Genomic DNA, 43,942 nt, shown 5'->3' with positions numbered 1-43,942 from the left:
GCCGGCGAAAGTTACTACTTCCAAGATTGAGCCTCTGAAAGTCGAAACTTCCAAGGAGGACACAGCTTACGATGCCCTCTACGAGAAACGTCTGAAATACTACTACAATGATCTGAAATGGCTTTACTGCGAACTGTTCCGCGATCACACGGAAGTTACCGGCACATTCTCAAGCCTCACAAAAAAGATGAAAGAAATCTACCGTGAGCGTTCTCTTTCCATGAAGGAAGCCGACCAGAACTGCGCTGCAGATCCTGACTGGTTCCGTAAGACTACTTTCACCGGAATGGCTGTAAATCCTGCTGACTTCGCAGATACTCTTTCCGGGCTGTCCGATAAGCTGGACTATATCAGTGAATGCAAAGCAGACACTCTGTACCTGACAGATCTTTTCCAGGCAACCTCCAACTGCTCTCTTCGCATTATCCCGGAGATCGGAACCTCCGAAGATCTGTACACACTTGCAGCTAACTGTAGGAAAGCAGGTATCCGCCTGGCTCTTGAGATCCCGTTAAGTCTTTCTGTGGATGACCCACAGTCCGGTACGCCATGTGTGCTCCAGACTCCGGCTTATTTCAATGCAATGCTTCTTCAGATCCTGGAACTTGCAAATGAAGGTGCTTCTATATTCAGCCTTGGTGTCCTTCCGATGATGCCGGAAGAAAATCTCTGGAAGCTTCACTCTCTGCTGCGTATGACCCGAATGGTGTGTGAGATCGTATGCCCCGGAATTCTTCTCCTTGGCGAAACAGACCGCCCACCTGCAGAGGCTGCTGCATTCGGCGGAACTTCCGATATGCCGGAACTTCACATTGTAAACAGCACCCAGCTGATGTCCGATCTCTGGCATACCGTTGCCACAAAGGACACTGCCCTTCTCCGCCGGGGAATCGACAGAGCTGCAGACCTTCCGCAGGCACCGGTATTCCAGAATTACCTCCGTAACCGCAACACGGTACGCTGGAATCTGGACTATGATTTCCTGAAAGGAAGCTTTATCACAGAAGGGCCTCACAGAGATTATCTGAATGAATTCCTGGCAGGTATTTTCCCTGATTCCTTTGCCCGGGGTGAAATTTATGTGAATCCGGAAACCGAGGAATCTGAGCTCTGCGGAACAACCGCATCTCTTGCAGGAATCGAGCGTTTTGATTATGAAGGAAATATGGAGGGTGTCAGCCGGGGAATCCGCTATGACGTAGCACTTCATGCATTGCTTCTTTCCCTCCCCGGAATTCCGGTACTTCGAAGCGGTGACGAGGTCGGACAGCTAAATGACTACACCTATAAAGCCGACATTTCCAAAGCAGCTGATCCCCGCTGGCTCCACAACGGACGTTTCAACTGGGCACTTGCCCGGAACAGAGCCGATGCCGAAACGATCCAGGGACGCATTTTCAACAGCCTTGAGCAGCTGGAATCCATCCGTGCCAGCCATCCGGTATTTGCACCTGAAGTTTCTGCACATACACTAGAAACCTGGGAAAAAGCTCTCCTTGCCCTGGTAAGAGAAACTTCTGAAGAAAAGCTGATCTGCATCTACAACTTCAGCGACCAGGATAAGGTAGCCTGGATCAACGAACAGGACGGTACCTACACAGATCTTCTCACAGGAGTTCAGAGAGACGCACAGGCTGTAGAGATCCCGGCCTTCGGATTTATCTGGCTTATGCACACGAAATAATAGCTTTGTCAGGCGGATATCCACAATCTGCATTCTCTACACAGCTCTGCACCGGATAACTGGATAACTGCTTCACAGTTTATTTGCAAAAAAGGACACTGCCATTTTCAACGGGCAGTGTCCTTTTTTATTTCTCATATTATTATTTTCTCAGCTTATCAATAAATGCAGCAAATTTCCCCTGTTCCCCACTATCCAGCGAACGGCTGTAAATATTTCTGAGCCAGGCCGTGATCACATCGATCAGGATCGGAGAAAATGTCATCAGAAGGAACACCAGAATGATCATTCCGAATTCCAGCGATCCCAGTGTCAGAAGATTCTGCAGAACCACCGCCGCACCGAAAAAGATCACCTGCATACTGTAAATGATCACCTTTCGATACTTATTCAGAGGTGCGTAAACTGTCTTAAGTGCCGCCATATAATTCCATCCTGTTACAAGCACACAGGCTGTATTCAGCATAGCATTGGAATGGTATACATTCTGGCATACCAGCATCACACTGAACACACAGCCCGTGATGGTCACAGCAGCCGGAAATGCATTCATAAATACATGACGCAAAAATGTATGGTCGATCTTCTCATAATTATTCTCCTGTGCCAGAAGGAATGTAGGAATACCAACAGCGCAGGCACTGATCAGAGACATCTGGATCGGCTCAAAGGGATAGGAATCCCCGAAGAAGATCGTGATCAGTGACAGCAGCACGGAAAAAATCGTTTTGATCAGAAACATAGATGCCGCAGTACGGATATTATTTACAACCCGGCGTCCCTGATTCACAATTTCCGGCATTGCTGCAAAATTAGAATCCAGCAATACCACATTGGCAATATTCTTGGCAGCATCACTGCCCTCAGCCATGGCAATACTGCAGTCCGCCTCTTTAAGCGCCAGAACATCATTGACACCATCACCGGTCATGGCAACCGTATGCTGCTGAGCCTGTAAAGACTTCACCATTGCCTGCTTCTGCTGAGGTGTTACACGCCCGAACACACTATATTCTGCAACTGCCTCGTCCATCTGTTCCTGTGTTGTGATCGTTGTTGCATCGATATAATGCTCTGCATTTTTAAGGCCTGCACGTCTGGCAATGGCAGAAACTGTCACCGGATCATCACCGGAGATCACTTTCAGATCAACACCCTGGCTTTCAAAATATGCCAGCGTATCCGGTGCCTCTGCACGGATCACATCGGTAATAAGCAAAAGTCCGACAGGTTCCAGTCCCTCCGGAAGCTCCGCTCCCTCACTCACATTTACACTATGGGCAAGAACCAGCACACGAAGACCTTCCTCTGCAAATCTGCCACAATACTCCATCAGCTCCGGGTTCCCTTCCGGAAAAAGGAACTGCGCTGCACCCATCAGATAAGTACCTGTATCTGTAAATGCAGCTCCGCTGTACTTCCTGTCAGAAGAAAACGGGATCACATGATCCAGCTCCATATCCTGAGATACTTTAAATCTTGCCCTGAGTGCATCGGCAGTGGCATTCTGATCCTTCAGCACAGAAAGCAGATTTCCCATGATATGCTCGATCTCCCGGGTCTTCTCCAGATCTTCCTGACTATGTTTCTCCGGGTCAGCTTCTGACTTTTCCTGTAATACGAGATTCGCACTTCCATCCTCCTTTGCGATCGCATCTGTTGCTGAAACTGCAGAAGTCGCAGAACTCTCAGTTCCATTGCTGTCACCTTCGCCGGATTCAGGATCTTTCCCGGATATTTTCTCTGAAATCTCATCATACACCGGCGGATAGCTCTCCACCGCCTCCACACACATGGTACCCTCTGTGATAGTTCCTGTCTTATCCAGGCAGAGCGTATCCACGCGTGCAAGAGTTTCTATACAGTACAGCTCCTGCACCAGCGTCTTCTTCTGGGCCAGCTTCAGCGCACCCAGAGTCAGTGCCACACTGGTAAGAAGGACCAGTCCCTCCGGAATCATTCCCAGGACCGCTGCAACCATATTGACAACAGAATCCCGGATATTGTCTCCCACAAAATAATACTGTTTATAAAAAAGCATCGCACCCATTGGTACGATAATGATACTGATCACCTTCAGAATGGCATTCAGGGAATTTCTAAGCTCTGAATTATGGCGTTTGAATTCCTTGGCCTCGCTGGTGATCCTTGACGCATAGTTGTCACTTCCCACATGGATGATCTGGCAACAGGCCTGTCCCGCCGTCACAAAGCTTCCGGAAAAAAGCTCATCTCCCGGATTCTTCGGAAGATTGTCTGCCTCACCGGTAAGCAGGGATTCATTGACCTCAAGGCTTCCCTCCAGGATCTTCGCATCTGCCGGAACCTGTTCTCCGGCCTTCAGGAATATCAGATCATCGACAACCAGCTTCTCTGTAGAAATTTTCCATTTTTTCCTTCACGCAGAACAACCGTCTTGGATTCTGTCAGGATGGCCAGCTTGTCAATCGTCTTCTTGGCACGGACCTCCTGAATGATCCCGATCACGGTATTAATAAAAATGATTCCTACAAACATGGAGTTTTTGTAGGAACCAACCAGCAGTACGAGAACCAGCAGCACCAGGTTCAGAAAATTGAAGAATGTCAACGTATTCTCCAGAATGATCTGCTTATATGTCCTGGTGTTGGGGTTTTCGTTATTATTTACCTGGCCCTGCGCAATTCTTTCCTGAACTTCTTCGTTCGTAAGTCCTGTCATGCTTCTTACTTACCTGTCCTTTCAATGGCTTACGGTTCTGTTCGACTGAAGCTTGCTCATGCCCCGGTTATGATCGTAAATAAAAGGGATCAATACTCCTCTTCTGTATCCTCTTCACCCTCGTGGATATCAGACTTCGGTTTGGAAAGACCCTCGATCTTAATGTGATGTTTCTCTGCATAATCCCAGAGAGCTGCATGAATTGCTTCCTCAGCAAGCAGGGAACAGTGGATCTTTACCGGCGGAAGTCCGTCCAGAGCCTCCATAACGGCCTTGTTGGTTACTTCCATAGCTTCCTCAATGGTCTTGCCCATTACAAGTTCTGTTGCCATGCTGCTTGTTGCAACTGCTGCACCGCATCCAAATGTTTTAAATTTGCAGTCTTTGATAATATGAGTTTCGTCATCGATATCAAGGAATATTCTCATAATATCACCGCATTTTGCATTTCCTACAGTACCCACGCCACTTGCGTTCTCGATCTCACCGACATTACGTGGATGCTGAAAATGATCCATTACTTTTTCACTATACATTATTTTTTCCTCCTGGCAAGTATTTTTATTATTTTTTCTGCTTTTTAATAAAATCTTCATATAATGGAGACATGCTTCTTAAGTTTGCAGTAATATCTTTCAGCTTATCTACTACAAAATCAACATCCTCCATTGTCGTCTCCTCGCTTAAGGTCATACGGAGAGATCCGTGTGCGATCTCATGAGGAAGACCGATAGCTAACAGAACGTGTGACGGATCCAGAGAACCGGATGTACATGCGGAACCGCTGGATGCACAGATTCCGAAATTATCAAGCATCAGAAGAAGTGACTCTCCCTCGATGAACTGGATGCTTACATTTACGTTGTTCGGAAGACGTTTTACTTTATCTCCATTGAGACGTACGTACGGGATCTCTGTGAGGATCCTGTTGATCATATGATCTCTGATCTCGATTTCTTTTGCAGTACGCTCTTTCATGGACTTGTTTGCACGCTCTGCTGCAAGACCGTATCCTACGATACCAGGAACGTTCTCTGTACCTGCACGACGTTTTCTCTCCTGTGCTCCGCCATGTACGAAGGAGCGGATCTTAACACCCTTACGGATATAGAGGAAGCCGATTCCCTTCGGTCCGTTGATCTTATGTCCGCTGGAGCTGAGCATATCAATATTGAACTCATCTACATTGATCGGGATCTGGCCGAATGCCTGAACAGCGTCTGTATGGAACAGGATTCCATGCTCATGTGCGATCTGTCCGATCTCTTTCAGCGGCTCAAGAGTACCAATCTCATTATTTGCAGCCATAACAGAGATCAGGATGGTCTCCGGTGTGATGGCTTTCTGAAGCTCATCCAGGTCAATGAAACCATTCTCATCTACATCCAGGTATGTGACCTTGGCACCACGCTCTTTTTCAAGGTACTCGCAGGTATGAAGGATGGCATGATGCTCGATCTTTGTTGTGATGATATGGTTTCCTTTATTTTTATATGCCTCAAAGGTCGCTTTCAGAGCCCAGTTATCAGACTCGGAACCACCTGCTGTAAAATAGATCTCCTCTTTTTTGGCTCCGATCACATCTGCGATCTGCTGTCTTGCCTTTGCGATGGCAGCCTTGCTGTTTGCCGCAAAATCATAAACGGTTGAAGCATTTCCATAAAACTCTGTAAAATACGGCAGCATAGCCTCCACAACTTCCGGTGCGGTCTTTGTGGTAGCCGCATTGTCCAGATATATCATTTTTCCCATTTTCTTTTCCTCCTGTTCAGGATAATTATTTTTCGTGTATTCTCCGGCTTTCTTCGATCAGCTCACTGAGCATCAGGGTATCCACTGCATCTGTGATGCTGTCGTTGATCCTCTTCCACACTAATTTAGCCACGCAGAGATCAGAACCCTGGCAGCCACCGTCACCTTCTGTTCCCGGACATGTTGCAGCCTCCAGGCCACCCTCCAGGACACGAAGGATATCTCCCACTGAAATCTCTTCTGCCGGTCTTCCAAGAAAGTATCCTCCGGCTGCGCCGCGGACACTCTTCACAAGGCCCGCTTTCTTCAAAAGTGCCATCAGCTGCTCCAGATAGCTGACTGATATATTCTGACGGCCCGCAATACTCTGAAGCGAGACCGCTTCTTTTTCACTGTAAAGACCAAGGTCTATCAAAGCCTTAAGTCCGTATTTTGCTCTTGTTGACAGTTTCATCCGCTCACCTCTTTTTCAATTCCCAGTGTTTTCCTCGGATTTCATGTTTACTCTATCAGAAACATATGGTTCTGTCAAGACTAACTTCTTCATATACTGACAAAAAAGACTCAAGGTTATCCATGTCAAAAAAATATTTCTCAAAGGAACCCTGATTCTTGCCTGCACAGGCCTTATCAGCCGTATCGCAGGTTTCTTTTATAGAATATTCCTCTCCCATGCCATTGGTGCGGAAGGTCTTGGTTTGTATCAGCTGGTTCTTCCTCTCCAGGGACTTATGGCCGCTTTATCCTATACAGGGATCCAGTCTGCCCTTTCACGCCTAATCGCGTCCAGACTTGCCCTTCAGGAGAAAAAGGAGGCACGTTTTTCGCTGGTCACAGGAACACTTATGGCTGTCTTTTTTTCTGCTGCAGCCGGTTTTCTGCTTTTTCAGCACGCATATTTTTTTGCTTCCGCAATTCTGAAAACACCGCAGACTGCCGGTCTTCTTCGCATAACAGCTGTCAGTATTCCTCTCTGTGCCATTCATTCCTGCATTGACAGCTATTATTATGCCCGGAAAAAAGCCTCTGTTCCGGCAGCCGTGCAGCTTTCGGAGCAGTCTGCACGGATCGGCACTACCTATATCCTGTATCTGATCTTTCTTTCCGAAGGACGTCCGATCACTGCATTGATCGCAGCGGGAGGTTCCCTTGCCGGAGAGACTGCCGCTTCGCTGGTGTCGCTGCTGGTAGTTTCCTTTCATTTCGGAAATCACCCTGTACACGAAAAGACTCCCGTCAGGATCTTTCCGCTGATAAAGGACCTTTTCACACTGTCTTTTCCCATTTCCCTGAACAGGATCCTTCTGACACTTCTCGGCAGCATAGAAGCGGTCCTGATCCCACAGATGCTTCTGCGTTCCGGCATGACAGCCTCAGACTCACTGAAGATCTATGGGATCTTTACAGGAATGGCACTGCCCCTGCTCCTGTTTCCTTCCACACTTACCTCTTCCGCCGCTGTGATGCTGATGCCTTCCATCGCACAGCTTGATGCACTGGGAGAGCAGAAGCAGATCCGCCGTGTCACAGATCAGACCTTTTTTCTGTGCATGTTCCTGGGATTTCTATGCGGAAGCGGATTCTTTCTTTTTGGCCCATTCCTCGGAACATTGCTTTTTCACAGCCAGACTGCCGGAACCTACATACGGTATCTGTCTTTTATCTGTCCTTTTCTTTATACAAACACCATGCTCACCAGCATCCTGCAGGGACTTGGAAAACCGGGGCTCTGTCTGATCCACAGTATTGCCGGCATTCTCATCCGTATTTTCTCCGTTGTTTTTATAATTCCGGCAACAGGGATCCGAGGCTATTTTTACGGAATTTTTCTGGGTGAGCTGCTGCTTACTCTTCTACACGTGAAAGCGCTAAAATTTCCCTATCGACAATCGGCCAATAATCGTTTATAATAAATAATCGAAATGTCTATAGTTATGGAGGAATAAAGTACTATGAGTTTTGAATTCATAAAAAAACTGCCAACTCCTGAGGAAATCCGCAATCAGTATCCGCTCGATGCTGAACTTCAGGCGCTCAAGGAGAAACGCGATGCTGAGATTCGCGACGTTTTCACCGGAAAATCCGATAAATTCCTCGCTATCATCGGACCATGTTCTGCAGATAACGAAGATGCCGTATGCGATTATCTTTTAAGACTTCGCAAAGTTCAGGAAAAGATCGAGGATAAAGTCCTGATCATCCCGCGTGTTTACACAAACAAACCACGTACGACCGGTGAAGGATACAAGGGAATGGTCCATCAGCCGGATCCTGAGAAAAAACCGAACCTTCTTGCCGGACTGATCGCGATCCGCAAGATGCACATGCGTGCTATCCGCGAAAGTGGCTTCACCTGTGCAGATGAGATGCTTTACCCGGAGAACTACCGTTATCTCTCTGATCTGCTTTCCTACGTTGCTGTAGGCGCACGTTCTGTTGAAGATCAGCAGCACAGACTGACTGTCAGCGGCATGGATGTTCCGGCTGGTATGAAGAACCCTACCAGTGGTGACTACAGCGTTATGCTGAACTCCATTGTTGCAGCACAGGGCGCTCATCGTTTTATTTACAGAAGCTGGGAGGTTGAGACCACCGGCAACCCACTCTCTCACGCAATCCTTCGCGGTGCGGTAAACAAGCATGGGGAAGCAATCCCAAACTACCATTACGAGGATCTTCGTCTTCTCTATGACAAATACCATGCAAAGAACCTTGCCAACCCGGCAGTGATCGTGGATACCAACCACTCCAACTCCAACAAGCATTACGAGCAGCAGGTTCGTATCGCAAGTGAGGTTCTTCACAGCCGTCAGGTAGATCCTGAGCTTCACTCCATGGTAAAGGGTCTCATGATCGAGAGCTATATCGAGCCAGGCAACCAGAAGATCGGTGGAGATCACATCTACGGAAAATCCATCACAGATGCCTGCCTTGGTTGGGATGAGTCTGAGAAGCTGCTTTACACGATTGCTGAAAATTGCTAAGATCTGTCTGATCTGCAGTTCAGGAAACGGATATTTGTGATCCTTTTACACTTTATGTTCAAAAAAAGAACCGGCATTCTTCCATTTTGGAAGCTGCCGGTTCTTTTTTGCACGCGTTTTTTATATTATTTCTTACAGATCAATGCCTCGGATGTGCTTTCATATATACGTCTCGCATTTTCGCAACGCCAAAGTTCAGATAGACCTGTGTGGTGGAAATATCCGAATGTCCAAGCATTTCCTGCACACTCTTCACGTCCGCTCCATTCTGCAGCATATGTGCGGCAAAAGAATGTCTCAGTGTATGCGGCGTGATATCATGCTGGATCCCGGCTTCCTCTGCATATCCCTTCAGAACCTTCCAGAAGCCCTGTCTGCTCATGGATTTTCCTGAACAGTTGGTAAAAAGACTCTCCGTCTCATTTTCTTTCACAAATTTTCCACGGGCTTCCTTCAGATATTTCTCCATGGCTGTTTTGCATACATTTCCTATCGGGATCACCCGTTCCTTATCCTCATCGTGACAGACTACATAACCAAGCCGCAGATTGAGATCCTCCAGATTCAGCCGCAAAAGTTCACTGACACGCATTCCTGTAGCATACAAAAGCTCCAGCATGGCACTGTCCCGGATTCCCTTCGGTGTATTCAGATCCGGCTGTTTCAAAAGGCGGTCTACCTCATCCACAGTAAGGATCTCCGGCATCCGCTTCTCAACCTTGGGCGGCTTCAGTTCCAGAGACGGATCCCTCTCGATCCTGTTCTCCTGATAAAGATACTGAAACAAGGCACGGATAGATGCTACATTTCTGGAGATCGTTGAGGAAGCGAACTGTCCTCTCTCCATATAGCTGAGATAGCCTTCCAGCTCCAGTTCTCCTACATCTCGGATATCATAGATCCCACGATCTGCAAAATACACTGCCATCTTCTTCAGGTCTCTCTGGTAAGATACTTCTGTATTATGTGACGTCCTTTTTCTATTATGTAAATATGTAATAAATTCCCGTATCTCTATATCCATTTCTCTGCATCCCGTTTCTCTAAAATCATACTCGTTTATGACTGAATTATACTGTGAATTTTACATAAAATCAAACAGTTTTTCATCGTAAAACCGCACAATTTCAACACTTTCCGGCACAAACCACCAAATATCGCAGATTTTATGGAAACCATCACTAGATATTGTGGAAATTTTCCTCAAAAAAATTTCAGGCCCTTTATAACTTTTTCTACGATCCAGGGATTCAGAAAACTTTCTGCGAGGATTCCTCCTGTATACAGCAGAAAAACTGTGATCCCCTGCCGAAAATAAGCCCCTGTTTTCTGCGGCACAAGTCCATAATTTTTCCAGATCCCATACGATTGTCTGTATACGATACCTGCAAGATAAAAATACGCCGGAATATAGACCAGATACTGCGGCATCAGAAGTCCAGCGCCGGCCACACCGCCATAAATACCAAATTCCAGAACCGATAATGCCAGGATCATTCCTGTCTCCATTCCCAAAAACAGCATATATGCGACCGTCAAAGGCACTCCGAATATTGTAAATCCGCATAAAAACAACAGAAGAAAAAACCTCCTCTTCGTCGCAGCACTTCCAGGAAATAAGCTCCGCCGGAAATATCTTTTCCTGCAAAGCTGCGGATCAGATAAAAAGAAGCCAGGGTTTTCTGCTTCCACTCCATTTTCCAGATCAGATTCGGCAACACATTTCCCGCAAAAACTCCGGTCATAAAAAGAAGCTCCGCCGGAAAACGTCCGGCATTTTTCCACTTCCGGTTCTCTGTCTTACTCTCCATTTACTCACCCTGTACCAGTTTACGCCTGTTTTTCCAGTAATATGACCGTTTTTCCGCATGACAAAAAAAGGCCGGCCAGCTAAAAAGCTGTCCGGCCTTTGGTATTTCCAGAACTTTCTTCCATTGAAAGCTTATTTTGCGTAGTCAACCGCTCTGCTTTCACGGATCACATTAACTTTGATCTGTCCAGGATACTCAAGCTCTGCCTCGATCTGCTTTGCAATATCTCTTGCAAGGAGAACCATATCTGCATCACTTACATGATCCGGCACGACCATAACACGAATTTCTCTTCCTGCCTGAATAGCAAAAGATTTCTCTACACCCTTGAATTCATTGGTGATATCCTCAAGCTGTTTCAGACGATTGGTATAGGTTTCCAGGGTCTCACGTCTTGCTCCAGGTCTTGCTGCGGAAATTGCATCAGCAGCCTGTACAATACACGCGATCAGAGATTCCGGCTCCACATCACCATGATGAGACGCAACCGTGTTGATAACGATCGGGGACTCCTTGTATTTCTTGCAGAGATCCACACCGATCTGAATATGAGAACCTTCTACCTCATGGTCAATGGATTTACCAATGTCATGAAGAAGTCCGGCACGCTTGGCCATACGCACATCCACACCAACTTCTCCTGCAAGAAGTCCGGAAAGCTGTGCAACCTCAATTGAATGTCTCAGAGCATTCTGTCCATAGCTTGAACGGAATTTCATACGTCCAAGAAGCTTCAGAAGTTCCGGATGGATTCCATGTACCCCTACATCCATGGCAGCATTCTCACCGTCTTCCCGGATCTGTGCTTCCACTTCTTTCTGGGCTTTCTCTACCATCTCTTCAATTCTTGCCGGATGGATACGTCCATCCACGATCAGTTTCTCAAGAGCCACTCTGGCGATCTCTCTCCTGATCGGATCAAATGCGGAGAGTACCACTGCCTCCGGTGTATCATCAATGATCAGATCCACACCGGTAAGTGTCTCAAGTGTACGGATGTTACGGCCTTCACGACCGATGATCCTTCCCTTCATTTCATCACTTGGAAGCTGTACCACAGAAATCGTTGTCTCGGAAACATGATCCACTGCACATTTCTGAATGGCATTGACTACATATTCCCTGGCTTTCTTATTGGCATCTTCCTTGGCTCTGTTCTCAAGCTCTTTATAGAGTCTTGCAACATCCACCTTTACGTCATCTTCTACAGATTTCAGTAATTCTTCTTTTGCCTGTTCGGAGGTAAGACCTGAAACTCGTTCCAGTTCCTGTACTCCTTTTTCCTCAAGTTCATTTACTCGTTTTTCTTTTTCTTGTAACTCGTTAAATTTCGCTGTACATTCCAGCTCACGCTTCTCCACTGCATTGGCTTTTTTGTCAACAGATTCCTCTTTTGACAAAACTCGCTTCTCGTATCTCTGCAGCTCGTTTCTCCGTTCCTTGGTTTCCCTTTCCAGTTCATTTTTAGTTCGCAGAGATTCTTCCTTTACTTCAAGTAAAGTTTCACGTTTCTTGGTCTCTGCTGCTTTCAATGCTTCATCAAGAATATTCCTTGCCTTATCCTCTGCTGTACCTATGATTTCCGCATCCTTGCGTACTTTCTTGTCAACAGCAACCTTGCAAGTAACAGGAACTGCAATAAGTAGCGTGACTACCACAGCGACAATAACACCGATAATTGTGCCTGCCACAGGAGCACCTCCTTATTTAGTTTTCATTGTACAAATACAACAATACAAGTTTAGCTGTTTTTCACATTTATGTCAAGTTTTTCTCATGAAAAAGCAGATTTTGGTTAGCATATATAAACTGGCTCTTTTTCTCCGCAGAGTCATTCCATATCACGGTTCACCCGGATGTTCATTTCTTCCAGGGTATGGGAAATATCCTCATACCGGAACGCTCGTCTGGCCAGATATCCATACAGCCTTCGCATCTGTCCTTCATCAAGCTCTGTGTCCGGCGCATATTTCTTCTCGATCGTCCTGCGTAATACCTCCCGCTCGTCCGGTTCCATAAGCTCTTCCATCTCATTCCAGGCATCCAGGGCAGTCTGACGGTCCACACCCTTTAACTGAAGTTCCGAGAGGATCTTCTGACGGCTCCTGGTTTCCATGCGGAAGGAGATATAGGTTCTGGCATAACGGGCATCGTTGATATACCCATAGGACTTCACATAAGCAATGGCATCTTCTACTGCCTCCGGTGAAAATTCAGCCTGACGGAGTTTATCCGTCAGGCCTTTCTCTGTGCGGTCCATATGTTCCAGAAGCCGCATGGCTTTCTTTCTTGCACGGTTTTGTTCTTCCAGATCCAGCATGGATTACTCTTCCTTCTCTGTATCTTCTGCCTGTACTGCTGCTTCTGCTGTCTCATCTGCCGGATCCAGATGATAATGTACACGAACCTTCTTCTCGATCTCATCGCGGATCTCCGGATGCTCTCGCAGGAATAATTTGGCATTCTCACGTCCCTGTCCGATCTTATCCCCTTCATATGCATACCAGGCTCCGCTCTTGTTTACGATGGAGCATTCTGCAGCCAGATCCAGGATATCTCCCTCTCTGGAAATACCGGTTCCGAACATGATATCAAACTCTGCCTGCTTAAATGGCGGAGCCACCTTGTTCTTAACTACTTTCACACGGGTGTGGTTTCCGACCATCTCACCACCCTGCTTCAATGTTTCCACACGGCGTACATCCATACGGACAGATGCATAGAATTTCAGCGCACGTCCACCGGTTGTAGTTTCCGGATTGCCAAACATCACTCCAACCTTTTCACGAAGCTGGTTGATAAAGATCACCACGCAGTTGGACTTGCTGATAACAGCCGTCAGTTTACGGAGTGCCTGTGACATCAGACGGGCCTGCAGACCTACATGGCTGTCTCCCATATCTCCTTCGATCTCAGCCTTGGGGACCAGGGCTGCAACAGAGTCCACGATCACGATATCCACAGCACCGGAACGTACCATAGTCTCTGTGATCTCCAGCGCCTGCTCTCCGTTATCCGGCTGTGAAATATAAAGGTTGTCGATATCAACACCTATACTCTTGGCATAAACAGGATCAAGAGCATGCTCCGCATCGATAAATCCTGCGATTCCGCCTCTCTTCTGCACTTCAGCGACCATATGTAAGGCTACCGTTGTCTTACCACTGGACTCCGGTCCGTAGATTTCCACGATACGTCCCTTAGGAACACCACCTACACCAAGGGCGATATCCAGGCTTAAGCATCCTGTGGGAACTGCCTCCACCTGCATATGGGAACTGGAATCTCCAAGCTTCATGACAGAGCCTTTACCGAACTGTTTCTCAATATTTCCAAGAGCCGCTTCCAGCGCCTTCTGCTTCTCTTCACTGATCATTATGTAATCTCCTATTCTTTATTCTCTTTCTAATCAGGTTTCCTTTAATTCGAACCTTTGTTCGTGTTTTCTGTATTACATAGTATTATAAAACGGAATGATTGTCAATAAGATACTTGAAAATCCCTTTGTTTTTTTGTTGACAGGATCTCTGAAAATCCGACAAAAGGCTTCCCATACATGATTTCTTTTTCCTCTCTGAACGCAAAAAAGCAGATAAAAAGATTTCCCTCTTCATCTGCTTTTTATGCAATATATTTCCTGTCACTGATCGTTGGTCAGCTTCAGTTTGTCCAAAATATAGAATACAAGGCTTAATGCCATGGCAACCACACATGCCAGCACCATACCGGTAAGCTCAACATTTCCAAGCTTCAGGGCAATTCCGGAAAGACCTACAACAAAGACAACGCTTGTCAGCGTCAGATTTCTGGACTTGCTGTAATCCACGTGATTGTCAACCAGCATACGAAGGCCGGAGGTTCCGATCATTCCGTAAAGAAGGAAAGAAATCCCACCGATCACCGGACCGGGAATGGTACTGATCAGGGCTGCCAGTTTACCAAGGAAGGAACAGCAGATAGAAAGCACTGCCGCACCACCGATCACCTGTACACTGTAAACCTTTGTCACTGCCATGACACCGATGTTCTCACCGTAAGTAGTTGTCGGCACAGAACCAAGGCATCCGGAAACTGTGGTAGAGAAGAAATCCGCAAACAGGGATCTGTGGAGACCCGGATCTTTCAGAAGATTTCTTCCAACGATCTTTCCAGTTACGATCTGATGGCCGATATGCTCGGAGGTTACCAGAAGCAATGCCGGAAAGATCGTCATAATGGCCTCAAAATTAAATTTCGGAGATGTAAAGTTGGGAAGAGCCAAAAATGCCGCTTCCCTTACCTGTGTAAAATCCAGAAGCCCGCATGCACCTGCTGCCACATATCCCACAATGATCGCGATCAGGATCGGAATAACAGAAAGGAAGCCCCGGAACAGGATCTGCCCGAATACCGCAACTCCAAGTGTGACCAGAAATACGATCACATTCTTCGGATCTACCTTCTCGTCCAGAAGTCCTGCCGTACTTGCTGCATTTCCCGCAAGTTCCAGACCGATCAGTGCCACTACCGGTCCCATTGCCGCTGTAGGAAGCACGATATCGATCCAATCTGTTCCGCACTGGCGGACGATCAATGCCACGCACATACCAGCAATACCCAGAACAACGAACCCACCAAGGGCATACTCATATCCATACTTGCTGATCACCAGAAGAGCCGGTGAAAGGAAGGCAAAACTGGAGCCCAAATAAGCCGGTGCCTTTCCTTTTGTGATGAAAATAAAAAGGAGTGTTCCCACACCATTCATCAGAAGCACAATAGCCGGACTGATACCAAAAAGGAATGGCACCAGTACGGATGCTCCGAACATGGCGAACATATGCTGGATACTTAACGGTATCAGCATCTTTGCAGGTACTTTTTCTTCGACCTGTATGATTCTTTTTTCCACTCTCAAATCCTCCTGTTTTTTATTATCTCACAGATTATAGCACAGGTTTTCACATCGTGGGATATTTTTTCTGAAAATATACGGATACTGTGTGGTATACTGTTATTATCTCCGGAAAAACAGGCGGATTCCATAAATACAGCTGTCGTCTGTTCCGGAAGGAATTTTTCAGAAAGGAATATTCTTCTATGAAAGCATACCAACGACTTCTATCCTATGTAAAAATATCCACCCCCAGCAATGAAGAAAGCTCTTCTTCCCCCTCTTCCCAGTGCCAGTTTGACCTGGCCCGGCTTCTTGTGGAGGAACTGAAAGGCCTTGGGATCTCTGATGTATCTCTGGATGAACACTGTTACGTTTATGCACATCTTCCTGCTACAGAAGGTCTGGAGCACTGCAAAGCACTGGGCTTTATCGCTCATATGGATACGGTTTCCGATTTCTGCGACCATGCAGTCACACCGGTGGTCACAGAAGATTACGATGGAAAAGAGCTCCCTCTCGGCACAAGCGGCAGAACTCTTTCCCCGGAAATGTTCCCCCATCTTGCTTCACTTGCCGGGCGTACCCTGATCACCTCAGACGGAACCACGATCCTGGGCGCAGACGACAAGGCCGGCATTGCAGAGATCCTCACTGCGCTGGAGCATATCCTTACGGAAAAAATACCTCACGGACCTCTCTGCGTTGCTTTTACTCCGGATGAAGAGATCGGCATGGGACCGGCACACTTTGATGTAAAAAAATTCGGTGCGGATTATGCATATACCCTAGACGGTGATACGGAAGGCGAGATCCAGTACGAAAACTTTAACGCCTGCAGTGCAAAAGTAACCTTCCAGGGCGTTAATGTACATCCCGGTTCTTCCAAAAATACCATGATCAACGCAGCCCTCGTTGCCATGGAATTTAACTCCATGCTTCCGGCGGCAGATACTCCCAGGAATACAGATGATTACGAAGGATTTTTCCATCTGTGTTCCATGAAAGGAGATGTTTCCCAGGCTGAGCTTCAGTATATTGTCCGGGATCACGATGCCGCTTCTTTTGAGATCCGTCAGAAAACGCTCACACATATCACGGAGATCCTCAATGAAAAATGGGGGGAAGGTACCGTAACTCTTACCATCACCCAGCAGTACCGCAATATGAAAGAAATCATCGATACCTGCCCATGGCTGATATCTCTGGCAGAGGAAGCCTGCCACAGCTGCGATGTCACACCGCTGATCCTGCCTATCCGCGGCGGCACAGACGGTGCACAGTTAAGCTTTATGGGACTGCCCTGCCCGAATCTCGGAACCGGCGGACATGCCTATCACGGGCCTTATGAGCATATTACAGCAGAAGGAATGGATGCCGCTGTGAACATTACTTTGGAGATCATAAGACTGTTTTCACAGAAAAAAGTCTAAAAGGAATCCATTCTTCAAAAGCCTGTATTTCCAGAGACCTGATACAATAAAAAATACTCACAGATCCTCCGGCTGGAAATCTGCCGGAACAAATCTGTGAGTATTTTTTTCTATGCTAGCTGTGTTCACTTTAAGTTCTGCACCGAATAACTGTATTGCCGTTTACTGATCGGACTTACAGATCAGATGATCTTCATCATTCTCGCCAGTTTCTTCATATATCTTCCACCAGGCATCATACCCAGTTCTTCTTCACCGGGCTTGCTTACAAACAGATATACAATAAAGTATACAACTGCTGCCAGGATCACAGAAATACCAAGGCAGATCACATTGGAATGGATCAGTGCATACAGGCCGTAATACACCACTCCCGCAACGACTCCCATCGGGATAGATGCCAGGAACGGGCTTAAATAAGCACTTCTCCACGGATTCTTATAGCCCATATATTTCTTGATGGAACGATCATTGAGAAGACACATCACAACTGCATAAACGATCTGGGCAATGACAATGGTATAAACACCAAGATTGGTAAATACCAGAAGCAGGGCCATGGCTATCACATCTGCCACCAGTGCAATGGCTGCATGGATCATCGGGAGCTTCGGCTTGCCGATTCCCTGAAGTACACCGTTGGTGATATTGGAGTTGCCATTCAGGATAATGGTGATTCCTCCCAGGATCAGAAGCTGTCCGCCTACGCCATTGGTTCCCGGGAAGATCAGTCTCGTGATCGGTCCGGAGAGAACTGCAAGACCTACTGCCGCCGGAATGGAGATCAGCATACTGATCCATGTGGCACGGTCTGTCTTCATATTTGCACCTTCAATATCGTGCATTGCATAATGCGCAGAAACCTCAGGGATCATAGATGTCGGTGCTGTACTTGCCAGGGTAAGCGGGATATTGATCAGCGTCATATAATATCCGTACTCAGAATACAAGGTCTGGATCACGTCCTTGGCAGCACCCTTGATATCCATGATACCGGAATACATATAGCTGTTGATATATCCGTTTACATTATAAATAAAAGCACTGAGAATGATCGGCATGATGATGAGCACGATATTACTCATTACATGACCCATACTCTCATTTACAGAATGGCGGTCATTGACGATCCTTTTCCGGATGATCTTACGGTTTACCCCATAAACGATCAGCATAAAGATCAGCGCAGAAGCCACACCTGCTCCGGTACCCATGGTAGCACCTGCCGCACCCCAGCGATGGACCAGATCCATATCTCCTGTTGCGGAAAAATGCTGGATAAATACATGTGACATCAGAAGCGCAAAGGTTGCCACAAAGATCTGCTCAATGATCTGCGAGATCGATGTAGGCATCATATTGCGGTATGCCTGGAAATATCCACGGAATACACCGCAGAGACCGGACATGAAAATTGTGGGCGCAAGCATCTGCAGTGCCAGACGGGCGTTAGCCATACTGTCCGGAACCAGGATTCCTGCACCAAATACACAGATCAGCGCCACGATACCGCCGGCAACTGCCGCATAGATCAGTGCACCGTAAAATACCTTCTGTGCATCCTTATATCTGTGAAAAGCGATCTTCTCCGCCATGATCTTGGATACAGCCTGAGGAATACTGAAGGACGCGATCATCAGCAGAATAAAATATACATTCTGTGCAAACTGGAAAAGTGCAAAGCTCTGACTTCCCAGTGTAGTTGAAAGCGGACTCTTGTACAGCATTCCGATGATCTTGGAGATCAGCGCCGCAACCATAAGAAAAGATGCGTTTTTCACAAGTGTGTTATCATTTTTTTACCCATTTTACTTTCCCTAACTTAAATATTCTCAATCTGCCAGTCAACAGGTTCTACCCCATTGGCTTTCAAAAATTCATTAGCCTTGCTGAAATGCTTGCATCCGAAAAATCCCCGGTAGGCAGAAAGGGGACTTGGATGTGGTGCTTCCAGGATCAGATGCTTCGGATTATGAAGCATGGATGCCTTCATCTGAGCAGGCCGCCCCCAGAGAAGAAACACGATCGGGCGATCCTCCTGGTCCAGGATCCGGATGGCCGCATCGGTAAACTGTTCCCAGCCGATCCCTCTGTGGGAATTGGCCTGATGTGCACGTACAGTCAGCACTGTGTTCAAAAGAAGCACGCCCTGCTTTGCCCATTTTTCCAGATTACCGTTGTTTGGGATATAACATCCCATATCATCCTCAAGTTCCTTATAAATATTCACTAGAGATGGCGGTGTTTCCACACCTTTTTTACGGAAAAGCAAAGCCCATGAGCCTGTCCGTCATTGTGATAGGGATCCTGTCCCAGGATCACAACCTTTACCTGATGCAGAGGCGTAAAATGAAACGCATTGAACATATCTTCCGGCGGCGGAAAAATCTTTCTTGTTCTGTATTCTGTCATCACGGTTTTATAAAGTTTGGCATAGTAGGGCTGATGAAACTCACCTTTCAGTGCCTCCTGCCAGTCTCCTGCTATAGGAGCCATATCTATCACCTCTCATCCAACTTATCTTCTCACGGAAATTCCTTTTTCCGCAAGGTAATCCTTCACTTCCCGGATCTCCAGCTCTTTGTAGTGGAACAGAGATGCTGCCAGTGCCGCATCTGCTCCGCCTTTTGTCAGTGCATCATAAAAATGCTCCAGGGTTCCGGCACCACCGGAGGCGATCACCGGGATGGAAACCGCATCTGCAACGGCTCTTGTAAGTTCAATATCATACCCGGCCTTGGTTCCGTCACAGTCCATACTGGTAAGAAGGATCTCACCTGCGCCAAGTTCTTCCACCTTCTTTGCCCATTCAAGAGCATCAATACCGGTATCCAGTCTTCCGCCATGTTTGTAGATATTCCAGCCGCCATCCTGTCTTCTCTTGGCATCAATGGCAACTACTACACACTGGCTTCCGAATTTCTGTGCGGCCTCATGGATCAGCTCCGGACGGTCGATAGCTGCGGAATTTACAGAAATCTTATCTGCACCTTCACGGAGAAGCTTCCGGAAATCATCTACGGTACGGATCCCTCCGCCTACGGTAAACGGGATAAATACGTTGGCAGCAACAGCTCTTACCATATCCACCACGGTATCACGCTCCTCGCAGGAGGCAGTAATATCAAGAAAAACAAGCTCGTCCGCACCGGCTGCATCGTAAGCTTTGGCAATTTCCACCGGATCTCCGGCATCCTTAAGATCAACAAAATTCACGCCTTTTACTACACGTCCTTTATTTACATCCAGACATGGAATGATTCTTTTTGTAAACATGATTATGCCTCCTTTCCGGTGCCTGACGCAAGTGCCGCAAAATTCTCAAGGATCTTCAAGCCCCACCGGCTGCTTTTTTCCGGATGGAACTGACACGCAAATACATTTCCCTTCTCCACAGACGCATGGATGCATGTGCTGTACTGAGTGGTCGCTTTCACGATCTCTTCCTCCTCTGCCTGAAGATAATAGGAATGTACAAAGTAAACGTATGTGTTTTCCGGAATACCTTTAAATAATCTTCCGCTGTTCTGAATATGCAGGGAATTCCAGCCCATATGCGGGATCTTCAGTCCCGGACTTGGCGGGATGCGCAGGATTTTCCCCTTCAGGATTCCAAGACCTTCCACTCCCGGTGTCTCATCACTGCTCTCAAAAAGCAGCTGCAGTCCCAGGCATATCCCAAGAAAGGACGTTCCCTTTTCCACGATCTCATGTATTACCGGAACAAGTCCGTATTTTTTGAGATTTTCCATAGCATCCCCAAAGCTTCCAACCCCCGGAAGGATTACTTTATCTGCTTTCAGAAGCACCTGGGGATCTCTTGAGACGACAGTCTCCTGTCCCAGATACTGAAGTGCTTTTTCCACACTTTTGATGTTTCCTGCATCATAGTCAATGATTCCTATCATAATAATGCTTCCTCCTGCTCTTTTGTATCTCGATATTCCTCTCTCACCTTCGATTTACATTGCTTTAGTATAACGCAAAAACAGGCGGTTGCAAAGACTTTTCTCTGCTGCCGCCCATTTTTTCACATTATCACGGTAAAGTTTTATTATTTCCGGTCCAGTGTAAACCAGAATTCCACGCCATTATCAAAGTTCTGCACGCCATATTCCTGGTTCATGCTTTCCATGATGGCCTTTACAATGGATAAACCGATACCGCTTCCGCCGTATTCCCTGGTTCTCGCTTTATCAACTTTATAAAATTTATTCCAGAGATTCGGTACATCTGCCTCAGGGATCGGAGTCCCTGTGTTAAACACACTGATCTTCACACGGTTACCCTCATCCTGCAGCTTGATCTCGATTTCTTTCTCTCCCTCCAGATGGTTCAGGGCATTGCTTACATAGTTTGTCACAACCTCTTCGATCTTAAACTCATCGGCCCATACATAAACCGGCTTCTCCGCCTCAAAGATCACTTTTGCATCCTTCTGCCCGATCATGATATTCATGGTCTGAAGCACGCCGCGAATCAGGGATACGATATCAAACCGCTCCATTACAACTGCATCTTTGCCGGATTCCAGCTGATTCAGTGTTAGAAGATTTTTTACCAGTTTATTCATCTTGGAGGCTTCATCCATAATGACATCGCAATAAAACTCTCTGCTCTCAGGATCATCAGAAATATTTTCTTTTAAGCCTTCTGCATAGCCCTGGATCAGGGCTATGGGAGTTTTCAGTTCATGGGATACGTTATCCAGAAATTCCTTTCGCATCTTGTCGATCTTGATCTTGTCCTCAATGTCACGCTGCAGTTCATTATTTGCAGATTTCAGTTCACTGATGGTAGTCTCCAGCTGTGAGGACATCCGGTTGAAATTATCTCCCAGAACATCGATCTCATTGCCGACCTTGCTCTCGTATTTTGCCTCAAAATCCAGATCTGACATTTTTCTGGAAAGTTCCGTAAGCTCACTGATGGGACGGGTGATCCTCCTGGTCACGACCATAATGACCAGACCACTTAAGATTATGATCATCAGACCTACCGCAAAGTAAAACTTATTGGAAATATCAGCGCTCTCCCGGATGCTCTCAAGGGGTGTCCTTATGATAAAATAATGTTCCTCATCCAGCTGTCCCCAGCATTCCACATAATCCATTCCCGCAAAACGGTCATGCGACTGCTGGATGGTATAATTGTCACCCTGCTTCAAGGTCCGGCTCTTATCTCCGTCCTCATCCAGATCATAGACATATCCGAACAGCTTGCTCTGAAGCATTTTTTCATTTTCGCCCCAGGAAAGCCAGCTGGTATTGCTGCTGTCAATGATAACCCAGGAAAGATTGTTTCTGGAGCAGGCTCTCTGGATCTCATCGGGAATACTCTCCATACCTTTCGAGCTGTTGCTGTTCATCATCTTGTCAATATCTGTATTTTCCAGAGTTGTTCGGAGATTCAGAAGTACATCGATCTTTTTTGTCACATAATATTTTTCAAGAAAGGCTCCGTTGATCACGGTAATAGTCAGAATGGATAAAAACAGCAGACCGATAAAGTATGCTGTGATCTGATGGCGGAGACTGTGGATCTTTTTATTTTTCCTTCGTTTTTTCATTCTCCTACCTCAAACTTATAGCCCATCCCCCAGACTGTCTTGATATACTCGCCCTTATCGCCCATTTTACTTCTCAGTTTTTTGACATGAGTATCAATGGTTCTGGCATCTCCGAAATAATCATAATTCCACACAGAATTCAGGATCTTTTCTCTGGAAAGAGCGATTCCCTCATTCTCCAGAAAATAAGTCAGAAGCTCAAATTCCTTGAAGCTCAGATCCATCGGTTTATCATCTACCGTTGCCTGATGCGCTGCCTTGTCAATGACAATCCCACCTGCTGAAAGTATCTCATCCGGGTTGCTCTGTCCCGTTCTTCGAAGAATGGCTTCTACACGTGCTACAAGGATCTTGGGGCTGAAGGGTTTGGAGATATATTCGTCCACCCCGAGTTCAAATCCCAGAAGCTCATCACGCTCATCTCCTCTTGCTGTCAGCATAATGATGGGAACCTTGGAATTTTTGCGGATCTCACGACATACTTCCCAGCCATCCATCTTCGGCATCATCACATCCAGGATCAGAAGCGCAATGTCCTTTTCTTTATAAAAAATATCCATGGCCTCCTCACCGTCGCCTGCTTCCAGTACCTGGAAATTCTTTTTGGTGAGAAAATCCTTTACCAGTTTTCTCATTCTGCTCTCGTCATCTACTACAAGAATTTTTAATGCATCCATTCTATCTTCCTCCGTTTCTCAGTCGCTGTTCCGGGCAGCTGCTGACAGCCCGAAATGCTCTGTATCATCCCTCTTTACAAAAAGCTGAGCTTTTACTTCCGATTCATTCTAAAGCGGATATTTCCATTCCGCTTTGCTACTGCTCATAATATATCACAGGTTTGTGTTGTGTGTGTGAACGTAATTTCATTTTTTTAATTTTATCCGCAAAAAAGGAGAACCCTCTAAAAGGATTCTCCGATCTTTTCTCCCATGAATACTCTTGTTTCAATTCCTTCACGGGAATTGTTTAAAATATCTTCATCCGGCTTTACCGCATTTTTTTCGGTGATCAGCACAATGGTGGAGCCTCCGAAAGCAAAATTTCCTTTTTCGTCTCCCCGTTTCACAAATGCTTTCCCTGGCCGGTTTTCGATCCTTCCGACAAGAAGAGCACCTACCTCCATCATCAGCACGGTACGGAAATTCTCTGTTTTCAAAAGAGAATACTCTCTGCTGTTTTCCTTGTAGATCGGATAGGCATCGTTGGCCACGGGGTTGACTGTATGCAGGATCCCCGGGATCCTGATGCGTCCGGACTCCGCCGCATTGTCCGGATAAATATATCTGTGATAATCCTGAACACAGAGACGAAGCACCCACACATAGCCACCCTGATATCTTTTTCCAAGAGAAGGATTCCTGAGAAGCTCATCTATGGTATATTCGGTCTGTTTGATATGAAGACGGGCTTTTTCATCTACCGGATACACACTCACCCTGCAGTCACAGGGACTGATAAAATGTCCCGGTTCCATATCAATATGGCGGGCACCCTCCCGGATCTTCCGCTTGAAAAAATCATTGTAAGAGATGTATTTACGCTTTTCATAATCACTCATATCCAGATGATTGAACCGTATAAAGGGTTTCACCGCTGCTGCCGACAGCCTGGAATCCAGAAGCTTTCCCATGGCAATGGAAACAACAGGAGTGACCAGTGGACGTATCAGCATGCGTCCGGCTACAGAACCGTAGATTTTTTCCAGAAGGTTGTTCTGAAAGGAATCCTCCTCTGTAATATGCCCCATTCTGTCCGCTGTCCGGATCATAGATTACCACCTCTCTCCATGGAAAGCTTATAGAGATAATTGAACTTCCACCATCCTTCGTTGTAGAAAAGTACAAGAAGGACTGCCACAGAAACTACCGCAACAATGATCACCAGCTCCCTGTTGGTGGGCTTACGGAATTTAAAATCCAGGATAAACAGAAGTCCTACCGTCAGCATTGCGATATGAAGGAGCACCACAAACCATTTATACTCCGGAAAAAGCAGGGATACCACAAACAGAAGCGGCAGGACCACAGACATGGATGTGATGGGAAGTCCCTGATAATATTTTCGGTTTTCGGAGGTTTCATTCTGACGTTTTTCCTCCATAACATTGAAGTATGCCAGACGGATCAGGCCTGCCAGACCGTAAAATAAAAGAATAGCTATTCCGTAAATATGACACATTCCAAGCTTAAATCCCAGCACAATGGGAAGGATCCCGAAACAGACGATATCTGCAAGGGAATCGATCTGGATCCCGAAGCATTTCTCTTCCTCCGTTCTGTTCTTCTTAGTTCTTGCGATCTTTCCGTCAAACATATCGCACAGTCCGGAAAATGCAAGACAGCACACCGCTGCTGAAATATGGTCCGTCACAGCGCAGAAGATTCCGATCATGGAAGAAACTACGCTTATGTAAGTCATTATTACCGTGTAATCATAAAATCCTATCATTTGCACACCTCTTTTTTCTTTTTCATGTCAGGCTATATTCGCAGTCCCACAGGGGACTTACCTGATCTGGGTCAAGCAGATCTCCGCGATCTGCATTCGATCAAATCTTTTCAGGATTCCTTTTTTCCGATAGTGAGCTGAGCCACCGCAGTAAACACCGCACTGATCAGCAGCTCTCCGTAATATCCCAGCCCTCTGCTAAGTACCATTCCCGGAAGCAGCAGGCCACCGAATACCGGACTGAAAATAGTAAGAAACAAAGTCTCACTGATCCCCATTCCTCCCGGAAGCGGCAGCATATCCACAGATACCGATATCACTGCCTGGAGAAAAAGGATATCCAAGAAACCGGTTCCATGGAGTCCAAAAGCCTGATATACGAACCAGGTTACTGCAAACAGTGCCATACGCTGGATAAAAGTGATCTCTATCACTTTAACGATCACCAGCGGATTATTCTTCAGATATGCCGCAGTATTTCGGTAAGTATCCATGGAAGCTTCCAGTTTTTTCAGCCGTCCCTCTTTTTTCCTCATCAGATGAAACCGTTCCAGAAGCTTCATGCCCTTCATCAGGATCGCTTTTGCCAAAAGCGGATGAAATACCAGAATGGTCATAAAAGTGACACAGAAGATATTCAGCATCAGCCCCAGATAAAACACCGGCAGGATTCCTTCCAGATATTTGTGAAGAAATCCTCTTCCGAAAATTGCGATCCCAATACCGATCACCACAAGCACCAGCTTATAGGTAATCGTCACGATCATCAGGATCACCGTTGACACCGGAATGGAAATCTTCTCTTTTTTCATATAGTAGATCTGCATGGGCTGTCCGCCGCTGGCGGATGGTGTGATACAGCTGAAAAAGAATCCTACAGACGAAAACAGAAAGCAGGTTCTTTTTTTCAGATGGATCCCGCTGGAACGCATCATATACCAGATAATGATGGATTCCCCCCAGATAAAAAATGCTACCAGTGCAATTCCCGGAAGCAGCCACCGTTTATCTGCCCTATGTATGGCATCCATCATGGAAGACAGGTCTTCTCCATGAAAAACGCCGTAGATAGTCAGGGCAAAAACTACTGCCAGGAACACTCCGTTAAATATGATCTTTTTCTGCTCTTCATCACTTGACACCTTCTGTATAGCTGTTGATCTTCTTTTCAATTTTAGTTCCAAACCGTTCATAAATATGCCAGAGTTTTGTTTTCTGTCCCAGAATAAAGCATACCTGAGCCAGGATCACACCACCTGCCACATCCACAAGTACATGCTGCTTGGTAAAAATGGTAGACAGAAAAACCAGCACAGCCAGTGTAAACGATACCCCCTTATACCATGTTGGAATTCTTTTCTGATCCTTGATCCCCAGAAAACAGAACCAGCTTACCAGACAATGGATAGATGGAAACAGGTTATCTGCCGCATCAATGGAATACAGCCAGCCGGCCAGCAGATCCCAGATTCCGTTTCCTTCGATCACCGGTCTTGTATTGGTAGTGGGATATGCCAGAAATATGATCAGACACACACAACGGGATATAATATCCGCAGTAAAAAACGGTAAACCTGTTCCCGCTCCTGCCTTGCCGCAAGGATATAATTCACTGCCCAGAATACATAACAGCCAAAATAGATAATCAAAAACTGCGGCACAAATGGGAGCCGCAGATCAAGATTACTTTCTATATTGTGATGATACCAACCGCCTGCGATCGCCCTTGAACCGGAATATACAAGACAGTTAAATACAAATGAAAAAACAAGGGGAAAAAGCCCGTACGCAGGTACGATCCCTGTTACATATTTCCAAAAACGTTTCATAAATTCACGCCTCATTATTTTATTGATATCAGGAATAAAACATATTCTTCTCCTGCTAACATCTGCTAGTCACAGTATAACAGTCGGGGCGTATGGTTTCAACTAAATATGGAAAGTTTAAGAATTGTTAAGATTTGAGTTCAGTTATTTTTCTTTTTGTTCATACTTTTTTCAGAATGACGTCACAGAATGACCACAAAATATGAGTATATTATTAGATGTGCAAAGGGTACTACCTTTGATAACACTTTTTTCTTTTTCATACTGCCGGGGCTACCTCCAAACAAAGCCCCGGCCTCCTTCCTTTTTATTTTCCCATTTTTTAATTATGCCATGCAAGACGTACACTGGACGGATGTACTTCTTTTGTCATCCAGTCCACATCGTTGGTGATCCAGTCCATGATCCCGAGCTGGCGTGTCTCCCATGCTATGGTTGCCTCTCTTGCTTCCGGTGTTTCTTCCACTTCCATGGTTGTGTCGATCTCATCATATCCAAAAATATATCCGCCTGCACTCCAGATGCTGAAGTTGCTGTCCGGGCCCGGATCTATTGTTTCGCCTCTCTGCGCCACAAGTCCGTCATGACGGGCTTTATATTCTTCCTCACAGCCGTCTTTTAATTTTGTCATGAACATTCTGTGGCGGATCAGCTCTTTGTTTTCTCTCACAACACCAAAATTATGATACATCAGGCGCATGTCTTTTCCAGGAGTAGAGATCCAGGTAAAGGTATCTCCGATCTTTTCAGTCAATGCTGCCTTTACTTTCTCCTCTTCCGGAGAGATCACCTCTCCGTCTGCATTTTCGTAATATCCGAAGATCAGGTCTGCCGCATTCCAGATGCTGAAATTATGGATGCCGTTACGGTCAAGATATGCAGTAAGCTCCGGCCAGATCTCGCCTAAGGTCTTACGGTAATCATTCATTTTTCCTTCTTTTACTTTCATTGCAAAAGCATGTCGTTCCATTTATGCTATCCTCCTGTTTTGATGATCCTGTGCTATGTTTTTCACTATGAGCAGATATAGTTCTTCTGCCCTCATATGATTTGATTCTATCACTTTTATTTTGTTTTTACAATTATGAGGGCAGGATTTCCGATCACTGTTCACAGGTAATGTTACTGTTCACTCCGTTCTCAGCAACACGCTTCGCGATGCACAGGATTTATGCTAATCGCATAAATCCGCGCGGTATGTCTCGGGTTTTCTGTGACCTTCGCTCACAAAAACACCTCGCGGAATATTACCAGTGAACAGTAACCAGATAATATTCCGCAAAGCATGTTGCCTGACACAAAGTTATCCGTAACGATTCCCTGAGATGCTCAGGCAAGATACAACATGACCATCAGTGGCATGGTTATGATACTTACCAGCGTTGTCATTACATTGATGGTGCTGGCATAGACCGGGTCCTGATCGTAGAGCTGTGCCAGCTGTACAATCGTTGTTGCCGACGGTGTGATCACTGCCATCAGACTGATAAGCAGAATGGTTTTTCCATCCTTTACCATTGAAGCCAAGGGCAGATACTTCAAAAACAACAGTATGAGCAGCGGCGTCACCACCATTTTCAAGATCGTGATCAGATAGATCCTGGAATGGCTGAAAATATCTTTCCATTTTACCTCCGTCATGGTCATTCCAAGCATGATCATACATACAGGTCCCAGGGTGGCTGAAATCTGGCTCATGGTGTTTCCAAGGATCACCGGCAGTCTGATCTGCGTGAAGAACAGAACGATTCCAAGGATAATAGCGATCAGATTGATGTTGCAGAGGATTTTTTTCCAGTTGATGCCGGCCTTCGCCTCCATCAGCGACTGTCCGTGGGTCCACATCAGGATCATTTGCACACTCAGGAAAGCACTGGCATAGATCACCCATTTTTCACCAAGAACTACCGTTACAAGAGGGATCACCAGATTTCCGGAATTGGAATAGATGATGGATTCTTTTTCTACCACACTTAATTTCAGTGGCTTGCCGATGATCTGTACAAATACCAGAAGAAAAATATGGATCAGGATGGCTGCTGCCACTGCCAGAAGGAAGCCATTCCGGATGCTTCTGGAATATTCGATCTGAAAAGCATTGATCATTACACAGGGCATGATGATGTAGATACAGATGACTGAAAGTGTCCTGCTGCTTTTTGCATCGATAAGTCCGCATTTTACCACTGTAAATCCACAGGACATCATCAGAAAAAATACGATGATCTGCTGCAATAATTGTAAAGTTATCATTTTTTCTCCCCTCCGAACGCGTCAGCTCTGTCCTATCTCTTTCAGGGCTGTCTGAAGCTGCGTGTCTTCTTTATGTGTAAGTTCTGTCCAGTCTGTGATGTCTCCGGAAAGCTCTGCTTCCACATCCGGAGTGATTCCTTTTTTGTTGATATCATTGCCCTTTGGCGTAAAATATTTTGCGATGGTGATCTTTACCGCACTGCCATCGGTAAGAGGCTGGATGGTCTGCACCACGCCCTTCCCATAGGTAGTTGTTCCTACAATCGTTCCAATCCCGTAGTCCTTTACCGCCCCCGCAAAGATCTCCGATGCACTGGCACTGTTTCCGTTTACCAGAACAGCCAGCGGCATGTCCAGTTCATTTTTTCCGTCGCAGGTTTCCTCTTCCCTTTTTCCGTTTTTGTCCTCTGTATAGACGATCAGTCCTTCCGGAAGTATTTGGCGGAGTACGCCGCAGACTGCAGTAAGAAGGCCTCCCGGATTATCACGGAGATCCACAACCAGCTTCTTCATTCCCTGATCCTTCAGATCTGCAAATGCTTTTTTATACTGATCGCTGGTCACCTCAGAAAATTCGGAGATCCGGATATAGCCGGTGTCTCCGGAAAGCATCTCATGGGAAACCGTCTGGATCTCCACATCCCGGATCTCCACTTTGACATCCCGGGTTTTCTCTTCGTTTTCCCGCTGTATGGTCAGCGTTACGGAAGCTTTCTCACTGTCACGGACCATAGAAGCAATATCGGAAGTTTCTTTGTCTGTAACATCAGCTCCATCTACTGCCTTGATCACATCTCCCTTTTTCAGTCCCGCCTGTTCTCCAGGGCCACCCTCATAAAGCTGTATGATCTTTGCCCCTCCGGTGTCATCCTTCTGAAGAACGGCACCGATCCCTACGTAGGAGCCTTCATTGGAAGTATTCAGCTCTTTATACTGTTCTGCTGTGTAATAGGTGGAGTACGGATCCTTCAGGCCGGCAAGCAGGCCAGCATAAAGTCCCTCACGCAGGCTGCTTTCGTCTTTTTCATCCAGATATTCTTCATCGATCAGTTCTTCCAGGTAATTCAGCTTCTGAACCGTTTTCACATCGGAAAGCGCATTGCCTTTCGGAAACAGTACTTTCTGATAGCTGGTAAAACCAGCGCCTGTCACAACCAGCGTTGCTGCCACTCCAATGGCTATACCTTTTTTGAATTCTTTATTTTTCATATTTTTCCTTTCTTCTGCACAGCCGGCAAAGCCGATAAGATCACAGATTTTCTGTACTCCTCTGTGCGCCGTTCGGTTTTTATATACCGAAAACGGCTGCCGATATTCCGACAGCCGCTGTATATCTTATGATCACACATCTTGCGGATACATAAGATTCTCTGCTATTTGGTTATACTCTGAGATGTTTTCTTGTTGTGAAAAAGCTTCCCAAAAGACCGATTCCCACACCAAGTCCAAGTCCCATGGGAACCAGACCCTCATAAATCTGCCAGATTGGAATGAAATCCACGATTCCTGTCAATACATTGAATTTTGTCAGAATAAACTCTACAGCGGAATTATACAGGAAAAACAGGCAGATCAGCGGTATCGCCGCACCGATCACACCGAGGATCATACCTTCCAGAAGGAATGGCAGTCGTACAAAAGCATCTGTAGCTCCTATGTATTTCATAATTCCGATTTCTTCCTTGCGGACAGAAATACCCATAGATACTGTATTGCTGATCAGGAATATGGAAATGATCAAAAGGATTGCGATCACGGCAATCGACACATAAGAAACCAGCTTGTTAATGGAACCAAGTGTCCTGGATGCCTGTTCAGACTGATTTACCTTCCGGACATGTTCCAGTCCCTGGATATAATTCACCAGTTCTGTCTGCTTGGTAATATCATTAAGATATACCTGATAATTGGATGAATTGGCAAGAGGGTTATCATCTTTAAATCCATCTGCCGCATCTTCATCTCCAAAATATTTCTGTTTGTATTCTTCCCATGCCTGATCTGCGGACTGATAGTCCATCCTGGCCACTTCCGGCCTGGACTGAATAGCATCGCCGATCGCCTGGATCTCTTCCTCTGAAGTGCCCTCATCAAAGAATACTGTGATCGGTACTTCTTCTTCCACCTTATGGGCAATATTACCGACGTTGTTCACGATGGAATAGAAAATGCCTACCAGAAAAATGCAGGCTGCCATCGTGATGATACATGCCAGGGAAAACATCCAGTTTCTTTTTATATTCTTAAAGCCCTGCTTCAGGGTATACCAGATCGTACTAGGCCTCATGATATCCTCCCTCTTTCTCATCGCTGATGATCTTGCCGTTGTGCATGGTGACTACTCGCTTGCGCATGGCATTGACGATGTCCTTATTGTGGGTAACTACCAGAACTGTGGTTCCTCTGTCATTGATCTGCTCCATCAGAGCCATGATCTCTTCAGAGGTTTTCGGATCCAGGTTTCCGGTCGGCTCATCTGCCAGAAGGATGTCTGGGCGGTTTACCAGTGCTCTGGCAAGAGCAACTCTCTGCTGCTCACCACCGGAAAGCTCATCCGGATATGCCTTATACTTTCCTGCAAGTCCTACCTCCTGGAGAACCTCCGGAACACGTTTGCGTATCACACGGGTAGGTCTTCCTATGACACGCTGCGCAAATGCTACATTCTCATATACATTACGGTCTTTTAAAAGACGGAAATCCTGAAATACTACCCCAAGCTTTCTGCGATACTTGGCAACGCGTCTGTGTTTCATCTTCTCCAGACGTTCCCCGCTGACTGTGATCGTTCCGCTGGTAGAATCCAGTTCTTTCATCAGCAGCTTGATCAGTGTGGATTTACCGGAGCCACTGCTTCCTACTACAAATACGAATTCCCCTTTATCAACATGTAAGTTCGCATGATTCACAGCCGGAAGACCCGGGCCGTAAGATTTGCTCACATCTACAAGATCGATCATATATATCCTCCTCTATATTATAAAAGCATAATTTTCTTAATTTTTTGTAACATTATTGTAATATATATTCTGTTTAAATGCAAGAATAAATTTCCCGGGCCCTACAACTGTTACTGTTCACGTTACTGTTCACTCCGTTCTCAGTAACACGCTTCGCGATGCACAGAATTTATGCTGATCGCATAAATTCGCGCGATATGTCTCGGGTTTTCTGTGACCTTCGCTCACAAAAAACACCTCGCGGGACATTACCAGTGAACAGTAACCTGTTCACTCCATTCTCATTAATGCGCTCCGCGGAATATTACCAGTGAACAGTAATCAACAGCCCTCTTCAAATTATTTATTTTAACGTAAAAATACCAAAATTACAATAGAGTCATGGATGTTATCTGTGAAGTTCATGTGAATTCGTTACTGCTCACTCCGTTCTCAGTAACACACTTCGTGAATGCTTCCAAACAGGAGGGACATTTACAACAATATTCCATGATGAAAAACGCTCATACAAAAACTGCCACCTATTCCGGGAAGGAATAAGCGGCAGTTTAAAAGTTCTAATATGTTACCTTAATATAGCAAACTATCATCTTGCATTCCGAATGCTATTAATACTCTAAGGTTTCCATATATTTCATATATCGAACAACCATCAGCGCGATCTTAAATGTAATGGCATCCTCAAACACTCTCAAATCAAGGCCTGTACTCTTCTGGAGTTTATCCAGACGATATACCAGCGTATTTCTGTGGATATACAGCTGACGTGAAGTTTCAGATACGTTCAGACTGTTCTCAAAGAATTTATCGATGGTGACAAGTGTCTCCTCATCGAAATCATCCGGAGATTTGTTGTCAAAGATCTCGCGGATAAACATCTTACACAGAGGAATAGGCAGCTGATAGATCAGGCGTCCGATTCCAAGTGAGCTGTATGCGATAACTTCCCTGTCTCCGAAGAAGATCTTACCTACATCAAGGGCCATACGCGCTTCCTTGTAGGAACGTGAAACTTCTTTCAACTCATTGACAATGGTACCGTATGCCATGTGGACATCCTCACCATCTTTATTCAGATCCAGAGTATCCATAATCGTATGAGCCAGCTTATCCATCTCCGGATAGCCCTCTCCCTCTTCCAGTTCCTTGACTATAATGATGCTCTTCTCATCAACAGCAGTGATAAAATCTCTGCTCTTTCCGCCAAAAAGGCTTTTCACGCTCTCCACAGAGCTGTGATCTTTCTCCTGATTCAGTTCCAGGATCATAACTACACGACGGACATCTGCTTCAATATGAAGCTTCTTCGCTCTGTTGTAAATATCCACTAGAAGAAGATTATCAAGAAGAAGATTCTTGATAAAGCTGTCTTTGTCAAAACGCTCCTTGTACGCAACGATCAGATTCTGGATCTGGAAGGCTGCAAGCTTGCCTACCATATAAGTATCCTCATCATCTCCGTGGGCTACCAGGACATATTCCAACTGATAATCATCACAGACCTTAAAGTACTGAAATCCCTTGACAAGCTGGCTGTCCGCCTGGGATTCTACAAAAGCCTGGATATCTGCCGGCTGGATTTCAAAATCAGAAAAGGTAGACGCAAGTACCTTGCCGTCTGTGTCAATGACACAAAATTCCGTCCTTGATATTTCTTTAAGTCCCTCGAGCGTATTCTGTAACACCTGATTCGATATCATTCCGTTCAATCCCTTCTCACTTATGTGTATGCTTATCTTCTGTCTTTCCCTCTTTATCTATGGCTATTTTAATACAAAATCACCAAAAATGAAAGAGTAAAACTGAAAAAATTTACAAATTTTTGTTGAAATCCGCCTAATTTTTCTCTATAAAACCTTCTCCATGAACTTCTCTTGCATCGGAAACGATCACAAAAGCGTTAGGATCAATATCATCTACCAGCTCTTTCAGCTTCACAATTTCCTTTTTGTTTACCACACAGAAGATGATCGTCTTCTCCTGACCGGAATACATCCCCTTGCCACAGATCCCTGTCGCTCCGCGATCCAGGTCTTCCATAATGACTCTGGCAACCTCATCCGGCTTCTCCGTGATGATAAATGTCTGTTTAGAAAACTTCAGACCTTCGATCAGACTGTCGGATACTTTTGTTACCAGATAAACCGCAATGATGGCATACAGGGCCCGCTGGATACCGAACACATACATTCCTACGATCACAATAAGCCCATCAATAAACTGCATGATCTGTGCGATGGAATAATGACGCATATACTTCTGGATCAGTGCTGCCATCATATCCGTTCCGCCTGTGGTTCCCTGTCCAAGGAAAACCATTCCAATGCCGATTCCCAGGATCACACCACCGTATACAGCAGCCAGAAGGAGATCATCTCCCGCAATATTCCACACCGGCTGAATAGCAAGCCAGGTTGAGAGGGAGATCTCACCGACCAGAGCTTTTTTTACAAAGGAAAAGCCTTTGATCCGCCATCCCAGAAAAAACAGCGGGATGTTCAGCGTGATATTGGTAAGCCACAGTGGAACCCCGCCATCTACGATCCCACCGGTCCAGTGCTTCACCAGGATCGCAATACCGGAAAAGCCTCCGGTTACCAGCCCGGTTGCATCAAACACGGAATTGATGGCAAGTGCCATCAGCCCGGTTCCTACTATGATCAGAAGATAATCCAGATACCAGTCCTTTTTTTTCACAAGACTCATAAAGTGCTCCTTTCATTTTTTACAGCAATTCCCGGAATTTCTGTCTTGAAATATCCTCAATATTTCTATTCCGCTGTGAAAATCCCGAAAATGCTATAGTATCATATGACAACTGCATCAGTTTCCCGCACTGACGTGTCATAAAAAGAACGGGACCGTACACTATTCTGCGTCCGTTCCCGTTCTCCATGCTATTTTTCTGTCTTTTTATTTATAAAATGAACAAATTCATAGCTTTCCATTATCTGAAAGTATTTTACGATTCTCGGATAAAGCGGTTCTGCCTTATCTCCGAAATGCTCTTTCACCAGCAGGGCAAGCTCCTGCACGGTTTTGGCTCCATCGATCTCAGGCCAGATAAAAGTTCCCATTTCATCAAGATGAACCTTGGAAAACCTTGGCTTGCCAAAAACCTTCTGCGCGATGGTATTGAACATACCCTTATTCTCTATCTCAAGAATGATCCGCTGCTTCAGGTCCCGGTGCCACCGGATCGACTGGTTTGTTTCCGGGATCAGATCAAGATAGTTGATATCCTGTTTCTTATCCTTTTTGTTTTTCTCATCAGGCTTTCTTCTTTCTCCAGATAGAGAATTTAAGCAGTGACAGGATCATGATGATCATCAGCACAACACCGCCGATATTTCCAAGGTTTACAACGCCGGACATATCAAGACTGATACCGACAACTGCAAAGATCGCAAGAAGAATTCCAACAAGACCCTCGCCGGCGATCATACCAGCACAGTACAGAGTACCATCTGTAGCCTGAGCTGTCTTGGTTTTTTCGTCAACACCTTTTCTGCGGTCAAGTAATCCACGAACGATACCACCGATCATGATAGTTGCGTTCAGGTAGATTGGAAGGTAAAGACCGATTGCGAAAGGCATTACCGGGATACGGAGGATCTCAAGGCAGATCGCAAGGAATACACCTACAAATACAAGTCCCCATGGAAGGTTTCCGCCCATGATTCCCTCAACGATCATCTTCATAAGCTGAGCCTGCGGAGCAGGGATCTCTGCTGTACCGTAGCCCCATGCTGCATCCAGAAGATACAGAACACCGCCGATAGCAAGACCGGAAACAACAACACCGAGCATCTCGCCCATCTGCTGTTTCTTAGGTGTAGCACCGAGAAGGTATCCTGTCTTAAGGTCCTGAGAGGTATCACCGGCGATCGCTGCGATGATACAGATAACAGAACCAACAGCGATCGCTGCTGTCATTCCGTCGATACCTGTTTTACCGGAGCTCTTGATCGCAAATGTAGCAATCAGAAGAGTAGCGATAGCCATACCGGAAACCGGGTTGTTGGAGCTTCCTACAAGACCTACCATACGGGAAGATACTGTTGCAAAGAAGAATCCAAAAACTACGATGATAAATGCACCAAGAAGAGTTACCGGGATTGCCGGAACGACCCAGATGATAAATACCATTGCTATAACACCGAGAAGGATGAACTGCATCGGAAGATCCTGTGCGGTTCTCTCTGTGCTTGTGTTCTTGCTTCCCTTCATGCTCTTCATGGAGTCACGGAAGGTTGTAACGATCAGCGGCAGGGATTTGATCAGGGAAATGATACCGCCTGTTGCGATAGCACCTGCGCCGATATATTTAACATAAGTAGACCAGATCGCTGATGCTCCGCCGTTTGCGTAAAGCTGGGCAATGGTCGTTCCCTCTGCTGCCGGATACATCCATGTATCAGGTCCGAACAGGCAGATCAGCGGAATGATGACCATCCAGCCGATAAGAGAACCTGTAAACATGTAGGATGCGATCTTCGGTCCTACGATATAACCAACACCGAGAAGTGCCGGATAAACCTCCATACCGATCTCACCCTTGAAGGATTTAAATGCTGCAGAAACATCTGCCGGAAGAAGCTTCAGTCCATCAACAACAAATTTGAAGATGGCAGCAAGTCCCATACCGGAGAATACTGTGGAAGCATTTGCTCCGCCTTCCTCACCGGCAAGAAGAACGTCTGCGCAGGCAGTTCCTTCCGGATAGAGAAGAGTTGCATGCTCTTTAACAATGAGGGCATTACGAAGGGGTACCATGAAAAGTACACCAAGGATACCACCGCAAAGTGCGATCAGAGTGATCTCAACGATGCCTGGTTTGCTTGTAAGTCCTTCCTCTGCCCAGAGGAACAGTGCAGGCATGGTGAAGATAGCACCTGCTGCAAGAGACTCACCGGCTGAACCGATAGTCTGGACCATATTGCTCTCCAGAATGGAGTTTCTGCGAAGAATCACGCGGATAACACCCATGGAGATAACTGCCGCCGGAATGGAGGCAGATACTGTCATACCAACACGAAGACCAAGGTAAGCATTGGCTGCGCCGAAGATGACAGCAAGAATACATCCCATGATCACAGATGTAACTGTGAGCTCCGGAGTGATTTTCTCCGCAGGAATGTAAGGTTTGAACTCTGTGTTTTTGTTCATATTTCCTCTCCCTTTATCTAGTAAATTAGTAACGTTATATAGTATAGCAAATTTCGCAGTATTTTGCAAGAAATTATATCTGAGATATTATATATTATTTACAATTTTCTGTATAATTATAAGCAAATAATTGGTCACTATGCAGCTTTTATGCTAACATAGTGACCTTATTCCTTACAATTGAATATTATACATTTAAAATAAAATACTTTTTTTTTCAGTTGTCCGTTTCCAGCTGTTTTGTCAGATATCGCCCTACGATCTTCGAGAAATTTCCGATATCCCGGATATAGGCAAAATCCTTTCCAAAAATCTTCTTTTCCGCCGGAAGATCCTTCTCTTCGCCTGCAAATACCCCCAGAACACTGACGCCCTGGCTCCGAAGACGCCGCACCTCTGTTGCAGTATCTGAAATGGCATATTTTCCCTGATAAGGGGCCGGATTTTTTGCATTGGGGCGGTTTATGATCACATCGTAGGGGCGTCCGTCACTTAAGATGATCAGGATCTTTTTTCCTCTTCCCTCTGCAAAAGACTGTATCCCGCTGCTTTTATGGCAAGCCCGTCCCGATTATTGGAGGAAGTCACATAATTGAAAATATCCTCATCCGCCGAAACCGGATCATCATATTCCCGGAACCTGTGCAGGATCGTATGATCCCAGAATGTGCAGTAGCTCATAACCCGATGAGGGATATCCACATTACTCAGGGCAGAGCTGATCATATAAGCCTGCAGTGCCACATCTCCCTGTCGACTCATCTGTGAACCACTGGCATCGATCAGTATATCCACCACAAAATCCGTATTGTCTCCACGAAGAATCCTCTTAAAAAGATTTGCCTCACCGCTTCTGCCTATACGCCACAGCCTGGAAGGAACGATAGTTCCCCGGTCTGATAGGACTTCCTGGTTTTCACTTCGGATCACCAGTGCTTTTTTCAGGAGTTCAGTCAATATGGCAATATTTCGTTTTGCAATTCTGTGCTTGTCATGATAGATCCATATGTTCTTATTACGCAGACGCTTTGCATACTGGTACTGATAATTATCACGAACCGGATTTTTCAGGATTCCTTCTGTAAAATACAGGCTGCAGTCTCCGTGTATTCCCCGGCACATAAGATGGTTCATTCTTTTTTCTTCCGCAGGTGTGAGATAGGTTTTTCCAAAATTCAGTTCCACATAGGTATGAGCTTTCTGAAGAGCTTCCTCTGAAATCACCGTGATCTTGTTTTCACCTTACGTTTTCTTCCATATCCTGTGTCAGCGAGGAATCTTCAATATCTGTCATCCGGTCTGTGAGCTTTTCCACATAATTTTCCAGAGCTTCCTCATACATCTCTTCATTAAGGTAGTCTTCCCAGCCAAATTCCGTCAGTTCTTCCAGCGTCACCGCCATTACCCGTTCAAGGGAACCGTTTTTCTTCTCAAAGTCCGGATCGATGACCGCATTATAGAGGCTGTCGATGATCCGAATCAGTTCCATGGTGTCTCTGCTTTCTGCGCAGGCATAGATCTGATCCCGGAATGCAGACAGTTTTTTCTCCAGAGGCTGTACGCTTCCTGTAAGTACATCACGGAATACTGCAATTTTCAGCCTGTCTAACAACTTATCGTAGGAAGGCAGGGTTTCATATTCCTGATCCAGGATATCTTCCAGAGCTTTTTTTCTCATGCGGCGAACCCCGGGGCGCTCTTCACAGATCCGCTCTCCCACTGCCGCTTCGATACAGAGCTGTGTCAGCCCGGTCAGCTCCGTCTCAGAGGCATCCAGATAGATTTTTTTACAAGATAAAGGCCAAGCAGATTTTTGTCAAAATATCTGGCAAAAGCCCCCTGTTTGATTCCATCGTAAAGAGCGATCTCTTTTGAGCGGAGAAACAGCGATACATCCGGCTTCACATCCAGTGTATAGTCGCCGCTTACCGTCCAGAGGAGATTACGGATCCGGTTTTCCAGCTCCATCTTGTAATCTTCTATAGAAAGTTCTTCTGTCAGATCTTTATGCATAGACATCGTCCTTTGTCCACTCTTCCGGGATCCTTGTACGGACTACATCGTCCACGATCTCCTTTTCAAAAATATCGAAGGTTTTGTTCACCACTCCCATCTGCACTGCTGCCAGGGGAGAAAGTCCTGCACGAACAATCTTCATGGCAGCCAGAAGTCCTCGAAGATCCAGCGCTTTTGTGGAGATCTCACTGTTTACGGATTTCTTCTGAAGATCCATAAATACACCGATAAACTGTTCCACTGCCTTTTCCTTTGCCTCCGGGAACATTTTGCGGAAAATAAATCCCAGGGTTTCTTCTGTCTGCGCTGGCATATCGATCACCAGGAAACGAGAAACCAGAGCTTCGTTCAGCTCCTTTGTTCCTGCATATCCGTAGTTCATGGTTCCGATAAAACGTGCCGCAGGATGAAGGTCGATCCGGTCATAGCCCGGAACATCAATGGAGCGGCGATAGTCCAGAGTTGCATGAAGGACAGAAACCGCATCGTTCTTTGCCATATTGATCTCATCCAGAATACCGAAGCCACCATACTCGGCACACTGATAGATGCTGCCCTTTCGGAGGCAGACTTCATTGTTTACAAAGGTATCCGTTCCGATCAGATCTCCGCTGTTTGTATTGACATGGAAAGATACATTATAAACCGGGCGGCCAAAAGCATATGCCAGATTTTCTGCCAGGATATTTTTTCCCGTGGCCTTTGGGCCTGCAAGAAGAAGATTTTCTCCTTCCAGAAGTCCTGCAATGGCCATTTCCAGGATTTCTTTTCCGTAGAACGGTATAGACGGTCTGGTAACTCTGGCTGCAGCCCCCTCATCAACGTTATAATTTTTTCGAAATTCCTCGATGCCGTGGATCAGGCTTTCGGAAACGTTCTGTTCTTTTAAAAATTCTAATTCTATCATATATACTTACTCCTGAATCTGATTGAATACCGCAGATATCCTCATCCGCAGTTATTATATGATCCTATGACGGATAACCGCTTACAGATTTTTTCTCCGCCAGGTAAAAAACGGGACAGATCTTACATCTGTCCCGTCATTTGATCTCAAAGATGCCGCTGCACCCAAGGAACATCTCTTATTTCCTGTATTTTATTTAACCGATCATACCTCAAAGATCAGATCACCGTAGGATGGCATCGGCCACATATCTTTATCTACGATCATCTCAAGCTCGTCTACAGGTTTTCTTAAAGCCTGCATTGCCGGTACCACGCTCTCTCTGAAGAATACAGCACGGTCACGTCCCTCTTCATGGGATTCCGACTCAGCGATCAGTCCGGAAAGCTTATCCATAGCTGTCTTGGTCTCAGCAAGAAGTGCGGAGGTTTTTTCCAGAAGACTTATCTGTACACTGACATCAAGCGCTGCGCTCACTGCCTTCACAGAATTGATGGACTCTGCAAGAACCGTTGTATAACGGATCACTGCCGGGATGATCTGCTTGGTAGCTACATCCACCATGGTCTTGGCCTCAATGTTGATAGCCTTTGCATAGCCTTCATACTGGATCTCTGCTCTGGACTCAAGCTCTGCTCTTGTAAATACATTAAAGGATTCAAAAAGCTTCACAGCCTTATCTGTAGTCAGCGCAGGAATGGCATCTACCATGGACGGAAGGATCGGAAGTCCACGTCTCTTTGCCTCTGCCTCCCACTCTGGTGCATATCCGTTTCCGTTGAATACAATACGCTGATGCTGGATCGCATACTCCTTGATCAGGTCATGTACTGCAGTATCAAAATCGTCTGCTGCTTCCAGACGGTCGCATGCATCGCGAAATACTTCTGCTGCAATCGTGTTCAGAACTACGTTGCACTCGGAAATGGAATCACGGGAACCAACCATACGGAACTCAAATTTGTTTCCTGTGAACGCAAACGGTGATGTTCTGTTTCGGTCTGTAGCATCCTTCATGAAATCCGGAAGTGTCTTAACACCGGTATCCAGGATCTCGCCGGTCTTACTGTGTGTGGCGGTACCTGTGCTGATCAGCTGCTCCAGAACATCCTGAAGCTGCTCACCAAGGAATACGGAGATAACTGCCGGCGGTGCCTCGTTTCCTCCGAGACGTTCATCGTTTCCAACGTCTGCTGCAGACTCTCTCAGAAGATCTGCATGCTCATCAACGGCTTTCAGGATACAGGTGAGAACAAGAAGGAACTGGATATTCTCATGAGGAGTTTTTCCCGGTTCAAGAAGGTTAATCCCGTCATCCGTTGTCAGGGACCAGTTGTTGTGCTTACCGGAACCGTTAACTCCTGCAAACGGTTTCTCATGAAGCAGGCAGCGCATACCATGGCGGCTTGCAACTTTTTTGAGGATACGCATCATGATCTGGTTGTGATCTGCTGCAATATTTACCGGTGCGTAGATCGGTGCCAGCTCATGCTGTGCAGGTGCAACCTCATTGTGCTGTGTCTTTGCTGTTACGCCCAGCTTCCAGCACTCCTCGTTGACTTCCTTCATGTATGCGGAGATTCTCTGACGGATGGTTCCGAAATAATGGTCATCCATCTCCTGTCCCTTCGGCGGCATAGCACCGAAAAGAGTTCTTCCTGTATAGATCAGGTCTTTTCTCTGGAGCCATTTCTCCTTATCAACCAGGAAATACTCCTGCTCAGCTCCAACGGAAGGAGTTACTTTTTTGATGTTGTATTTCCGAAAAGGCGAAGAAGTCGAAGCGCCTGTGTATTGACCGCTTCCATGGAACGAAGAAGCGGTGTTTTCTGGTCAAGCGCCTCTCCTGTGTAGGAGCAGAATGCTGTGGGGATACATAAGATCCCGCCGGCTGCGTCATGACGTACAAAGGCAGGTGATGTGCAATCCCATGTTGTATAGCCTCTTGCCTCGAATGTTGCACGAAGTCCTCCGGATGGAAACGAGGATGCATCCGGTTCACCCTTGATCAGCTCCTTGCCAGAAAAGCTTAAGAGTACCTTTCCGTCCTCTCTTGGCGCTGTGACAAATGCGTCATGTTTCTCGGCAGTAACACCTGTCAGCGGCTGAAACCAGTGACAATAATGAGTAGCACCTTTCTCAATAGCCCATTCCTTCATCTCATGTGCAACCACATCAGCGATCTCCATGGACAGCTCCTTACCCTCTTCTATTGTCTTTTTCAGTTCGCGGTATACCTTCTTCGGCAAACGGTCCTGCATAACAGAATCGTTAAATACATCGCAGCCAAAGATTTCCTTTACGTTGATATAATCTCCCATTTCTTCCTCCTTTTCGTTCCTGTATATCCAGTCTTTCTTATGAGGAAAGACATTTTCACCTCTGTATGATCACCTTGTCTTCGGATACTCGGATCATTCTTCGCTCTTCTGGGTAATCTCCTTGATCTCCTGCATTTTCTGGTTCAGCCGGCTTTTTTTCTGTTTCTTACTGCTGGTAAGATAAAGGTTCATGGCCTCATGAAGATTATCGATTTCCACATGGGTCTGATCTCCACCGAACTCTCCATCCAGCGTCCACGGAACAGCCTCCTCTGACTCTATCACAACATGCGCAGACTTAAAAGAATAAATCAGATCTGTATTATCCTCTGCAGTAAGAAGCGCAGTCATGATCTCCTGAAGCTCCAGCGGATTCTTCGGATTGGTGATCAGTGTCACCTCAAACAGTCCGTCATTCATATCCACGTTTTTTCCGGTAAGATTCTTAAATCCGCCTACAGATCTGGAATTGCTGATCATACCGTAGATAAAATCATTCTCCACAGTCAGCTCATCGGAGGTTACCTTCAGATGATAGGATTTCACCTCAAAAAGCTGCTTCATCCCTTCCAGCACATAGGCAACATGTCCCAGGATATTTTTCAGATCCTGGTCTGTCTCATAGGAAACATTGGTAAACAGTCCAAACGCAGCCACATAGGCAAATGTCTGGTTATTAAATTTACCGATGTCACAGTGATAGATCTGCTCCTCCATGATCATGGATGCAGCTGCAGTCATACTCTTCGGCATAAACAGACTGTTGGCAAAATCATTGGTGCTTCCTGCAGGGATATACCCGATCGGTGTCTGGCTGCCCACTTCCACGATTCCGGTAACCACCTCATCCAGTGTACCGTCACCTCCACTGCAGGCGATCAGATCTACCTGATCTGCATATTCCTTCACCTGTTCATAAGCATCCTTCGGTCCCTGCGTGGCACGGATGATCACTTCGTACCCACCTTTATTAAAGATATCCACAATGTCCAGCAGATGCATCTTGATTCTTCCTTTTCCTGCTTTGGGGTTGAAAACAAAAAGCATTCTTTTTTTCATTATACAATCCTCATTTCCCGAAATGATTCGTTATGTCTATTCTTTTACTATGATAAAAAAAACGATGTAAAATGTCAATCTTAACTTTTCACATCTGGTCTTACCACAGGCAGCCGGGATTTTATAACAAAAAAAGTCCGAAAACCCAATAAAATTGAATCTTCAGACCTTTTG

41 protein-coding genes and 2 pseudogenes are annotated in these 43,942 nt (G+C 45.9%); 4 read left to right on the top strand and 39 right to left on the bottom strand.

Annotated features, from left to right (window positions below):
* A partial coding sequence (locus CK1_RS14945; protein WP_502685111.1) for an alpha-amylase family glycosyl hydrolase occupies nt 1-1,684 on the top strand: 1,684 nt, incomplete at its 5' end.
* A 142-nt stretch (nt 1,685-1,826) separates the two neighbouring features.
* Here CK1_RS14945 and CK1_RS14940 read toward each other — a convergent pair.
* The 5 genes from CK1_RS14940 to CK1_RS14920 all read right to left on the bottom strand — a co-directional run bounded on the left by CK1_RS14940 (nt 1,827) and on the right by CK1_RS14920 (nt 6,590).
* Entirely contained in the window at nt 1,827-4,028 is a 2,202-nt protein-coding gene (locus CK1_RS14940) for an HAD-IC family P-type ATPase (protein ID WP_306289117.1), read from the bottom strand.
* A 5-nt stretch (nt 4,029-4,033) separates the two neighbouring features.
* Nucleotides 4,034-4,384, bottom strand: a complete 351-nt coding sequence (locus CK1_RS14935) for a cation transport ATPase (RefSeq protein ID WP_015526996.1) — start codon at nt 4,382-4,384, stop codon at nt 4,034-4,036.
* A gap of 89 nt (nt 4,385-4,473) precedes the next feature.
* A complete protein-coding gene (gene nifU, locus CK1_RS14930) occupies nt 4,474-4,920 on the bottom strand; it encodes a Fe-S cluster assembly scaffold protein NifU (RefSeq protein WP_015526995.1) in 447 nt (148 codons plus the stop codon).
* 28 nt (nt 4,921-4,948) lie between these two features.
* The gene (gene nifS / locus CK1_RS14925) at nt 4,949-6,136 is read right to left on the bottom strand and encodes a cysteine desulfurase NifS (RefSeq protein WP_015526994.1); all 1,188 of its coding nucleotides are present in this window, start codon (nt 6,134-6,136) and stop codon (nt 4,949-4,951) included.
* Nucleotides 6,137-6,161: 25 nt separating this feature from the next.
* Nucleotides 6,162-6,590 (bottom strand): RrF2 family transcriptional regulator, encoded by a 429-nt coding sequence (locus CK1_RS14920; protein WP_015526993.1) that lies wholly within the window; start codon nt 6,588-6,590, stop codon nt 6,162-6,164.
* Nucleotides 6,591-6,708: 118 nt separating this feature from the next.
* Between CK1_RS14920 and CK1_RS14915 the strand changes: the two genes are divergently transcribed.
* Together CK1_RS14915 and CK1_RS14910 are read left to right on the top strand one after the other, a co-directional pair.
* A complete protein-coding gene (locus CK1_RS14915; RefSeq protein WP_306289116.1) occupies nt 6,709-8,046 on the top strand; it encodes a polysaccharide biosynthesis protein in 1,338 nt (445 codons plus the stop codon).
* Between the two features lie 42 nt (nt 8,047-8,088).
* Nucleotides 8,089-9,120: a 3-deoxy-7-phosphoheptulonate synthase gene (locus CK1_RS14910; RefSeq protein WP_015526991.1), complete on the top strand. Its 1,032-nt coding sequence runs from the start codon at nt 8,089-8,091 to the stop codon at nt 9,118-9,120.
* 139 nt (nt 9,121-9,259) lie between these two features.
* Here CK1_RS14910 and xerD read toward each other — a convergent pair whose 3' ends face one another.
* The 7 genes from xerD to uraA all read right to left on the bottom strand — a co-directional run bounded on the left by xerD (nt 9,260) and on the right by uraA (nt 15,822).
* A complete protein-coding gene (gene xerD, locus CK1_RS14905; protein WP_015526990.1) occupies nt 9,260-10,144 on the bottom strand; it encodes a site-specific tyrosine recombinase XerD in 885 nt (294 codons plus the stop codon).
* A 179-nt stretch (nt 10,145-10,323) separates the two neighbouring features.
* Nucleotides 10,324-10,695 carry a hypothetical protein gene (locus tag CK1_RS14900; protein ID WP_306288963.1) on the bottom strand — a complete coding sequence of 124 codons (372 nt, stop codon included), beginning with the start codon at nt 10,693-10,695 and terminating at the stop codon, nt 10,324-10,326.
* On the bottom strand, nt 10,656-10,931 hold the full coding sequence (locus CK1_RS14895; RefSeq protein WP_015526988.1) for a hypothetical protein: 276 nt from the start codon (nt 10,929-10,931) through the stop codon (nt 10,656-10,658). The genes CK1_RS14900 and CK1_RS14895 overlap by 40 nt, the downstream gene beginning before the upstream one ends.
* A 131-nt stretch (nt 10,932-11,062) precedes the next feature.
* A complete protein-coding gene (gene rny / locus CK1_RS14890) occupies nt 11,063-12,622 on the bottom strand; it encodes a ribonuclease Y (RefSeq protein ID WP_021650814.1) in 1,560 nt (519 codons plus the stop codon).
* A 140-nt stretch (nt 12,623-12,762) separates the two neighbouring features.
* The gene (locus CK1_RS14885) at nt 12,763-13,251 is read right to left on the bottom strand and encodes a regulatory protein RecX (protein WP_015526987.1); all 489 of its coding nucleotides are present in this window, start codon (nt 13,249-13,251) and stop codon (nt 12,763-12,765) included.
* A 3-nt stretch (nt 13,252-13,254) separates the two neighbouring features.
* Complete coding sequence (gene recA / locus CK1_RS14880; RefSeq protein ID WP_015526986.1) at nt 13,255-14,307, bottom strand: recombinase RecA; 1,053 nt, start codon at nt 14,305-14,307, stop codon at nt 13,255-13,257.
* Nucleotides 14,308-14,571: 264 nt separating this feature from the next.
* Nucleotides 14,572-15,822: a uracil permease gene (gene uraA, locus CK1_RS14875; RefSeq protein ID WP_022426696.1), complete on the bottom strand. Its 1,251-nt coding sequence runs from the start codon at nt 15,820-15,822 to the stop codon at nt 14,572-14,574.
* A 188-nt stretch (nt 15,823-16,010) separates the two neighbouring features.
* Here uraA and pepT point away from each other — a divergent pair, with 188 nt between their 5' ends.
* Nucleotides 16,011-17,237: a peptidase T gene (gene pepT / locus CK1_RS14870; RefSeq protein WP_306288962.1), complete on the top strand. Its 1,227-nt coding sequence runs from the start codon at nt 16,011-16,013 to the stop codon at nt 17,235-17,237.
* A 182-nt stretch (nt 17,238-17,419) separates the two neighbouring features.
* On the opposite strand, the gene CK1_RS14865 is transcribed toward pepT, so the two are convergent.
* The 27 genes and pseudogenes from CK1_RS14865 to CK1_RS14750 form a co-directional block, all read right to left on the bottom strand.
* Nucleotides 17,420-19,018: a putative polysaccharide biosynthesis protein gene (locus tag CK1_RS14865; protein WP_306288961.1), complete on the bottom strand. Its 1,599-nt coding sequence runs from the start codon at nt 19,016-19,018 to the stop codon at nt 17,420-17,422.
* Nucleotides 19,019-19,059: 41 nt separating this feature from the next.
* Nucleotides 19,060-19,733, bottom strand: a pseudogene (ung, locus tag CK1_RS14860) (uracil-DNA glycosylase).
* 21 nt (nt 19,734-19,754) lie between these two features.
* Nucleotides 19,755-20,513, bottom strand: a complete 759-nt coding sequence (hisF, locus tag CK1_RS14855) for an imidazole glycerol phosphate synthase subunit HisF (RefSeq protein ID WP_015526984.1) — start codon at nt 20,511-20,513, stop codon at nt 19,755-19,757.
* Between the two features lie 2 nt (nt 20,514-20,515).
* On the bottom strand, nt 20,516-21,145 hold the full coding sequence (gene hisH / locus CK1_RS14850; RefSeq protein WP_015526983.1) for an imidazole glycerol phosphate synthase subunit HisH: 630 nt from the start codon (nt 21,143-21,145) through the stop codon (nt 20,516-20,518).
* Between the two features lie 146 nt (nt 21,146-21,291).
* Nucleotides 21,292-22,806: a sensor histidine kinase gene (locus CK1_RS14845; RefSeq protein WP_015526982.1), complete on the bottom strand. Its 1,515-nt coding sequence runs from the start codon at nt 22,804-22,806 to the stop codon at nt 21,292-21,294.
* A complete protein-coding gene (locus CK1_RS14840) occupies nt 22,803-23,483 on the bottom strand; it encodes a response regulator transcription factor (protein WP_015526981.1) in 681 nt (226 codons plus the stop codon). Before CK1_RS14840 ends, CK1_RS14845 begins: the two co-directional genes overlap by 4 nt.
* A 224-nt stretch (nt 23,484-23,707) precedes the next feature.
* On the bottom strand, nt 23,708-24,574 hold the full coding sequence (locus CK1_RS14835) for a phosphatidylserine decarboxylase (RefSeq protein WP_015526980.1): 867 nt from the start codon (nt 24,572-24,574) through the stop codon (nt 23,708-23,710).
* Nucleotides 24,571-25,254, bottom strand: a complete 684-nt coding sequence (locus tag CK1_RS14830) for a CDP-alcohol phosphatidyltransferase family protein (RefSeq protein WP_015526979.1) — start codon at nt 25,252-25,254, stop codon at nt 24,571-24,573. The genes CK1_RS14835 and CK1_RS14830 overlap by 4 nt, the downstream gene beginning before the upstream one ends.
* A 110-nt stretch (nt 25,255-25,364) precedes the next feature.
* Nucleotides 25,365-26,426, bottom strand: coding sequence for a lysylphosphatidylglycerol synthase transmembrane domain-containing protein (locus CK1_RS14825; RefSeq protein ID WP_306288960.1), 1,062 nt, complete (start codon nt 26,424-26,426; stop codon nt 25,365-25,367).
* A complete protein-coding gene (locus CK1_RS14820) occupies nt 26,386-26,790 on the bottom strand; it encodes a phosphatase PAP2 family protein (protein WP_022426550.1) in 405 nt (134 codons plus the stop codon). Before CK1_RS14820 ends, CK1_RS14825 begins: the two co-directional genes overlap by 41 nt.
* Complete coding sequence (locus CK1_RS14815; protein ID WP_015526978.1) at nt 26,781-27,083, bottom strand: hypothetical protein; 303 nt, start codon at nt 27,081-27,083, stop codon at nt 26,781-26,783. The genes CK1_RS14820 and CK1_RS14815 overlap by 10 nt, the downstream gene beginning before the upstream one ends.
* Before the next feature lie 322 nt (nt 27,084-27,405).
* Nucleotides 27,406-28,053, bottom strand: coding sequence for an L-rhamnose mutarotase (locus CK1_RS14810; RefSeq protein ID WP_015526977.1), 648 nt, complete (start codon nt 28,051-28,053; stop codon nt 27,406-27,408).
* A 359-nt stretch (nt 28,054-28,412) separates the two neighbouring features.
* Nucleotides 28,413-29,336, bottom strand: coding sequence for an AEC family transporter (locus CK1_RS14805; RefSeq protein WP_015526976.1), 924 nt, complete (start codon nt 29,334-29,336; stop codon nt 28,413-28,415).
* 21 nt (nt 29,337-29,357) lie between these two features.
* Complete coding sequence (locus tag CK1_RS14800; protein WP_015526975.1) at nt 29,358-30,545, bottom strand: S41 family peptidase; 1,188 nt, start codon at nt 30,543-30,545, stop codon at nt 29,358-29,360.
* 172 nt (nt 30,546-30,717) lie between these two features.
* The gene (ftsX, locus tag CK1_RS14795) at nt 30,718-31,623 is read right to left on the bottom strand and encodes a permease-like cell division protein FtsX (RefSeq protein WP_015526973.1); all 906 of its coding nucleotides are present in this window, start codon (nt 31,621-31,623) and stop codon (nt 30,718-30,720) included.
* A complete protein-coding gene (ftsE, locus tag CK1_RS14790; RefSeq protein WP_015526972.1) occupies nt 31,613-32,296 on the bottom strand; it encodes a cell division ATP-binding protein FtsE in 684 nt (227 codons plus the stop codon). Before ftsE ends, ftsX begins: the two co-directional genes overlap by 11 nt.
* Before the next feature lie 608 nt (nt 32,297-32,904).
* Complete coding sequence (locus tag CK1_RS14785; protein WP_015526970.1) at nt 32,905-33,996, bottom strand: PucR family transcriptional regulator; 1,092 nt, start codon at nt 33,994-33,996, stop codon at nt 32,905-32,907.
* A 136-nt stretch (nt 33,997-34,132) separates the two neighbouring features.
* Nucleotides 34,133-35,002: a YitT family protein gene (locus CK1_RS14780; protein WP_015526969.1), complete on the bottom strand. Its 870-nt coding sequence runs from the start codon at nt 35,000-35,002 to the stop codon at nt 34,133-34,135.
* Between the two features lie 191 nt (nt 35,003-35,193).
* On the bottom strand, nt 35,194-35,439 hold the full coding sequence (locus CK1_RS14775; RefSeq protein ID WP_015526968.1) for a PqqD family protein: 246 nt from the start codon (nt 35,437-35,439) through the stop codon (nt 35,194-35,196).
* Between the two features lie 127 nt (nt 35,440-35,566).
* Nucleotides 35,567-37,465, bottom strand: a complete 1,899-nt coding sequence (locus CK1_RS14770; protein WP_015526967.1) for an OPT family oligopeptide transporter — start codon at nt 37,463-37,465, stop codon at nt 35,567-35,569.
* 217 nt (nt 37,466-37,682) lie between these two features.
* The gene (locus CK1_RS18505; protein ID WP_353611179.1) at nt 37,683-37,937 is read right to left on the bottom strand and encodes a hypothetical protein; all 255 of its coding nucleotides are present in this window, start codon (nt 37,935-37,937) and stop codon (nt 37,683-37,685) included.
* A 29-nt stretch (nt 37,938-37,966) separates the two neighbouring features.
* Entirely contained in the window at nt 37,967-38,689 is a 723-nt protein-coding gene (locus CK1_RS18500) for a vWA domain-containing protein (protein WP_353611178.1), read from the bottom strand.
* A 13-nt stretch (nt 38,690-38,702) separates the two neighbouring features.
* Nucleotides 38,703-39,143 carry a hypothetical protein gene (locus CK1_RS18495; protein WP_015526966.1) on the bottom strand — a complete coding sequence of 147 codons (441 nt, stop codon included), beginning with the start codon at nt 39,141-39,143 and terminating at the stop codon, nt 38,703-38,705.
* A 74-nt stretch (nt 39,144-39,217) separates the two neighbouring features.
* Entirely contained in the window at nt 39,218-39,478 is a 261-nt protein-coding gene (locus tag CK1_RS18490) for a hypothetical protein (RefSeq protein WP_015526965.1), read from the bottom strand.
* Entirely contained in the window at nt 39,471-40,388 is a 918-nt protein-coding gene (locus tag CK1_RS14760) for an AAA family ATPase (RefSeq protein ID WP_015526964.1), read from the bottom strand. Before CK1_RS14760 ends, CK1_RS18490 begins: the two co-directional genes overlap by 8 nt.
* 204 nt (nt 40,389-40,592) lie before the next feature.
* A pseudogene (locus CK1_RS14755) lies at nt 40,593-42,709 on the bottom strand (glutamine synthetase III family protein).
* 93 nt (nt 42,710-42,802) lie between these two features.
* Complete coding sequence (locus tag CK1_RS14750; RefSeq protein WP_015526961.1) at nt 42,803-43,768, bottom strand: diacylglycerol/lipid kinase family protein; 966 nt, start codon at nt 43,766-43,768, stop codon at nt 42,803-42,805.
* Nucleotides 43,769-43,942 lie beyond the last annotated feature (174 nt).

Origin of the sequence: Ruminococcus sp. SR1/5 (assembly GCF_000209835.1) — a bacterium.
GTDB classification, from domain to species: Bacteria; Bacillota; Clostridia; order Lachnospirales; family Lachnospiraceae; genus Blautia_A; species Blautia_A fusiformis.
This window is presented reverse-complemented; position numbering and strand designations above follow the sequence as displayed.

Bases quoted from the DNA above. Each gene is read 5' to 3' on its own strand.
- CK1_RS14935 (WP_015526996.1), bottom strand. From the start codon at position 4,384: ATGACAGGACTTACGAACGAAGAAGTTCAGGAAAGAATTGCGCAGGGC.
- nifU (WP_015526995.1), bottom strand. From the start codon at position 4,920: ATGTATAGTGAAAAAGTAATGGATCATTTTCAGCATCCACGTAATGTC.
- nifS (WP_015526994.1), bottom strand. From the start codon at position 6,136: ATGGGAAAAATGATATATCTGGACAATGCGGCTACCACAAAGACCGCA.
- CK1_RS14920 (WP_015526993.1), bottom strand. From the start codon at position 6,590: ATGAAACTGTCAACAAGAGCAAAATACGGACTTAAGGCTTTGATAGAC.
- CK1_RS14910 (WP_015526991.1), top strand. From the start codon at position 8,089: ATGAGTTTTGAATTCATAAAAAAACTGCCAACTCCTGAGGAAATCCGC.
- xerD (WP_015526990.1), bottom strand. From the start codon at position 10,144: ATGGATATAGAGATACGGGAATTTATTACATATTTACATAATAGAAAA.
- CK1_RS14895 (WP_015526988.1), bottom strand. From the start codon at position 10,931: ATGGAGAGTAAGACAGAGAACCGGAAGTGGAAAAATGCCGGACGTTTT.
- CK1_RS14885 (WP_015526987.1), bottom strand. From the start codon at position 13,251: ATGCTGGATCTGGAAGAACAAAACCGTGCAAGAAAGAAAGCCATGCGG.
- recA (WP_015526986.1), bottom strand. From the start codon at position 14,307: ATGATCAGTGAAGAGAAGCAGAAGGCGCTGGAAGCGGCTCTTGGAAAT.
- pepT (WP_306288962.1), top strand. From the start codon at position 16,011: ATGAAAGCATACCAACGACTTCTATCCTATGTAAAAATATCCACCCCC.
- hisF (WP_015526984.1), bottom strand. From the start codon at position 20,513: ATGTTTACAAAAAGAATCATTCCATGTCTGGATGTAAATAAAGGACGT.
- hisH (WP_015526983.1), bottom strand. From the start codon at position 21,145: ATGATAGGAATCATTGACTATGATGCAGGAAACATCAAAAGTGTGGAA.
- CK1_RS14845 (WP_015526982.1), bottom strand. From the start codon at position 22,806: ATGAAAAAACGAAGGAAAAATAAAAAGATCCACAGTCTCCGCCATCAG.
- CK1_RS14840 (WP_015526981.1), bottom strand. From the start codon at position 23,483: ATGGATGCATTAAAAATTCTTGTAGTAGATGACGAGAGCAGAATGAGA.
- CK1_RS14835 (WP_015526980.1), bottom strand. From the start codon at position 24,574: ATGATCCGGACAGCGGACAGAATGGGGCATATTACAGAGGAGGATTCC.
- CK1_RS14830 (WP_015526979.1), bottom strand. From the start codon at position 25,254: ATGATAGGATTTTATGATTACACGGTAATAATGACTTACATAAGCGTA.
- CK1_RS14815 (WP_015526978.1), bottom strand. From the start codon at position 27,083: ATGAAACGTTTTTGGAAATATGTAACAGGGATCGTACCTGCGTACGGG.
- CK1_RS14810 (WP_015526977.1), bottom strand. From the start codon at position 28,053: ATGGAACGACATGCTTTTGCAATGAAAGTAAAAGAAGGAAAAATGAAT.
- CK1_RS14805 (WP_015526976.1), bottom strand. From the start codon at position 29,336: ATGATAACTTTACAATTATTGCAGCAGATCATCGTATTTTTTCTGATG.
- CK1_RS14800 (WP_015526975.1), bottom strand. From the start codon at position 30,545: ATGAAAAATAAAGAATTCAAAAAAGGTATAGCCATTGGAGTGGCAGCA.
- ftsX (WP_015526973.1), bottom strand. From the start codon at position 31,623: ATGAGGCCTAGTACGATCTGGTATACCCTGAAGCAGGGCTTTAAGAAT.
- ftsE (WP_015526972.1), bottom strand. From the start codon at position 32,296: ATGATCGATCTTGTAGATGTGAGCAAATCTTACGGCCCGGGTCTTCCG.
- CK1_RS14785 (WP_015526970.1), bottom strand. From the start codon at position 33,996: ATGATATCGAATCAGGTGTTACAGAATACGCTCGAGGGACTTAAAGAA.
- CK1_RS14780 (WP_015526969.1), bottom strand. From the start codon at position 35,002: ATGAGTCTTGTGAAAAAAAAGGACTGGTATCTGGATTATCTTCTGATC.
- CK1_RS14775 (WP_015526968.1), bottom strand. From the start codon at position 35,439: ATGTTCAATACCATCGCGCAGAAGGTTTTTGGCAAGCCAAGGTTTTCC.
- CK1_RS14770 (WP_015526967.1), bottom strand. From the start codon at position 37,465: ATGAACAAAAACACAGAGTTCAAACCTTACATTCCTGCGGAGAAAATC.
- CK1_RS18495 (WP_015526966.1), bottom strand. From the start codon at position 39,143: ATGAGAAAAAAAGCTCTGGAAGATATCCTGGATCAGGAATATGAAACC.
- CK1_RS18490 (WP_015526965.1), bottom strand. From the start codon at position 39,478: ATGCATAAAGATCTGACAGAAGAACTTTCTATAGAAGATTACAAGATG.
- CK1_RS14760 (WP_015526964.1), bottom strand. From the start codon at position 40,388: ATGATAGAATTAGAATTTTTAAAAGAACAGAACGTTTCCGAAAGCCTG.
- CK1_RS14750 (WP_015526961.1), bottom strand. From the start codon at position 43,768: ATGAAAAAAAGAATGCTTTTTGTTTTCAACCCCAAAGCAGGAAAAGGA.